At 42.9% G+C, this 42858-nt stretch carries 36 protein-coding genes; 26 read left to right on the forward strand and 10 right to left on the reverse strand.

The features are described from left to right. From AAGA18_12100 to AAGA18_12140, 9 genes are all read left to right on the forward strand, one after another. The coding region (locus AAGA18_12100; GenBank protein ID MEM9446079.1) for a hypothetical protein at positions 1-360 on the forward strand (360 nt) is incomplete at its 5' end. Between the two features lie 61 nt (positions 361-421). Then, positions 422-3724 (forward strand): glycosyl hydrolase, encoded by a 3303-nt coding sequence (locus AAGA18_12105; GenBank protein MEM9446080.1) that lies wholly within the window; start codon positions 422-424, stop codon positions 3722-3724. A 61-nt stretch (positions 3725-3785) separates the two neighbouring features. Continuing rightward, positions 3786-7088: a glycosyl hydrolase gene (locus AAGA18_12110; GenBank protein MEM9446081.1), complete on the forward strand. Its 3303-nt coding sequence runs from the start codon at positions 3786-3788 to the stop codon at positions 7086-7088. A gap of 529 nt (positions 7089-7617) precedes the next feature. Further along, positions 7618-7809: a hypothetical protein gene (locus tag AAGA18_12115; protein ID MEM9446082.1), complete on the forward strand. Its 192-nt coding sequence runs from the start codon at positions 7618-7620 to the stop codon at positions 7807-7809. Between the two features lie 187 nt (positions 7810-7996). Then, positions 7997-8290, forward strand: a complete 294-nt coding sequence (locus AAGA18_12120) for a hypothetical protein (protein ID MEM9446083.1) — start codon at positions 7997-7999, stop codon at positions 8288-8290. Beyond that, positions 8232-8678, forward strand: a complete 447-nt coding sequence (locus AAGA18_12125) for a sulfatase-like hydrolase/transferase (protein ID MEM9446084.1) — start codon at positions 8232-8234, stop codon at positions 8676-8678. Before AAGA18_12120 ends, AAGA18_12125 begins: the two co-directional genes overlap by 59 nt. A 175-nt stretch (positions 8679-8853) precedes the next feature. Further along, positions 8854-9405, forward strand: a complete 552-nt coding sequence (locus AAGA18_12130) for a hypothetical protein (GenBank protein MEM9446085.1) — start codon at positions 8854-8856, stop codon at positions 9403-9405. Positions 9406-9832: 427 nt separating this feature from the next. After that, on the forward strand, positions 9833-11575 hold the full coding sequence (locus tag AAGA18_12135) for a hypothetical protein (protein ID MEM9446086.1): 1743 nt from the start codon (positions 9833-9835) through the stop codon (positions 11573-11575). 107 nt (positions 11576-11682) lie between these two features. Then, entirely contained in the window at positions 11683-12543 is an 861-nt protein-coding gene (locus AAGA18_12140) for a hypothetical protein (GenBank protein ID MEM9446087.1), read from the forward strand. Between the two features lie 352 nt (positions 12544-12895). Here AAGA18_12140 and AAGA18_12145 read toward each other — a convergent pair whose 3' ends face one another. Beyond that, a complete protein-coding gene (locus AAGA18_12145; protein MEM9446088.1) occupies positions 12896-13306 on the reverse strand; it encodes a bleomycin resistance family protein in 411 nt (136 codons plus the stop codon). A gap of 669 nt (positions 13307-13975) precedes the next feature. Between AAGA18_12145 and AAGA18_12150 the strand changes: the two genes are divergently transcribed. Together AAGA18_12150 and AAGA18_12155 are read left to right on the forward strand one after the other, a co-directional pair. Next, entirely contained in the window at positions 13976-14143 is a 168-nt protein-coding gene (locus AAGA18_12150) for a hypothetical protein (GenBank protein MEM9446089.1), read from the forward strand. Positions 14144-14385: 242 nt separating this feature from the next. Further along, the gene (locus AAGA18_12155) at positions 14386-14913 is read left to right on the forward strand and encodes an ACT domain-containing protein (GenBank protein MEM9446090.1); all 528 of its coding nucleotides are present in this window, start codon (positions 14386-14388) and stop codon (positions 14911-14913) included. Here AAGA18_12155 and AAGA18_12160 read toward each other — a convergent pair. Next, positions 14906-16570, reverse strand: coding sequence for an ATP-binding protein (locus tag AAGA18_12160; protein ID MEM9446091.1), 1665 nt, complete (start codon positions 16568-16570; stop codon positions 14906-14908). The two genes, AAGA18_12155 and AAGA18_12160, sit on opposite strands and share 8 nt — an antisense overlap. A gap of 194 nt (positions 16571-16764) precedes the next feature. On the opposite strand from AAGA18_12160, the gene AAGA18_12165 reads away from it, so the two are divergent. The 7 genes from AAGA18_12165 (at position 16765) to purB (ending at position 24116) form a co-directional block, all read left to right on the forward strand. Then, positions 16765-17313 (forward strand): hypothetical protein, encoded by a 549-nt coding sequence (locus tag AAGA18_12165; GenBank protein ID MEM9446092.1) that lies wholly within the window; start codon positions 16765-16767, stop codon positions 17311-17313. A gap of 226 nt (positions 17314-17539) precedes the next feature. Then, on the forward strand, positions 17540-18370 hold the full coding sequence (locus AAGA18_12170; GenBank protein MEM9446093.1) for a prohibitin family protein: 831 nt from the start codon (positions 17540-17542) through the stop codon (positions 18368-18370). 58 nt (positions 18371-18428) lie between these two features. Then, complete coding sequence (locus tag AAGA18_12175) at positions 18429-19583, forward strand: DUF362 domain-containing protein (protein MEM9446094.1); 1155 nt, start codon at positions 18429-18431, stop codon at positions 19581-19583. 69 nt (positions 19584-19652) lie between these two features. Beyond that, positions 19653-20615 carry a PhoH family protein gene (locus tag AAGA18_12180; GenBank protein ID MEM9446095.1) on the forward strand — a complete coding sequence of 321 codons (963 nt, stop codon included), beginning with the start codon at positions 19653-19655 and terminating at the stop codon, positions 20613-20615. Between the two features lie 10 nt (positions 20616-20625). Next, the gene (locus AAGA18_12185; protein MEM9446096.1) at positions 20626-22251 is read left to right on the forward strand and encodes an HDIG domain-containing metalloprotein; all 1626 of its coding nucleotides are present in this window, start codon (positions 20626-20628) and stop codon (positions 22249-22251) included. Positions 22252-22258: 7 nt separating this feature from the next. Continuing rightward, positions 22259-22609: an rRNA maturation RNase YbeY gene (gene ybeY / locus AAGA18_12190; protein ID MEM9446097.1), complete on the forward strand. Its 351-nt coding sequence runs from the start codon at positions 22259-22261 to the stop codon at positions 22607-22609. Between the two features lie 205 nt (positions 22610-22814). Then, the gene (purB, locus tag AAGA18_12195; protein ID MEM9446098.1) at positions 22815-24116 is read left to right on the forward strand and encodes an adenylosuccinate lyase; all 1302 of its coding nucleotides are present in this window, start codon (positions 22815-22817) and stop codon (positions 24114-24116) included. A gap of 5 nt (positions 24117-24121) precedes the next feature. Here purB and AAGA18_12200 read toward each other — a convergent pair whose 3' ends face one another. After that, positions 24122-26185 (reverse strand): ATP-binding protein, encoded by a 2064-nt coding sequence (locus AAGA18_12200; protein MEM9446099.1) that lies wholly within the window; start codon positions 26183-26185, stop codon positions 24122-24124. A 395-nt stretch (positions 26186-26580) separates the two neighbouring features. On the opposite strand from AAGA18_12200, the gene purS reads away from it, so the two are divergent. The 5 genes from purS (at position 26581) to AAGA18_12225 (ending at position 31879) form a co-directional block, all read left to right on the forward strand. Beyond that, positions 26581-26841, forward strand: coding sequence for a phosphoribosylformylglycinamidine synthase subunit PurS (gene purS, locus AAGA18_12205; protein MEM9446100.1), 261 nt, complete (start codon positions 26581-26583; stop codon positions 26839-26841). A 4-nt stretch (positions 26842-26845) separates the two neighbouring features. Next, positions 26846-27541: a phosphoribosylformylglycinamidine synthase subunit PurQ gene (gene purQ / locus AAGA18_12210; protein MEM9446101.1), complete on the forward strand. Its 696-nt coding sequence runs from the start codon at positions 26846-26848 to the stop codon at positions 27539-27541. 24 nt (positions 27542-27565) lie between these two features. Continuing rightward, on the forward strand, positions 27566-29860 hold the full coding sequence (purL, locus tag AAGA18_12215) for a phosphoribosylformylglycinamidine synthase subunit PurL (GenBank protein ID MEM9446102.1): 2295 nt from the start codon (positions 27566-27568) through the stop codon (positions 29858-29860). A 105-nt stretch (positions 29861-29965) separates the two neighbouring features. Continuing rightward, on the forward strand, positions 29966-31162 hold the full coding sequence (locus AAGA18_12220; protein MEM9446103.1) for a hypothetical protein: 1197 nt from the start codon (positions 29966-29968) through the stop codon (positions 31160-31162). 36 nt (positions 31163-31198) lie between these two features. Continuing rightward, on the forward strand, positions 31199-31879 hold the full coding sequence (locus tag AAGA18_12225; GenBank protein MEM9446104.1) for a hypothetical protein: 681 nt from the start codon (positions 31199-31201) through the stop codon (positions 31877-31879). Positions 31880-31937: 58 nt separating this feature from the next. Here the strand turns inward: AAGA18_12225 and AAGA18_12230 are convergent, their stop codons facing one another. After that, entirely contained in the window at positions 31938-32429 is a 492-nt protein-coding gene (locus AAGA18_12230) for a hypothetical protein (protein ID MEM9446105.1), read from the reverse strand. Between the two features lie 155 nt (positions 32430-32584). On the opposite strand from AAGA18_12230, the gene AAGA18_12235 reads away from it, so the two are divergent. After that, positions 32585-33598 carry a zinc-binding alcohol dehydrogenase family protein gene (locus AAGA18_12235; GenBank protein ID MEM9446106.1) on the forward strand — a complete coding sequence of 338 codons (1014 nt, stop codon included), beginning with the start codon at positions 32585-32587 and terminating at the stop codon, positions 33596-33598. Between the two features lie 47 nt (positions 33599-33645). On the opposite strand, the gene AAGA18_12240 is transcribed toward AAGA18_12235, so the two are convergent. From AAGA18_12240 to AAGA18_12260, 5 genes are all read right to left on the reverse strand, one after another. Beyond that, positions 33646-35163 (reverse strand): family 1 glycosylhydrolase, encoded by a 1518-nt coding sequence (locus AAGA18_12240; protein ID MEM9446107.1) that lies wholly within the window; start codon positions 35161-35163, stop codon positions 33646-33648. Positions 35164-35217: 54 nt separating this feature from the next. Continuing rightward, on the reverse strand, positions 35218-37200 hold the full coding sequence (gene asnB, locus AAGA18_12245; protein MEM9446108.1) for an asparagine synthase (glutamine-hydrolyzing): 1983 nt from the start codon (positions 37198-37200) through the stop codon (positions 35218-35220). 19 nt (positions 37201-37219) lie between these two features. Continuing rightward, entirely contained in the window at positions 37220-38311 is a 1092-nt protein-coding gene (locus tag AAGA18_12250) for an aspartate carbamoyltransferase (GenBank protein ID MEM9446109.1), read from the reverse strand. Between the two features lie 135 nt (positions 38312-38446). Further along, on the reverse strand, positions 38447-39859 hold the full coding sequence (locus AAGA18_12255; protein MEM9446110.1) for a sodium:solute symporter family protein: 1413 nt from the start codon (positions 39857-39859) through the stop codon (positions 38447-38449). Positions 39860-39877: 18 nt separating this feature from the next. Further along, complete coding sequence (locus AAGA18_12260; protein ID MEM9446111.1) at positions 39878-40345, reverse strand: hypothetical protein; 468 nt, start codon at positions 40343-40345, stop codon at positions 39878-39880. A gap of 167 nt (positions 40346-40512) precedes the next feature. On the opposite strand from AAGA18_12260, the gene AAGA18_12265 reads away from it, so the two are divergent. Together AAGA18_12265 and AAGA18_12270 are read left to right on the forward strand one after the other, a co-directional pair. Then, positions 40513-41781 (forward strand): Zn-dependent hydrolase, encoded by a 1269-nt coding sequence (locus AAGA18_12265; GenBank protein ID MEM9446112.1) that lies wholly within the window; start codon positions 40513-40515, stop codon positions 41779-41781. 3 nt (positions 41782-41784) lie between these two features. Beyond that, the gene (locus tag AAGA18_12270) at positions 41785-42609 is read left to right on the forward strand and encodes an isochorismatase family cysteine hydrolase (GenBank protein MEM9446113.1); all 825 of its coding nucleotides are present in this window, start codon (positions 41785-41787) and stop codon (positions 42607-42609) included. A 41-nt stretch (positions 42610-42650) separates the two neighbouring features. Here the strand turns inward: AAGA18_12270 and AAGA18_12275 are convergent. Next, positions 42651-42858, reverse strand: a 208-nt coding sequence (locus tag AAGA18_12275) for a hypothetical protein (GenBank protein MEM9446114.1), incomplete at its 5' end; no start/stop codon positions are given.

Consider the following 42858-nt stretch of genomic DNA (forward strand, 5'->3'; position numbering starts at 1 on the left):
CTGGGCTTTGATATTGGAAGCGAAGATGAAGACTTTGATGGTGACGGGGTATCTAATTTTATTGAATACGTTTTTGGTGGATCACCTATGGATAGCTCAGTGCAAATGTTTCCGGTTAAAATGAAAAATACTGCGGGGACTCTCCTCTATTCCCATGCCCGTCGTATAGATAGCAACGGCCTAACCTATCAAGTTCAAACCTCATATAATCTAGAACCTGGCAGTTGGAAAGATATCTATCCGACTCTTGTTAATCGGCTGCCGATGGATGATCAGTTTGAGATAGTCGAGCATGAGATTGCGAACCAAGAGTTGAATGGAAAATCCGCTCTATTTATCCGTGTCAAAGCAATTAAATAGACGATGTGAAGAAATTACAGTCTTTATTTTAAACACCTAATCTAACTCAAATACTACTGAAATGAATAAAAAGACAACCTTGATAAGCCCCTTGGCTCTAGCGACTTGTCACATTGCTTTGACTGTTGCTTCTGCTCAAATACCGATGTCTGAAATTGAAGTAAGCAACGGATTATTAATTGACCCTCATTCCACACCGGAGACTCGAGCATTATATGTCAATGTTCAGCAACAAGCGAAAAAAAGCCTTCTTTACGGAGTGCAACGTCCTTTTACGAGGGGCTATCATAATGGGGATAATGAGGATTTTGATGACTTCGACTTTGATGTTTCAGATCTTAAGGATGTATGTGGAGAGCATCCAGCCGTGGTTGGGCTAGATTTTCTAGAACACCAAAGCTTTGATTTACCCAACGAGCTTTGGGAGCCTAGGCCGACGTACGAAGAGTCTACCTATGGTAGAATTATCAAGACTGTTTATTCCCGAGGTGGAGTGATTACCATGAGTTGGCATATGTCGAATCCAAAAACAGGTGCAAAATACTGGGACCGTGATGACAAAAAAACAGTGCAATATGTCTTGGAGGGTCAAATTGTAGATGGTGTAGACGTGCGGGCTAATTTTTACAGATTTCTGGACCAGGCAGCTGATTTTTTCAAAGCTATGAAAGATGAGAACGGCAAGCTAATTCCTATCTTTTTTCGTCCTTTGCATGAGCAATACCACGACTCTTTTTGGTGGTCAGGGGATGGAGCAACTGTTGAACAATACAATCAGCTTTGGTACGAAATGATTGGATATCTTCGAGACACTAGGGAGGTGCGCAATCTTATTTATATCATTTCACCCAACAAAACGGATAAGGAACAAAAGTACGTGGAAAAATTTCCCGGTCACAATTGGGTAGATGCTTATGGAATCGATTGGTATAGCAGATCGAATTTTTACGGACAGATTGAGCGTTCTAGTGAGTTGATTGTCCGTATGGCGCGAGAGCATAATAAGATTGCAGTTCTTACCGAAATCGGAGTCAAAGGTGGGATGACGTCCGAGACTTCAGCATCTTGGTACAGCATCCATGCTTTACAGCTCAAAGACAACCCAGTGGCCTCAGAAGTCGCCTGGTTCCATCAATGGTCCTCAAAAATATATGATTTTGCATGGAGTCCGGTCAAAAAATCCTTTAGACCTGATCTGGCTCATACAATACCTGATTTTCTAAAATTCTATAATGACGAATGGACAGTCTTTGCAGATGGTATGCCAGCATTGGGCATTTATGATTTTAAAGCAGACAGCCCAGTACCCATCATTACGACAACGAATTTGAAAAGTGTTTCTAACCAAGAAAACTACTCAGAGCGGATAAGGGTGACCGGTGGTGATGGTGCTTTGACCTGGTCATTAGAGGATGGAGAATTACCGCCAGGCTTGACACTAAATAAAAATACCGGCCAAATAAGCGGCACGGTCAACGGTAGTGGCGGAGAGTACGGTATTGCCATCCGGGTGACGGATGCCGACGGAGATTCCGATGTGAGGATTTATGCCATTAACGTCTGGCCATCAGGCGATCAAGGGAGTGAGTTGGTTATGCATCTTGATGCCACTGTGAAATCATCTGTTGTGGGTAACCCGGTAACTCGTTGGAAGGATCAGTCAGGCAACAAAAATCACGGAAATCTGGAAGCGGGCTCGATTACCTATCCCAGCACTGAAACCTTTGCCTCTGAGCTTAGCGGTGTGGACTTTGGATCTGCCGCCAGTGCTCTGGAGTTGTTCAATGCAAAGGATTCTGATATCTGGCTGGACCAGTCAGGTCAAAACCCTCAAGGTTTTGCTGTGCTTATGGCTTACAAGCGGATGGGAAGTAATGCAAATGGTAGGCAGGACATTCTCGGTAATGAATCGAACACGAAATCCGGCTTTTTGGTTCGTACGTTCAGTGGTACTATACAATCTGCGCTGAATGGTAAGACCTTGAGCCAAAGTGGATCAGTAGCAGAAGGAAATTCTGTTGTTCTTGGTATCAATTATCATGCTGGAACTGGGCTTTTCGAGCTTTGGGATTCTCTATCCGGCTCCACGAGTAGGACGACAGTTTCTCCGGCAGATTTTTCCAAAGATGCTCCTGTGCTTCTAGGGATGACCAACAAACCCAGTCGTTATTTAGATGGTCTTGTCGGTGAAGTGAAAGTTTTTAATGGATCTCTGAGCACGCAAGCATTTGCATCTGAGCAGGAGGTTCTAGTGCAAAAGTGGGCCACAGGCTCGGTTTCGGGGCCAGGAGCTGCGGAACTTGTATTGCATCTGAATGCTACAGATGCTAGCTCTGTTGTAGGAAACCCGGTAAGCCAATGGTCAGATCTTTCTGGTCTAGGAAATCATGCAACTCCCAGTAAGGGAGCCGTTACCTATCCGAGTGTAGCTTTATTCCCTTCCGGGCTCACAGGGATTGATTTTGGAAGTGGACGCAACTCCTTGGAACTGTTCGATGTCCAAGAATCAGATGGCTTGCTCGACCAGACTGGTAGTGATGGTTTTGCTGTATTTCTCACCTATCGTAAAACGGGCAATGAAACCGACCAGCAGGATTTGCTTGGTAATGTCTCAAAAACGGATGCTTCTGAGAATGGTGGATTCGTGGTGCGGCTAAGTTCAGGTGGAGTGCTACGTGCAATGATGGGGGACGCCTCATTAAGCAGTGCTGGAGATAATCTTAAAATTGGCGATTCTATGGTCATAGGGATTCGCTATTTAGCTGACGCTGGGCTCCTTGAGCTCTATAATTCCCTCGGAGACACGGTCGACACTGCCACGGCTGCCGCCGCAGATTTTTCCAATTCCAGCCCACTGACTCTGGGTTCGGCGAACAAGCAAAGCCGTTATGCAATGGGCGTCATAGGAGAAGTCAAAATATTTAGCGGAGCCATGGATTCGGATGTGTTTCAATCCGAGTTGTCGGCTTTGAACTCTAAATGGATAACAAATGAGACAGACTATTGGGCTTCGGGACTAGGCTTCGATATTGGAGGTGAAGACGAGGACTTCGATGGGGACGGGGTGTCTAATTTTATTGAATACGTCTTTGGTGGATCACCTATGGATAGCTCAGTGCAAATGTTTCCAGTTAGAATGAAAAACATTGCGGGTACCCTTCTCTACTCCCATGCTCGTCGTATAAATAGCAATGGCTTAATCTATCAAGTTCAAACCTCATCTACCCTAGAACCCGGAAGCTGGAGAGATATTAATCCGGTTATCAATAATGTAACCCCATTAGATGATGTATTCGAAGAAATCGACTATGAGTTTCCAAGTGGGGAAGATGCCCTATTTATTCGTGTGAAAGCTACGAAATAAAATATGAACTCAGATACCACTCTTCACTCAAACCAATTAATCTAATGCTAATATTGCGGATGTGAATAAGACAACAACCTTGGTAAGCTCCCTCCTTCTAGTAGTCAGTTCTATGTTGGTCACAGTCGGGTCAGCGCTAACACCTGTATCCCAAATTCAGATAACGGATGGATTATTGATTGATCCTCATTCTACGCCTGAGACGAGAGCCTTATTTATCAATATGCAGCAGCAAGCAAAAAAGAGTCTCCTCTACGGGGTTCACCGGGCTTATACGAAAGGTTATCACAAGAAGGACAACAAGAATTTTGATAACTCTGATTTAAAAGAGGTTGTAGGCGAGAACCCAGCAGTGCTGGGTTTAGATTTTACCGGACATGAAAATTTCAAAACACCTGACGATTTCTGGGCGCCAAACCCCACATATGAAGATACTACTTATGGTAAAATTATTAAGGCAGTCCACTCTCGAGGTGGCGTGATTACCATCAGTTGGCACATGTCTAATCCCAAAACGGGTAATAACTATAATGACCGCGATGATCGGAAAACGGTAAAACATATTTTAGAGGGAAATATAGTAGATGGCGTTGACGTGCGGGCCAATTTTTTCAGGTACCTGGATCATGCAGCCGATTTTTTCAAAGCTATGAAAGATAAGAATGGTAAGCACATTCCCATCTTTTTTCGTCCCCTGCACGAGCAATATCACAACGTTTTTTGGTGGTCAGGAAATGCCGCGAGTGTCGAAGAATATAATCAGCTTTGGTACCTGATGATCGGTTACCTTCGAGACGTTAAGGAAGTGCGGAATCTTATCTACATTATTTCGCCAAACAGAGTCGGTAATATGGAGGATTACATGGAGAAATTTCCGGGCCATGATTGGGTAGATGGTTACGGACTTGATTGGTATGCCGTGAATGATTTTTCGAAGCAGCTGGAGCAAGCCAGTGAGTTGCTTGTTGGTTTGGCAAGGGAATACAACAAAATTGCAGTGCTTTCAGAAATTGGCGTCAAAAATGGAATGACATCCGAGACTTCTGCCAAATGGTATAGTTCCCATGCGTTAAAGCTTAAGGATAACCCAGTGGCCTCTGAAGTTGCCTGGTTCTTGCAGTGGTCTTCCAGGCATGGCAACAATACTTCATGGTCTCCAGTTAAACAAAAGCATCGGCCAGATATTGCTCATATATTGCCTGACTTTGAGATTTTTTATAATGACAAATGGACAGTCTTTGAAGACGATATGCCGGCTTTGGGCATTTATGATTTTAAAGCGGATAGCCCAGTGCCTATCATTACGACAACGAATTTGAAAAGTGTTTCTAACCAAGACAACTACTCAGAGTGGATAAGGGTGACAGGTGGTGATGGTGCTTTGACCTGGTCATTAGAAGATGGAGAATTACCACCTGGGTTGCGGTTAAGTCAAACTACCGGGCAGATTAGCGGAACGGTGAACGGTAGTAGCGGTGAGTACGGTATTGCCATCCGGGTGACGGATGCCGACGGAGATTCCGATGTGAGGATTTATGCCATTAACGTTTGGCCATCAGGCGATCAAGAGAGTGAGTTGGTTATGCATCTTGATGCCACTGTGAAATCATCTGTTGTGGGCAACCCGGTAACTCGTTGGAAGGATCAGTCAGGCAACAAAAATCACGGAAATCTGCAAGCGGGCTCGATTACTTATCCCAGCACTGAAATCTTTGAATCTGGGTTTAGTGGCGTGGACTTTGGATCTGCAACCAGTGCTCTAGAATTGTTCAATGCAGAGGATTCTGATATCTGGCTGGACCAATCGGGTCAAAACCCTCAAGGCTTTGCTGTGCTTATGGCTTACAAGCGAATGGGAAGCAATGCAAACGGCCGGCAGGACATTGTCGGTAATGAATCGAACACGAAATCCGGCTTTTTGGTTCGTATGTTCAGTGGTACTATACAATCTGCCCTGAATGGTAAGATCTTGAGCCAAAGTGGATCAGTAGCAGAAGGAAATTCAGTTGTTGTTGGTGTCAATTATCATGCGGAAACTGGGCTTTTCGAGCTTTGGGATTCTCAATCCGGCTCCACGAGTAGCACGACAGTTTCTCCGGCAGATTTCTCAAAAAATGTTCCCGTACTCCTAGGGATGACTACCAAAACCGGTCGTTATTTAGATGGTCTTGTCGGCGAAGTGAAGGTTTTTGATGGATCTCTGAGCGCGCAAGCATTTGCGTCTGAGCAGGAGGCTTTAGTGCAAAAGTGGGCTATAATTTCGGGTCAGATGCTAAGGCCTGCCGAACTGGTATTGCACTTGAATGCTATCGATAGCAGCTCAGTTGTAGGAAACCCGGTAAGCCAATGGTCAGATCTTTCTGGTCTTGGAAACCATGCGACTCCGAGTAAGGGAGCCGTCACCTATCCGAGTATGGCGCTCTTTCCTTCCGGTCTCAAAGGCCTTGATTTTGGAAATGGGCATAATTCACTGGAACTCTTCGATGCGCAAGAATCAGATGGCTTACTCGACCAGACTGGTAGTGATGGTTTTGCTGTATTCCTCACCTATCGTAAAACGGGCAATGAAACCGACCAACAGGATTTGCTCGGTAATGTCTCTAAAACAGATGCTTCTGAGAATGGCGGATTCGTATTGCGGCTAAGCTCGGGCGGAGTGCTACGTGCAATGATGGGGGATGTTTCACTAAGCAGTAATGGAGATACTCTTAAAATTGGCGATTCTATGGTCATAGGCGTTCGCTACCTAGCTGATACCGGGCTCCTTGAGCTCTATAACTCTCTCGGGAATACGGCCGACACTGCCACGGTCACTGCCGCAGATTTTTCCAATTCTAGCCCGCTGACTCTAGGTTCGGCGAACAAGCAAAGCCGTTATGCAATGGGCGTCATAGGAGAAGTCAAAATGTTTAGCGGAGTCATGGATTCGGATACGCTCCAATCCGAGTGGGCCGCTTTGTACTCTAAATGGATAACAAATGAAACCGACTACTGGGCTTTGGGACTAGGCTTCGATATTGGAGGTGAAGACGAGGACTTCGATGGGGACGGGGTATCTAATTTTATTGAATACGTTTTTGGCGGATCGCCCATGGATAGCTCAGTGCAAACGTTTCCGGTTAGAATGAAAAATAATGCGGGAACCCTCTTCTATTCCCATGCTCGTCGTATAGATAGCAATGGCCTAACCTATCAAGTTCAAAGCTCATATAACCTAGAACCTGACAGTTGGAAGGATATCAATCCGACTCTTATTAATCGGCAGTCGATGGATGATCAATTTGAGATAGTCGAGCATGAGATCGCGAACCAAGAATTGAATGGAGAATCTGCTCTATTTATCCGTGTCAAGGCGATTAAGTGATAATGGATTCTGGCTGCTGCCTTCATAAGAGGATCTTTCAACTTAGAGCATTTTAGAATGTTCATTTTTGTCATGCTTCGGTTCAACCAGGGTATCTAGCGAGTCCAAATGTTCATAGGTTTTTGCGCCGCATTGATGTCAGATATCACCGCTGATTCCAGCAAGGAAATAGTCAGGTTGTGCGAAGCGCAGTTACCTTTTTTTAGAAATGCATGAGTGCCCGAATAAAGGATTCCCCAGTCGAGCTCTTAGAGGACATTTGGGTGGAGCTAAAATATTTAGATAAGCCAATTCACTAAGGATTTTCTGATAAGCTTTATAGCTTAGCACAAGGTTTTGTGCAAATTTTTAAGCTTCCATGCATCATGCGAGTTAATAGACGTGCTTATTGCTTCAGCTTAGATCATAGTGTTTAGATGAAGGTGTTTCTTGCTCACCGCGGTAACCAAGCTTGCCGGACTGGGGTAGACTCATGCTTACAAAATATTGAAGCCAGACTGGCCCTCAATACCCAGCGAGTTAAATACAGATGGGGTTGAATATCCTGAGTATTGACCTAACTTCCGTTAAATTATTATTTGTTATGTTTCTGCTGGAAAGCCGTTTGCTGGTGGTCTCTCGCAATATCTTGCTCATTCAAGCAGATGACCTTGAATATACGGATCTTGGTACCATGGCCATGGCAGCCTGGGTATCCAGACACCTCACTTGGACCGTCTAGGTCATGAATCGATGCGTTTCGATCGTTTTTATGTGCATCCGCTGTGTGCACCACCCCGAGCTTCGCTTTTGACAGGCAAGCACTTCCGGCGAACCGGTGTTTACGGGGTGATGGGGGTATGGATTTCATGAATTTAGATGAGATAACCATTGCTGAAGTCCTGCGTGATGCTGGTTATTGAACCGGTATGTGGAGAAAGTGGCACACTGGTAAATCAGATGGCTACTTCCCTCGGGACCGTGGTTTTGAGGAAGCTTATATGGCTAAACTCTACATCTATGAAAATAATCCAGGTTTACTAAATGGAAAGCTAGTTCCTGCCAAGGGCTGGACATCAGCAGTGCTAACCGACTACGCAATGGATTTTATGAAAGACAAGTCAGATGAGTCATTTTTTGCCTATGTGTCCTACCTGTCGCACCATGGGAAATGGGCAGCTCCAAAGACTGTATTGCACGTTATCAATCGGCTGGTTATATAAAAAGCATGTCGACACTTTACGGTATGATCAGTCATATGGACTATCATATAGGAAGGCTACTGGAGCCGTAGACGATTTGAGACTAAGGGAATTGACAATTGTTTTGTTTATGAGCGACAACGGCTCGGCTCGAAATGTGCCGGGCAGTCGTGTGACGGATGAAGAATGGGAAGAGCATATGACCCCGCTTCAACTACGCGGGAAAAAATCCACAGTTTATGAAAATGGGATACGGTCACCATTGTTCCTTCGCTGGGGAGATCGTCTCAAAGCGGTTGTAAATAGTCAGTTATTGATGGTCATGGACATACTGCTACATCCATGGGAGAGATGGGTGGAGCTCAAGCGCCAGGAGGACTGGGAGGAGAGAGTTTTGTTAATTTATTAAAAGATTCTAATACAAAATAGCCTGAGTGGACCCTATATTTCTTTCTGCGAAACCTCGGCTAGTAGATTAGAAAACGTTACGCTACTAGCCTTGTGAGAAGCAAAGTCTCACAGCTTATCCCCAACTCCTGAGGATTATAGGAGATGGTTTAAAGTTTTTAAAACGAGCCGAATATATGGAACTTTTTGACATTAGTAAAGATCAGCGAGAAGAAAACAGCCTCGCGACCGAGCAGCCGGAAAAAGCCAGTTACCTGAATACACAAGCCAATGCTTGGGTTGATCGAATCCTATCTGAGCCTGGATCATTTACCCGTCCAACTATGCTCATCGCTAAAGATGGGAAGAAAGAAACGGAATTCCCCGCTAGTTGCGTGGCCCATAATCAGGGTGGCCTCAGAAATGATAGCTATCATTTGAAAAATTGGAACATACCTGGTGATCTTGCCAACTTCAATCTCGATATCCAGATTCGGGGATCCTACACTTTTGAAATTGAATTTGATGCCCCATTAACGCGTTACGCTAGTCTTGAGATTGGGCTCGCGGGTAAGACAGCAGTATGTAAAAATAACAAAGAAGAAAAATCATATCACCTTTTTTCTACAAATCCTATTGATGTCGAAGAGAGAGACAACTCTGTCTATAAAATTGATCTCACCACTGAAGATCGCAGCTTCCATGTCATCCATAACGATGAAACGGATGAAGAAGGAAAGTGCTGGTGAGTAACCTTCCTTACGTCGATGCTGAATTTTTAAAAAGAGGCTAGTTCGTGCACCTCTTTTTGAGGAAGCTTAATAAGAGTCTATTCTGATTCACTTTCTATGAGTCTTGATTCTTTTCAGATGAATGCTCAACTTTGAGAAAACCTGTGTTATCCTCAGACCTGATCCGAGGATTCAGGATTCATAAGCTGTTTGTTCCTTGATGCTAATGTTTAACCGGGGTATGACATAAACGATTGTGTAACCCTAATGATGCAACCATACGTAATCAATACAAAGGGATGGAAAACCAAAGCCAACGGATCTAGAAAGAACACGCAATCAACACAGCAAATTATCCAGTCACATACGAGTAAATATCGCAATATTATTATTGTATTTAATTGGCTAAAAACTATAAAACAACTTAAGTAAATCAATTAAACTCATGAAGAAAAACTACGCTTTGACTAACAGATCATTGATTCATGTGATAGCGGTCTTATGGGTGCTTTACAACACCGCTGCCAATAGCGCCGTATTCAACATCAAGGACTATGGCGCTGTGGCAAACGATGGGTTAGACGACGCAGCAGCTTTCCGGGCAGCCGTATCAGCAGCACTATCCGCTGGTTCTGGGAATGTTGTGAAATTAGACAAGGGTACTTGGAAGATGAGTTCTTTTGATGGAAACAATGTTTTAAATCTTCAAAATAAGGCTAGTCTCCGGATTCAGGGAACTCCTTCGACCATTTTACTTATAGAGAATTACCATAAGCGAGTATTTCTCATTAATGATTGTAGCAATCTTACTTTTAAGGAGATGCATATCACATACAAGATTGTGCCTATAGCCACAGGTAGAGTGATGGATTGGACAGGATCTGGAGAGAATCGACAGTATACCGTAAAGCATCAGGCAGGGACTTTGGAGTTTGACGATCCTTTTTTTAGTAGCATGGATGCAAAGACTATTTTTTTTACGCAAAATAAAGTTCCTAGAAGAGTGGTTCCTGCAACCTTTCAGGTGTACTCGCCCAGGCGAATCGAAAAACTGTCGCAAGGAAAATGGAAGCTAAAGCTTGACCGAAGAAGCGATGCCGTAATGGTTGATGACTACATCAACTATATTGGTAGATCTGAAGTCGCTGGCATATGCCGAGTGAATGATTCAAGCAACATCAAATTTTTCAAAATTAAAATTTCAAACATTCCTGGCATGGGTTGGGTAGGAAAAGGTAATAATAAAATGGATTTTGATCACTGCAAAGCGGTTCTCCCAAAGCATGTAAACATCTGCACAACAAGTGATTTGATCCATCTAGGTAACTCTAAAAATACGCAGATCAAAAACTGTTATTTGACTGCGGCGGGCGATACAATTATTAACCTTAAGGCAAATCTCCCGGATGTCGTAAAGAAGGAGAGTAATACCAAGATCAAAATCACCAAAGCTCAGTTTCAAGGGGAGGTGGGTGATAAAATACGCATTATTAGGCCTTCTACAGGTGGTACAGTCGTGACGAGAAATATCCAAGGAATATCTTATTCGGGTAACTATGTTATTTTGACAATCCCATCGACAACTGTCTCGATTGTTGCTGGAGATGAGGTGTTTAATGAGGACTGGTGTCACAATCATGCTATTATAAAAAATAATACAATTGAAAATGCCCGTAGACAGGGACTTCTCATTCGAGCTCTTGATGCCAAGATTCAATATAATACCATCAAAGGAATGGGGGGCAGCGGAATACAAACAGTCCAGAAATACAGCTACAATGAAGGCGGGTGCCTAGAGAATAGCTTGATTAGATATAATAGTATAAGAGATGTAGAGCTAACAAGCGGCGCCTATGGAAGTATATCCATTCTATTCGGAACAGAGTCATCCCAGCTCGGCGATACTGTCTATGAGGCTATTCGGAATGTTCGCATTGATGATAATGAGATCGTCTCTTATCACGATAGAGCCGTTCTATTGAATGGGGCTTTTGACTGTGAAATAACGAACAATACTCTGAAGTCTCTAGCAAAGTTTATCTTTAAGGAGAATTATATATTCGAAGTCCGGAATTCGAGTCAGATTGATATTATAGGAAATAATGCGAAGAAAGATAACCGTAAACACACCGGTCGTTTTAAGTTCCGGAATGCTCATGATATCTCTGAATTAGCCAATAGATTCTAAGCTTCGATAGAAGCCTGGCCGTTCATTTCATTACGGACTCTTTTAAAAATATGATGAAAGTTTACAGTACAACTAGCTGTTGCGTAATTGGGTTGATTAGTGTTGTCATGGTATTTTATTTCTACAGACAAGAAGCGCTGAGAGATGCTCTATTTCAGGATCGGGAGATAAACGATTCATTGAATCATGTACCTTCGTCAGCACCCCGGATTCCGTCTCCGGTCGAGGAGGGTCAATCCTCGCCTACCGTAGGCAGTCAGGTGCAGGATGAGCTTAAAAAGATCTTCTTGAAAAATCATTTTCATGAAGGGCGTGGTTTTTTGCGTGAGTTGCTTAAGGATAATAGTTGGGATACGGTCCATGCCCACTTGCTTCATGCAATGGATGATCTATCCGCTGATCGGCAGAAACGTTGGGTCTTGGAACTGGCTAGAGAGTTGATGCGAGAATACCAATTTGTTTCGGTTATGGATCTTGCGCAAGGTATCGGGATGCAGAGAGAAACGCTTTTTGAGCACTTTCGCGAATTTTTTTATGAAACAGCAGAAAAAGTTACGGAAAAAGAAAAGCTGTATTTTTCTAGGGTTTATGCTCATCTGCAGCCAGAGGAAGCCCTAGACTGGGCTCTGAATGACCACTCTAGCAACGAATTGGTGTACCAAGTATTCTACGTTCTTGGAGCTTCCTATCCGGATTATGGTGAGAAGGTCTTAGATAGTTTTATCATAACCGATGAAAGCCATCAGTTTGGAAAGGCTAGGAATGAATCTTCGATTACGATACCAAGTTCTCGTGACCGAATCCTACACCAGTATTTAAATGGCTTTTTATCAACGGCCCTGACGCGTTCATATAGCAACCAAGCGGTCACTGATCGTATAAGAAAATATGCCTCTCAAATTCACAGTGAAAAATATCGCTATGATTTAGAAAACCACCTCAGGGAATTTGTGCATCGGGTCTATTAAAGCCGAATGACGCTATAGAGAGAGACCTCATGATCTGTGCAAGACCTAAGGTCGAGGAAGAAGCATGGAGTCTCCTTGAACTATCACCTTTTTGAGGCTCATGCCCCTGTCTATCCGGGGTGGTGTTCTGTGGTCTTCCTAGCTTCACCCTCGTTTGCTCATAAGAGCTACGCTGAGACGACTCAATTTAATACATCTTTGTTGACGCTCTTTTCCCTTATGGCTCAAGCTTTTGAGGATCTCGTTCTACTCCTATGACATCATCGAGGTTTAATATTTTTTACAAGGCCCTCATCATCGGTCCTTTTTAAGCGCTACTGTGCTTCAAGGAATTCTCTAGAAGAATACGCAACTAATGCTTTTCTATACCCTGGCTTACTCTAAAAATATGACCATCTGGATGGCGTATATGTAATTCACGAACATTCCAGGGCATATTTTCAGGTTCATGCATGATCTCAATCCCCTGCTTCACACAATCTTTATAAATGATATCTACATTGTCGACCCATAATGATAACCAAACCCCTTTATCTGAAACTTCTCCATTTTTCTCATTAAAAGTTTTATGATTACTACCTTTGCCTCGACCTCCTTGGCCATTTAGACAGATAAATATCTCGTTTTTCCCAGAGCATACACCGCCGAAAGAAGCTGGGGACCCCCAAGCCCAACTCTTTTTCCAACCTATTTTTTCAAACCAACTAAAGGATTGTTGCATATCCGAAACATTCAGTATAGGAGTGACAGCTTTTACATTCATGATTTTTTCACATAAGGAGGAGTTTAAAGAATACTTAACGTCTAGACGAAACGAGTATTACTTTGACAGAATGTCTCGTAGTAATGAATTAAAAAAAATCTCTTATATTTTCTAAAACGCGTCACCTAAATACCCAGTTAAGGACCCAATAAGTAATCCAGCGATACTAGCAATTAATAAAAATTGAAGCCATGAAGTCTCACTTCCATCTGTAAACCAGAACAACCCATGAAAAAAACCTAACACAAGACCTAATGGCAGATGACAAAAGAACATGAACTATGAAAATTTGTTGTAATTGTTCATTGATAACTTTCTTCCCAATCCATAATTAGGGAGGCATCTAAGTAGTATCTGGGGTCCTTATTGTCTGTATTGTTGTAAATTGATGCGGCGCATAAAATAATACTAAATAGCCTACCAAATATTCCGCTTATGATTATGTAAAACTTTACTAGTTTTTCATTTTTCTATAAAATGGCCAGGTTGATTTTCATTCCCTGAAATTGAAATCTTTTATTCGAGTGGAGTGAGGAGCGCAATGAAATAATAATGACCGGCCTTTATGCCTTTCATAGCTCGTGCAAAAAGTTGAGTAATCTTCCCATTTTATGACATTTGTGCTAGATCTGAGGACTGGATTGTAGAAGTTATGTGCTAGGGTTTCAGATGGGGCGGGCGGACGAAGAGAGCGATGAACGTTGCGGAGAGAAGGTTGGAATAGTCTTACAGTGCCTGCCTTGTGAGCAAGGAACATTGGAAGTGACGGCTGTATGTTTTGTTGATTTGCATAAGTGTTCATGGACCTTGAAGCTTGGTGGGATTGATTGGTGTTGAACAGAGAATGTGAGATGAGTGTTATCAGTTATTACCTATTGCTATTTTATTTCGGGTTACTGCTGGGGTTAGAAGCGGTAGTTTGCTAATTAATTTACCTCAAGAGCCTCAGTTGCTTAAGAGTTGCTGGCTGTCACTCATTCCGGCTATGGATGAATGCCTTAGCTCTCTTTCCGAGTAGCCCCTAGAGGAGTATTTAGCGTTTATTATCTAGAACTTATGCTATAGACTGCAAGCTGGTTATGCAGAACTCCATCGTCATGACAGTAATAGGCCCTGATTCGTCAGGAATAGTAGATCGGCTTGCGTCCATGGTTCGCGAGGAAGGAGGCAATTGGTTAGAGAGTCGGTTGATTCATTTAGGAGGACAGTTTGCAGGTGTAGTGAGGGTTGATATACCGAAGGAAAGCGAAGAGGCTTTTAAAGGGCGTATCGCAGGGCTTAAGACATATGGTCTCAAGGTAGAGATTCATGAGGACCAGCAAGAGGTAGTCCCTGAATCAAATGCCAGAGTGATTGATATAGAGCTTATAGGACAAGATCGCCCCGGGATTATAAGCCAGATCGCGGGTGCTTTGACAGAGATGGGAGCAAATATTGAAGAGCTAAATTCTCAGTGCGTGAGTGCGGCGATGAGTGGGGAAGAACTCTTTGAAGCGGAAATAACCATCACGGTTTCACCCGATTGTAGTTTAGAGATTGTGCGTGAGCGGCTGGAAAAGATAGCCTCTGATTTGATGGTGGATTTAGAGTTTGATGAGGCTACTTAGCGTTTTTTCTTGCTTGTCTGATAGAATGTAATTTTTGGGGGTCGATTTGCACCCGAGTGGTGATTTTACGCAGGAAGCGTTTTTGTCGAGTGCTTATTAGGCTTTCAAGGGTTTGGTAGCTAAAGGGCTTCTGGATGAGGTAGATGGGGAAGTCAGTGCATTCCTCGATAAATTCATCAAAATGTTCCGGCGGGTAACCACTCATCAGAATAATGCGCACACTTGGCATCTCATCGAAGGATTTAAAGATTTCGTAGGCGCTACGGATAAATTGTTTGCCGTCCATTTCTGGCATGGTGTAGTCAACGATAATGAGTGATGGGTAGTTGCCTAGACCTATTTCTTCAAGAGCTTCGGAAGGAGAGCTAAACTGGTGGGCTCGGATCTTTTGCAGTTTGAGTAAGCTGTTGACAGAACCTAGGACAATGGGATCGTCTTCGATCAGGAAAGCACTATCTGGTTTGTCACCGGGCCTCACAGGTGGGGGTGGTTGGACTTTTGCTTTAACTATAGACTGGGTGGCTACTTTGGAGTTGCTATCATCCCCTTGATTCATTTCATGGTAGTGTGGCCAACCCAGTTTGACGGTCGTGCCGCGGTCTATTTTTGATTCAATGCCCACCATACCACCATGCTGCTGCATAATGCCTTGAACAAGCGAAAGGCCTAAACCTGTGCCAGCACCTTTATCTTTGGTGGTGTAAAAGGGCTCAAAGATTTTCTTTATGTGTTCCGGTGAAATGCCGGAGCCTTCATCTGTGATGGAAAGATAGATGTATTCGGAATCTTTTTCATGAGTAATGTGAATGATGCCGCCATCTTTCATGGAATCCCGGGCATTGTTCAAAATATTGAGGAATGTATGGCTGAGCGCTGAGTAGCAGCCGTAAATTTGAGGGGCATCTGTTTTGTCTTTATTGCTTATGGTTTCATCTATTTTAAGTTGGTAACGTGGTCCGTAAGAGCGCCTTGTTAGGTTTATGACATCATGGACAAGCTCTGCTAGGTTCAGGTTGCCCATGGAAAGTGATTGGCGGCGCGAGTAGCCAAGGAGACTGCGAGTGAGCGAGGTCCCATTTGCGCAGGCTTGCATGATTTGCTGTAGAGCTTTTTTGGTTTCAGCATCATGGTTCTTGGTCATGGTGAGGTATTCGGCATAACCCTGAATGGCAAGGATGAGGTTATTAAAGTCATGAGCTACGCCGCTTGCTAGGCCACCTATACTTTCCAGTCGGCGAGCGTTCATGACTTCTTCCTGCAAGCTGATCCAAGAAGTAATCTCGTTGAAGCAGAAAAAGAACCAGTAGTGAATGCCATCAGCGTGATCCTCGCGATGTTTCATGAAAGTTACAGAAAAGGAGCGATCTTCAAGCTCAAATATAGGGGAAGAGGGTGCTTCATCTGCATTGATGTTGGCAAAAATCTCATGCAAATAAGTTGCAAGACTTTGGGGTATGTCTTGCCAGTGTAGGTGCGGATCTCGGATGCCGATCCTAGGCATGTCAAAAATTTTGGAGGCGTCGCTGTTGATATAGAGTAAGTTGTAGTCACCTTGAGGTGTAGCATGAATTAGAATCTGGCCAGGGCCGCCACTTTCATCCTGAAAGGTGTTGAGTATTTCTTCGATGTTTCCGAGAGGTCCGCTTGAAATTAACATGGTTTATCTTTAGTTGCTTTGTAATAGAATCGGAAAATGAATCTAATACATGAGATGATCTATTTCAATCTGCATTATTTGGTAATGAGGTGAGAGAGTAAAACAGTTGGAAAAATAGTAGAGGAAGCAGGTTATTTGGGATTACCGCTTGCTTCTCGGTCATGAGTGCATAACATATTAAATTTTGGTAAATTATGTATCCTTTTGAATTATCACATCTATGCATCGTTCTGGGTTTGCTTTATTTAGCAGTTCATGGCTATGCCTTATACCAAAGTGATCAGGTAAAGCAGTGGCTTGCAGCATTCCCTAGAAATGAAGTAGCGGGAACAGTCTTAACCGTTGTAGCAGGACTTTGGTTTGGGTGGATTTTGGCAACACAAGATTTGATGGATTATTCGCAGTACCGCAAAATTTTTCTTATTGCGTTGTGTGTTAGTGTGGGGTTGCTCATCATTTATTTGAAGGAGTTTTTAGCTGTTAGAGCGTTGGGTTGTGTCGGGCTTTTATGCGGCGGGATGATGCTTGATGTAGGTTTTATGCGTCCTGAACTGCCTAGGTTACTCATTAGTTTTGCCGCGTATGTGTATATTTTCTTGTCCATGTTTTGGATAGGTGCGCCCTATTTGATGAGGGATCAGATTTCGTGGGTTTGTGCCCGGGATGAGCGGTTCAAGTGCTTGGCTGGCGCTGGCGTTGGCTTTGGAGTCATTATTTTAGGGTTGGGCATATTTGTATTCTAGAGCTTAGTAAAATCTAGCTGTCAGAAATAGACAGCTTCGTAAAAATAGCACTAGCAACTGTATCCTCTTTTGATACTATTTCAATTGTGGTTCAAAATATTTATCACCTGCCATTCTAAGTTTTACGCATCTACACAGGCTGCTTAGAAGCAATCCGAGTTATACGATATCCAAGGAACTGATTATTTATGTGGAAAAAAAACAGTATTGATTTAGCTTTCAGGATATGAATCAAAGACCAACTGACCTTTATGAACTAAATACTTTTGCCCCTAAGATTGTCGCCGTGATTGTTGTGGTGGTGATTTTAGGATTTTTGGGCACTCAAGCCTTCCATGTGGTAGATCCTGGTACTAGAGGAGTTTCTGTAACATTGGGTAAAGTGAACCCCCAGTTCTTGCCAGAAGGATTTTCCATGAAAATTCCCGTGATCGAGAAGATCTATAATATTTCAGTCAAGCAAATTACCATACCTGGTGAAGCAGTGAGTTTTTCTAGTGACCTTCAGACAGTAAAGGTTGCTTACAATGTTTTGTTTCGCATTCCTGAAACACAACTGGTTGAATTGTTCCGGAAGTATTCAGGTAGTAGAGCAGAGGATTATTATCGCTATTTGATAGAGCCCAGAGTTCAGGAATCAATCAAACAGGTCGCCTCACAGTACAAGGCTGAGAATATCGTTAAAAACAGGCCAGAAGTTAAAAGTCTGGCCCAAGAAAGTCTTGTGGAAGCGATGGAAAGCCTCATGGAAATTAGGGATCTAGTTATTACAAATATTGACTTAACCGATGAGTTAGAAGCAGCCATTGAGCGCAAACAGGTTGCAGAGCAGGAAGCACAGAGAAAAGACTATGAATTGCAGATAGCGGAGAAAGATGCTCAAATCGCTATTGTAAAGGCTGAAGGCGAAGCCAAGGCCATAAAAATTCGTGGTGAAGCGCTGCAAGCTTCTCCTGAAGTGATTGAATTACAAATAGCGGAGAAGTGGGATGGCAAGTCCCCGCAAACGGTAGTTACCGGTAACGGTGGAGCTAACGTGTTGCTCCCTCTGCGCTAAATCCGTGTAGGTCTCAGCACCGGGGGCTTACGAATTCTCAGTAGGCATGATATACGGTTTGAAATATAGAATCTTGGTAGGTGCCATATTACTAGGGCTTAATGGTCCATTCTTGCTCCATGCAAGTAAGCTGCGCACTGATCAAGAGGGGCAGCCAGAAATTGTTAAGAACGAAAAAGAGGTTCGTTTAGGTCCCAATTCCAGGCTGATTCTAGTCGAAGACTCCAATATGATCAACCAGTTTAAGCTAAATAATGAATTAGCACGAAATCGGTTTGAAGAGGCTGTGTTGGCATTTACTGAGAAACCCAATTTGCAGGAAGCATGGAAGAGTTTGGTTCATTCCAGTGATAGAGTTGGAATAAAGATTAATACGAAAGGAAGCACTGTTTTCCAAAGTAAGCCGGTATTTGTAGATAGCGTTGTAAGCGGGTTGCTTAGTGCGGGTGTAGCGAAAGAAAACATTACTATCTGGGACGACAGCCAGGACGAACTGAAAGCTGCCGGTTGGAGGGTAGACGGAGTTCCAGCGAGAGGTGCGAGGGTTTCCTCTGTGGTGCCTGGCACTGGATATGATGCAGAGCAATTTCTCTTTCATGAGGTCGTCGGGCGATTAATATGGGGTGATCACGACTTCGTAGGGAAAAAAAGCCCCCCGCTAGATATTGGCAATTTAAAGAAGGGCATCGAAGATAAGGAGGAGTCTGTCTCGAAAAAAAAGCAACAAGTTAGTAATCGATCTTATTTTGCAAATATTGTGAGTAAGAATACGGATAAAATTATCAATCTTGCGGTGATGTCGGACCACCCTACTTTAGGCCTTTGGGGTTGCTTAAGTTCCTTAGCCTTATGTTCCATCGATAATAACCGCCGTTTTAATTCTCCAAAAAAATTTGCTGCAAGAGCGGTAGCGGAGATTTTAACTAATGAGGTCTTGAAGGATAAGGTTGTCTTACATGTCTTAGATGGAACCATTATGCAATTTGCTGGAGGGCCTGATTTTGTCGCAAATTATGCGGAGTCTCTGGGATTGATCATGGTTGGGCAAGATGCTGTTGCGATGGATTCTATGGTGCGTAAACGAATAGAGAAGGCTCGTCAAGCACGTTCCGTGGTTCCATTAAGTGGTAATGCCCTTCACATAGAGGCTTGCGAATCATTTGGACTGGGAACTACTACTGAGGCGGAGATAGAATTGGTTCTTTTACCCTAGAGTTTCCTAAATACTTTGAAATAGCCCCAAGATGAATATTGCGCTAATATATTTGTTCAGAATTTGCTTATGCTAGTCAGTGAAGTGATACATTTTGATAGTGCGAGAACGCTCTCAAATTTATTGGGCAGTGATAATAGAGCTCTAGGTTCTGTGAATGAGGCTTTTTCAGTTGAGACAACTACTCGTGATGGATGGGTAAAAATTAATGGCCAGGCCGAAGCTGTAGAGGCAGCAAGCACGCTTTTTCGCTTTTTAGAGGGAGCCCTACGTAAAGGCATTTCGATTCGTAAGCATGAGCTTCATTATGCAATTTCTGCAGTCAAGGAGGGCAATCTAGATGAGTTAGAAGGTCTGTGGGCGACCGGCATTAGTCTTTCCAATCGCAAACCCATGGTTTTAGCCAAGACTTTTACGCAAAAGCAGTATCTAGCAGCAATCAAGGAAGTAGATCTTGTTTTTGGACTAGGCCCGGCGGGGACGGGCAAGACTTTTCTAGCAATGGCGGCAGCATTAAAAGCACTAAAGAAAAGCGATGTCAGTAAGGTTATACTCACCCGCCCGGCTGTTGAGGCAGGGGAAGCTTTAGGGTTTCTTCCTGGGGATCTTCAAGAGAAACTTTACCCTTATCTTCGCCCACTTTATGATGCACTTCATGATTTGATGGATCGCGAAGAGGTGCAGAAATTCTCAGATAAGGGGCTGATTGAAGTTGCTCCTTTGGCTTACATGCGTGGGAGAACTCTCTCTAAAGCTTTTGTAATCTTAGACGAAGCTCAAAATGCGACAACCGAGCAGATGTTTATGTTCTTAACTCGGATGGGTGAAGGTTCGAAATGTGTAATAACAGGGGATGTTTCGCAGATTGACTTGCCAAGAAATCGAAAATCAGGATTGATTGAAGCCTTGGATGCGCTGCAAAATACTAAAGGTATTCGTTTTGTTACATTTAAGGATTCTGAGATTGTTCGTCATGAGTTGGTGTCCCGCATCGTGCAAGCTTATCAAAAGCACCGAACGAAGCCGGAATAAGAAGTAAAGAATGAGAGACTGGTTTAAAAAGCAAATGTTGGTGCGTCGAGGCTTGAGTTCTGGCAAATCGCGTCGCCAGTCGAAGTCGGAGGAGTGGAGGGAGTACTTTGATACGAGTATGAAACTCCGGGCGATTGTCTTAATCCTAAGTTATCTAGGCTTGATCCGTATTGGTCTCTGGCAGAATACCCCAGAGATTCTTGGAGAGACCGTTGTATTGAGCCTTTTACTCATGGGTATGTGCGTTATTATTTTGCCTCTGACCTACCAGAAAATTTGGCGAAATAACCGTCTACTAATTCTTTTATTGGGTAGTGTCATGTTAAACGCAATGCTCAATAAATGGCTTTATACTTATAATTTTCCAATAGACTTTATCGAGACTACTGGTGCTGCTTTTTTGGTGCCATCTGCTATTGGTTCTATGGCTTGCACGGTACTTATTTCAGCGAATGTTGGCCTACTGGTAGCTTTTTTGGTTGCGGTGTCGGGAAGTGTTTTTGTCGAGTCGAGTCCAGCCATATTCTTTAGCAGCTTGCTAACTGGTTTTTCAGCAGTTTATTTTTGCAGGAATATTCGCAGACGTTCAGATTTATTAATTGCCGGTATGGGTGTTGGCCTGGTGGGTATGGGCATCGTTTTTATTCTCTTCATCGGCGGGTTGGTGGAAACAAAATATGACTCACTACTGGTTCAGGTGATCTTGGCTGTCGTGTTAGGCATCATGAATGGTTTTGTCTTCAGTGCTATTTTGCCAGTTCTTGAATGGATGTTTGATCGGATTACTTACATTTCTTGGGTTGAGCTGACCGATGTGAATCACCCGCTATTGAAGCAAATGACGATAGATGCACCTGGGACTTATCATCATAGTCTTATGGTAGCAAATTTAGCAGAAGCAGCAGCAGAATCAATTGGAGCTAATGCAACACAGTGTCGTGTGTCTGCGTATTTTCACGATGTGGGTAAATTGCATAAGCCAGAATACTTTGTGGAGAATAGTTCGCCCGAACACAACGCACATGATAATCTTTCTCCTACGATGAGTGCGCTCATCATCATTGCGCATGTCAAGGATGGAGTTGATGTGGCTTTAAAACATGGACTCAGGCAACCAATTATTGATGCCATCCAGCAGCATCATGGGACATCATTGGTATATTACTTTTATAAAAAAGCCCTTCAGCAGAAAGATGATGTGAAAGAAGGCGGCAAGATCATGAAAATGAGGGAGGAAGATATTCCAGATGTAGATGAGAGATCATTCCGTTATCCTGGACCAATTCCTCAGTTCAAGGAGGCTGCATTGGTCAGTTTAGCAGATGCTATTGAAAGCAGTTCGAGAACTTTAAAAAATCCTACGGCACAAAAGATAGAGAGCTTAGTGCACGATATTATTAACGACCGTGTTATGGATGGGCAACTGAGGGATTCTGGCCTGACTTTTAATGAATTGGCTAAAGTGGCTGATCGATTCACATTTACATTAAAGAATATGCTGCATTCGCGCATTGACTACCCTAAGGATAAAGAAAAGCCTAAGAAAGATGGGGAGAATAATGAGGTCCAAAGTGAAGGTACAGAACCATCAAAAAAGATTTCCAATATGCCTGGAATTACTAAGCAAGCAAGCTGAGTGGGTTTTGCATTCGTTAGAGAATGAGTGGGTTCTAGGAGGGGCTAAAGTAGAAATTCATCTGGTTGATGAGAGAGAGAGTGCTAGGATACATGAGGCTTTTTTCTCTGACCTCGCAGCTACGGATGTTATGACATTTCCTGATCCTGAAGTGAGTGAGATCATTATTTGTCCAGCCGTAGCGGATTCTCAGAAAAACTTAGAAGGTCTTGGTCTTCATGATGAAATATTAACTTATATCATTCATGGGCTCTTGCATTTATGTGGTTGGGATGATCAAGATGATGAATCTTTTTTGTTCATGAAAAACCGCCAGTCAGAAATTCTTAGCGATGTTTTAAGTCGAATAATGCCATAGAGACTTAAAGATTTGTGCAAGATCTTGGTCTCAGGAAGCATGGAGTATCCTAGAGGTATCACCTTATTGATATATCTTCGTCGACTCTCTTATTCTAGCGGCTCAAGTTTTCAGGCGTCTTCTTGAAACTCTATGACAGAGCGCAGCTTAAAAATTATCTAAAAATCTTGAGAGTGAAGCATGAACCGAGCATGATCTCCCATCTATGATAGAAAGATACTCGCGTCCAGCCATGAGGGCTATCTGGACGGAACAAGCAAAGTTGGATCATTGGTTAGAAATTGAAGTGTTGGCCTGTGAAGGGATGGCGAAATATAAAAAAATTCCGTTGCGTGATGCTCAAATCATCCGCAAGAGAGCTGGATATGATATTCGTCAAGTGCACAAGAATGAAGCGCGCACGCAGCATGATGTCTTAGCATTTCTAGAGGATGTTGCGAAGCATGTGGGACCTGCTGGTCGGTGGATACACCAAGGGCTCACTTCATCGGATCTCTTAGACACTACCTTAGCTCTTCAGCTCACACAAGCGGCTGATATTTTATTAGAGGATTTGAAAATCCTTAAAAAAGTCATAGCTAAGAAAGCTAGAAAGACAAAACGTGTGCCCATGATTGGCCGCTCGCATGGCATTCATGCTGAGCCTATTACCTATGGCCTAAAAATGGCATTGATGTATGAGGAATTCACGAGATGTGAATCACGCTTAAAAGAAGCAAGAGAACATATTGCGGTAGGGCAGCTATCAGGTGCTGTAGGAACACACGCGCATCTAGATCCTCGTATTGAGACATTCGTTTGTAAAAAGCTCAAATTAAAGCCGGCGAACCTTTCTACTCAGATCATTCAAAGAGACCGGCATGCTCACTTTATGAGCACATTGGCTCTGATAGCGTGTAGCATAGATCGATGGGCAACGGAATTCAGGCATCTTCAGAGAACAGAGGTTCTTGAAGTAGAGGAGTTTTTTGCAAAGGGCCAAAAGGGAAGCAGTGCCATGCCTCATAAGAGAAATCCCATTATAGGGGAGCGTCTAAGTGGCTTAGCAAGAGTGCTTAGGGGTAATGCACTAGCAGCCATGGAGAATGTAGCGCTTTGGCATGAGCGAGATATTTCACATTCATCAGTAGAGCGTGTGATATGCCCGGATTCTACCGTTTTATTGGATTACATGCTGGCGAAGTTGTCTGGGCTTGTAGAAAAACAGTTGATCTACGCCAAGAATATGATCAAGAACCTAAATATTACGAAGGGCCTCTATTTTTCACAAAGTGTTCTATTGGCGCTTACTGAGAAGGGCATGGGGCGTCAGGCTGCTTATGAAGCTGTGCAAAAGAATGCGATGTCCTGTTGGCAGGAGCTTTCTGGAAAGACAACACTGTTGGATCATCTTCTTGAAGATAAAAACATTATGAAGTGTATTTCGGCAGAGGAATTGAAGAAGGTTTGCTCTCTAGAGAAACATTTTGCCTATGTTGATACTACTTTTAAAAAGTGTGGGCTTTGAAGAGTTTAATTTTTGGAAATTCTTTGCTGATATCGGTGTTTTTTAAACGCAGGTAGAGAGATGTTGAAAGTAGTTCCTTCGTCTAGGGCGCTCTGGCAGTGAATTGTCCCATCTAGAAGTTCGACACTTTTTTTGACGATGGCCAGGCCGAGCCCTGTGCCGACAGTATGACCAACGTTTTGAGCTCGATGAAAGGGCGTAAACAGGTGCTCAATGTCTTGCTCTGGAATTCCTATCCCGTTGTCGGTAACAGAAATGAGTAACTCATGATCTTCTCTTTTAACATCACATACGACTATACTCAGTTCTGGGGAGTATTTCACGGCATTGGAAAGTAAGTTGATTATGATCTGTCTAAAAACCTTTGGATCTAAATTCGCTTTGTCAGCAAGGTTTGCTATATTTAAGTGGATGCGGGCCTTGTTGGGATGCGATAATTCAATCTCGCGAACTGCGTGGTTTAGAAATTCTTCCAAGTGAACTTCTGTGTTTTCTATCTCGACCTTGCCAGCATTCATCTTACCCATAAGGAGAACATCCTCCATGAGGTCTTTAATATTGTTTGTGGATTTTCTAATGTCATTTATAAATTCGTGGCGCTCTTCTTGACTAAGAATTTCCAGGTCGTTGCCCAGCATGTCCGCTGCAAAGGTAATGACACTCAATGGGGTGCGGAGATCGTGTGATACCATTGATACAAAACGATCTTTTAGTTCGCTGAGTTGTTTCTCTTGGTCAAGTGCGGCTCTTAGTGCTTTTTCAGCTTTTTCATGGGTCGTGGCATCAACTACAAACCATGCAATTTTGGATTTTTGGTCGTTACCTTTAAACGGTGTGCCTGTGGCATCAATGGTAATAGTAGAGTTGTCTTTCTTTAACATCTCATATCGGCCAACACTGTTGTCAGTAGTTCCCTCGATGAGTCCTTCATGGATTAATTTGAATTTCACTTGGGTGGCTTGAGGTATAAATAATTCCCAGCTTTTTTGGATGAGTTCTTCTCGCTGATAACCGAACATGGTGCAGTAAGCATCATTCGCCCACTCAACTTGGCGTTCTTCGTTTGTGATGCTGACGCCTATCTGTGTGCTTTCTATAAGCCCCCTGAATCTTTTTTCGCTGTTTTTTAAAGCTGCGGATATAATACTTCGTTCCTTTATCTCACGCTCAAGGTCGGAATTAGTGATTTCTAATTCCAAAGTGCGTTCCCGTATGCGGGATTCTAGTGTGTCGTTGAGTTTTTTTAGTTCTGTGGAGAAATCTTCAGCTCTTTTTCTTTCGGATTCTAAGGATCTTCCACGCTCTTCAATCTGATTGAGCATGGTGTTGAATGCATGGATCAAGGTTCCTATTTCAGCAGTACTGTATTCTGGAGATCGAATCGAATAGTCCTTTTTCTCAGTAATATGCCGAGCAGTTTGAGTGAGTCTGGTAAGAGGTTTTGTAATAAAGATTTGAACCGCTGGAGAGATCATGATGCAAATGATTAGCGGGGCAATAAAGAAAGCTGCCGCAATATAGAGATAGTGAGATAGATTTTCTTTATTAGACGCGTAGTAGACTCTTAAATAGATTATGCCCTTTTGTTGTTGCTGGTAGAAGATGGGCTGAACGATTTCAACGTAGGTTGGCTCGATATGTAGGTTAGTAGTTAGACTGTCTTGAACAATTTGAGGATGTTCAACGAGCTCCTTGCCAAACCTGGCAAATGGTTCTAGAGCGCTGTCAAAGACACTAGCATTCAAAATACGGTTATCAGGAATTTGCGAAAGCTCATTTAGTATGCTGTTCGCTAACTTATTGCTTTTGCTATGCAAAGCAGGGGCCAATCTAGGTGCAAATAATAACGCATAATCTTGGTAGCGATCTATAGTATTTTTTTTTAGTTGTTGGTTTTCTCTATGAACTAAAACACACACGGGGACAATCAGGGATAAGAAAGTGGATATGAAAATTAGGCCGATCAGCTTCTTGCTAAGTGGTAGATTGTGAATAGCGTTCAGAATAGGAGGCTTCATAGCAAACTGGTCTCTCTTACGTATACCCTGAACTTTTATTCTCAGATTCATCACACCAAATCATAAACCAATATGTATTACAAAATTTTTTGGAAATCATTACTAGGCATTCGAAATGTCAACATTCTCATATTTGATCTCGCAACGCTTTTGTTAACCCATATTAAGAGTTATTTATGTTTCCAATAAATAAGACATTATATGAGTGCGATTCTATTATTTACCCAGCAAGACACGCCATCAAAAATGTCAATAACTTGATAATAACCTGCTTAATATATTGATGGCCAACAATTTATTAACTTTTTTAGCATATGAATAACTGAGGAAAGGGTGATTAAATTGTGATATTCAAAATATGAGTTAACAAAGCATTTTTCCATTTTGTAATTCTTGTGAAAAGCTTTTGCCAGCTCCTCTAGAATCCCTAAGATTGGGTTAATTATATGATAAAAGCAACGGTAACAGTAATGCCAAAGTCCACGGTACTAGATCCTCAAGGAGAAGCCGTTTGTAAGGCTATTCACGCTTTGGGTATGGGATGTGTGGAAACAGTGAGGATTGGAAAAAGCATTAAATTAGAGATAGAGGGGACAAATATTGAGAAGACCAAAAGTCGTCTTCATGAAATTGGTGATAGTCTTCTGTCAAATCCTGTGATTGAGGACTACCACATAGAATTAGAGCTTGTGAGTCAATCCCAGTAAAAAGATGGCTAAGTTTGTTATCATTCAGTTCCCCGGGTCTAACTGTGATCAAGATTGTTATCACGTTTTGAAGGATGTGATGGGTCAACAAGTGCGTTACGCCTGGCATAAGGATAGCCTGATCGAAGCGGATGAGAGCATCATTTTACCCGGTGGTTTCTCCTATGGGGATTACCTGAGGACAGGGTCTATAGCTCGCTTCTCTCCCATTATGAGTTCGGTTATTGCTGCGGCTAAGGCTGGACAGCCCGTTTTGGGAATCTGTAATGGTTTTCAAATTCTTTGTGAGGCGGGTTTATTACCAGGTGCATTGGTGCGCAACAGAGATTTGCATTTTGTTTGCGAAACTGCCTTAATGAGGGTCGAAGCGAACGACACACTTTTTACTCGTAAGTATCAAAAGGGACAGCATGTTAGGATCCCTATAGCACATGGAGAAGGTTGCTATGTTGCCTCAGAGCAAACGATTCGGCATCTTAATGAGTATGGTCAGGTCCTTTTTCGTTATGTAGGTGCCGAGGGCCAGGCCAGAGAGAAGTCTAATCCTAATGGCTCAATAGCTAATATAGCAGGGATTTGTAACAGCGAAGGCAATGTGTTAGGTATGATGCCTCACCCGGAACGTGCCTCTGAGTCCCTATTAGGGAGTGAAGATGGAAAAGCACTTTTCGAAAGTATGATTCGCAGCGCGGCGCGATAAATAAATATGATTTTTTAGAAGAAAATGGAATCCAAATCACTTTTGCCTAAAGCTTGTCCTGACGATCCTCCCATTACTAAGGAGCTTATTGAGAAACATGGAATTACTCCAGAGGAGTACGCGAGCATCAAAAAGATTCTAGGTCGGGTGCCGACGTTCACCGAGTTGGGTATTTTCTCAGTCATGTGGAGCGAGCACTGCTCCTACAAGAATTCAAAACCTGAGCTACGCAAATTCCCTGTGGATGGGCCAAAGGTTATGGTCCGAGCTGGTGAAGAAAATGCAGGAGTGATTGATATAGGCGATGGTATGGCAATAGCATTTAAGATCGAGTCACACAACCATCCCAGCGCTATAGAACCCTTTCAAGGAGCTGCTACTGGTGTAGGGGGTATTTTGCGGGATATTTTTACCATGGGTGCTAGACCTGTTGCCAACATGAATTCCCTGCGTTTCGGGCTTATAAAAGGAGATAGTGAACAAGCTAAAACAAATAGACGATTGTTATCAGGTGTAGTCGGAGGAATTGCTCACTATGGGAACTGTATAGGAGTGCCGACCATTGGTGGGGAAGTTTATTTCGATGAGAGCTATAATGGTAACCCACTGGTCAACGCATTTTGTTTAGGTACACTCAAGCATGATGAGATTCGGCGTGGTGCAGCTAGTGGAGCTGGTAATCCAGTCTTTTATGTTGGAGCTAAGACAGGCCGAGACGGGTTAGCAGGCGCGGCTTTTGCCTCACGTGACTTAACAGAGGAGTCCAAAGAAGACAGGCCAGCAGTTCAAGTGGGTGATCCATTTATGGAAAAGCTCTTACTAGAAGCTTGCCTAGAATTATTTGAGCATCCGGAAGCGGTGGTTGGGGTACAGGATATGGGGGCCGCAGGTCTGACTTGCTCGACATGTGAGACAGCAAGCCGTGGGGATTCTGGGATAGAGATTGATTTGGCCAAAGTTCCACAACGTGAAGCTGGCATGACTCCTTATGAAACAATGCTTTCAGAATCTCAAGAGCGCATGCTGATTATTATTAAAAAAGGTCATGAGGCAACAGTGCGTGACATCTTTGAAAAATGGGATCTAGATGCTGCTGAGATTGGGGTAGTGACAGATACCGGGTGTTGTGTGATTAAGAATCATGGGGTAGTTGTAGCAAATATTCCGGCAAAACCTTTAGCAGATGATGCGCCTATTTATTATCGTGATGCTAAAGAGCCTGATGATTTGCACGAACTGCAGCAGCTGGACTTTGAGAAAGAGGTTCAGGAACCTTTGGATTTACATCAGGCTACCCTAGAGCTTTTAGGTGCGAGTTCTATTGCTTCCAAAAGATGGATTTACAGGCAGTACGATCACATGGTCCAAACAAATACGGTGATCATACCGGGTTCGGATGCTGCAGTGATTCGAGTGCCTACTTCCAATGGCAAGGCTAAGTTCCTGGCAATGAGTGTGGATTGTAACGGGCGCTATTGTGCACTTGATCCATTCGAGGGAGCTAAAGCGGCTTTTGCGGAGTCAGCCAGAAATATAGCTATGAGTGGAGGCACGCCTCTAGCCATTACAGACAATTTGAATTTTGGTAATCCGCATAATCCTGAAGTCTTTTGGCAGTTGCGACAGTGTGTAGAAGGTCTGGCGGAGGGTTGCACAGTATTTGATGCTCCTGTGACCGGTGGGAATGTAAGTCTATACAACCAGTCTCCATTAGGAGCCATTGACCCAACGCCAGTAGTAGGTATTGTAGGTCAAATTGCTCAAGAAGAGCATATTACAACAAGCGAATTTAAAAGGGCAGGCGAACTTATTATATTGATTGGTGGTTGGGGAGAGGAGATGGGTGCGACATCCTATTTGCATGAAATTCATGGTCTTAAAAGAGGACTGCCTCCTCGGGTGGATTTATATAAAGAAAAGCAATTTCAAGGTGCAATTCTAGGTGCTATTCGACAAGGCATGGTTCGAAGTGCACATGATATAAGTGATGGAGGTTTAGTTGTCGCCCTGGCAGAAAGTGCATTGCCAGGCTTGATCGGTGTAGAGATTGAGCTTTCCAGCAAAGCGCGCGCGGATGTTACTTTATTCAATGAAACCCAGGGTCGAGCGATATTGTCTATTCAGCGCAAGCACAAGAATCATATCTTAAAACACTTTAAAAAGCATAATGTAGACGCTCGAGTTATTGGTAAAACAGTTGTAAATCAACATTTATGGCTGAAGTTTGGTGGTAAGAAAGAGACTTCTCACTTGCGCTGGACACTGCAAGAGCTAGCTGCATTTTATGAAAAAAGCACGCCTAAGGCTATGGATTCTTGACGCCAGAGTTATAGATTCTATCTTTCAATTTCTTCGTGATTCAACGCTCAGCAAATAGATTGAAAAGAAATCAAAATAAGTGCATCCGCAAAAAGGACAGGTTATATGAGTGATTCTATTCGTCATGAATGCGGAGTAGCGTTGGTGCGGCTGCTTAAGCCTCTGTCATATTATTATGAAAAGTATGACACGCCTCTCTGGGGTTTTTATAAAATGTTTCTTTTAATGGAGAAACAGCACAACCGTGGACAGGATGGTGCTGGGGTGGGAGCACTCAAATTGGATGTTGAACCAGGCCTGCCATTTATGTTCCGAGAGCGGAATATTAAATCGAATTCTCTAGATCGTATTTTTAACAAGCTACTTAAGGAATATTCTAAGCTTTTGCAAAAAGGACATGTGCATCCAGAATTTGCCGCTACTCTTAAAGAGCATTTTGACTTTGGAGCGGAGATTCTTTTAGGGCATCTGCGGTACGGGACGTCAGGGGGGTATTCTTTAGGATCTTGTCACCCCTATTTTCGTAAAAGTAACTGGGCAACTAAGAACCTTATGCTGGCAGGGAATTTTAATATTACCAATAATGAGGTGCTTAATGCAAATTTGATCCAACGCGGGCAACATCCTATTTTTGATACAGATACTCAAACACTCTTAGAAGGTATTGGGTTCCATCTTGATCAAGAGCATGATCATATCTATCGGCGTTTACATGATAAGGGCTACTTGGGAGAGAACATAGTAGATCAAATCGAAAAAGAGCTAGATATTGTAAATATCGTGCGAAATAGCTCGCGTTTTTGGGATGGTGGTTATGCTCTTGCTGGGATGATTGGCAATGGGGATTCTTTTGTTATTAGAGATCCATTAGGTATCCGTCCCTTTTATTATTTCAAGAATGATGAGGTGGTAGCTTTTGCCTCGGAACGAGCACCCCTCATGACAGTCTTTGATCAGCCTCTAGAAGAAGTAAGAGAGGTTAGGCCAGGGCATGTTATTGTGGTCAAAAAAGATGGTGCAATGATTGACAGGCCCTTTCAAGATGAAGTGCCGTCCAAGAAATGTTCGTTTGAAAGGATTTATTTCTCCCGTGGCAATGATCAAGATATTTACCAAGAGCGTAAAAAACTTGGTGCTTTATTAAGTGACCAGATTCTTGAGTTAATTGACCATAATCTAGAGGATACTGTTTTTAGCTTTATTCCAAATACGGCCGAAATTGCTTACTTTGGCTTGTTGGATGAGCTGCGTAGACGTCGACGAAGTCAGGTTAAGGAGGCTATTTCACAGGCTGCTATATAGAGAAAGATCAACGACGAATTTCTAGACGAAGTCATTATGCGCAACTGGCCAAGGGCAGAGAAAGTGGCGCACAAGGATATCAAATTAAGAACTTTTATTAGCCAGGAATCAGGCCGTAATCAGCTGGCCTCCCACGTATATGATATTACTTATGGTATTTTAGATCCTAAAGATAATTTAGTTTGTATTGATGACTCCATTGTTCGTGGAACTACCCTCAAAAGGTCGGTTATTAAAATATTATCTCGATTAAACCCTAGGAAGATTATTATAGCTTCTACTGCACCTCAAATACGTTATCCTGATTGCTATGGTATAGATATGTCGCAGCTCGGTAAATTTATTGCCTTTCAAGCTTTGATGGAATTGATGAAAGAGCATCAGCAGGAGCAAGTGGTCAAAGAATGCTATCAAGAAGCTTTGGCACAGGAAAATAAGGCTGACTATGAAATGGAGAATATAGTTAAAAAGTTATATGCGCGTTTTACGGAAGAGGATATCTCTAAGAAGATTTCACAACTTGTCAGCCCGGACCTTCCAGATTGGAAAGGTGAAGTGGAAGTGGTTTATCAAAGTATAGAAAATTTGCACGTGGCATTGCCAGGGCACCAAGGAGACTGGTATTTTACAGGTAACTACCCAACACCTGGTGGTTTTAAAGTGCTTAATAAAGCTTTTATTTATTACTATGAAAATTCCGATCTAAGAAGCTATTGAGAATTTGTGACTCTTTTGTTCTCTTTATTTCTCAGATCACCTAGGTTGAATTAAGCTATTATTTCACATCCCTCTGTTTGATGTAGACTGTAAAGTAGTCCATATAGTCATAGAACCCACGGCTCTTATAGGTTAGGATTTTTAATGATCCAGAATCCGTTCGAATGGTTCCACTGCCATAGTTGTTAAAGCTGCTTAGACTGAGACCCTTCCATTCGATTTCTTGAATCACAACAGTAGTTTTGCCACTAAGATTAATGGCGATATAAATAAATTCATTGGGCAAGGGAAGCTCCTCGATAGTTGATGCAAATTGAAAAAGGGTGTTAGATTCTGATGCGTGATCCTCTAAAACTTTTAAAATCTCACCATATTGATTTTCGATAAGTTCTCTTTGTCCTTTTTCAGCCGCTTCCATATTTTCAATGGCCTCGGAAACACTTTCCTTAACACCTTCAAGGATAGAGTCTTTTTGTGTCCATAAAGCGAAGAGTAAAATGAAGATAATAGCAAGGCCGATGGCGAGTGTGAGCAAGCATCCTTTAAGCATAGGCCTATGATGCTTTTAAATGATGTCGCAGGAAAGATTTTCTTTGTGACTCTAGATCTGTATTTATTTTGATTGTTGCATACATGAAGAGGCATCAAGTGGCTGGGGTGAAAAACTAGATTACTTCAAGTGTGATATGTGCAAAGCTATCTCGTATGAAAGCAATTGGTTACAAAAGGACGGGTCCGATTACGACTCCTGGTTTGTTTATTGAGTTTAAGGCAGACGAACCAAGCATGGGGCCTTATGATTTGCTTGTGCAGGTTCTCGGTGTTTCAGTGAACCCAGTGGATACCAAAGTGCGTGTTAGACCAGAATTAGGTCCCAAAGAAGGACAAACTAAAATTATTGGCTATGATGCTGCAGGGATAGTCAAAAAGATTGGGGATGGGGTCTCTTTATTTAAGCCGGGTGATGAAGTTTTTTATTCCGGTGATTTAACTCGACCTGGAACAAATGCGGAATTCCACGCTGTAGACGAGAGAATAGTCGGCAAAAAGCCTCAATCCTTAGAGTTTGCGGAAGCTTCAGGGCTACCTCTAACCTCTATTACCGCTTGGGAAATACTCTTTGACTCGTATGGAATCAAGGAAGGGCATGGTGAAGGGGATACTTTGCTTATAGTGGGTGCCGCAGGAGGTGTGGGATCCATACTCATTCAATTAGCCAAGAAGCTAACAGGTCTAAAAGTGGTGGCTAGTGCATCGCGCCCTGAGACAATAGAATGGGTAATTAAAATGGGTGCCGATCATGTGATCAATCATCACAAATCTTTAGTTAGTCAAATGAAAGCGCTTCGTTTAGAGCCGCGTTACGTTGCTTCCATTAATGGGACGGCGGGTCATTTTCCTGCGATTGTAGAGTTAATACAACCTAGAGGTCATATTGCTTTGATTGATGACCCGAAAAATTTGGAAATAAATATCATAAAGCCTAAGGCGTTAAGTTTTAGTTGGGAGTTTATGTTCACTCGTTCTATGTTTCAAACCGTTGATATGATAAAACAGCATGAGCTATTGAACCGGGTTTCCGAGCTTATTGATGATGGCGTTCTGATTTCGACCATGAAGGAAAATCTCGGAACGTTAAATGCTGAAACGCTTAGAGAAGCTCATATCCAACAAGAAAGTGGTAAAGTGGTAGGTAAAAATGTTTTGGAGGGTATTTGAGCGGGTTAAATATTCTTTTGAATGGAGATAATAGGAGACTGCGACGTTTACGGATTATTTTTAATTAGCTTTGCATATGTAGCACTAGGGTTGTCTCCTAAAGCGTCTTGAGCATGCCGTCTAAGTTTAGGGTCTTGCAAGTCAACGTGGTATAGACCAAAGCGAGGAGCATAGCTGCCCCATTCATAATTATCAGTTAAAGACCAGTGGAGATATCCCATGAGCGGTTTTCCTTCGCTACGTAAGTCGTGGATGAGATTAATGTGCTTAATGAGAAATTCACTTCTTGTCAGGTTGTCATGACGGAATGGTTTTCTTTTGCTTGGGAGTTTGAGAAGTGCCATGCCATTCTCTGCAATGAGGATAGGAGTATGAGGATAATCTTTAGCATAGATATCGACAAAGAAACGTAGTCCATCAGGAAGGACCTGCCAGTCCCAGCATTTGGATGTGATAGTGTTAAAGAGCTGATCTAATAGATTTTTGGGCTTGCGCTGTAGATCCTCTAGCCTGGGTAGGCGGAAGGTATAGGCGGCAAATGGCGCGTAGTAATCAAAGGAGATGAAGTCGAAAGGTCTTTCATCTGGTTTTTGGTAAAGAAGGTCCATAAGGTCCGCCAGATAATCGTCTTTAACAAAATGATGGCCCACATAGTGGTGATACATTTTCATGAATTGGCCAAGGAAGTAGGGAATATTTTTGTGAAAAAATAATTTCATATCCATGAAACGTTTGCCGTGCTCGCGATAACGTTCATGGAGCCAGTTGTAACAATCTTGCCGTTTCACTCCTAGAGAAGGTGCTGCCAGAATATCTACCATGGCCTTATCCATCCAATAGAGCTCATTACAAAAATTATTAAATGAGATGAAAGGAGTAGCGTTCCATTCAGGGTGCTCTCTATACAGTTGGTGGAGACCTCTATAAGCGAGAATATGTGCTTTTGTTAAGTTCTTGAAGGCCTGCGCGGCAATGGGGATACTTCGTGCAGTAGCCGATGGAAAATCTCCAGAGATATAGGTCATACTGGCTAGAATGTTGGGTTCATTGATCGTCAGAAAATATTGGATAGCCGGATAACCGTTTTGACTTAGTTGGTCATTTAGCCAAGTGATTGTTTTGAAGTAAGTGTTTGTGAAAATGTTTATTGTTTTGTCATTTAGCCAAATATCGGGGCCTAACCAGTGTGGATGAGTAAAATGTAATAGGCAGATAAAAGGCTCTATGTTACGGTCATGACAGGCTTGAATAATTTTCAAATAGTGTCGAAGTGCTGGGCCATCTATCTCTGGTTCTGATCTATCCTTGGGATTGAAAGTTGGCTGTATGCGAGCCCATTCAATAGAGAAGCGGAAAGAGTTAAGTCCAATTTCTTTACAGCGATCTAAGTCTTCTTCGTAAAGATTCCAGAAATCCACTGCTTTGTCGCTAATTTCGACACGCTTCTTTCTCTCCCATGAGAGCCAATTATTTAATGGCTTACTAGGAGCATTATACCCGCCCTCGTGCTGATAACCCGAAATGGAAACGCCCCAAAAAAATGGAGGATCTTTTTCCTGTATCACTTCTAACAGGACACTAGCTAGACATAGGCGGTATGTGCAATACCTAAAGAGCAATTAATTCTCGGGCAGCTTTTCTCCAACAATTAAATGTCTATGAACGATATGTAGTGATAGAAGGTGATTGAGAAGAGCATCTTTTCTCACTAAAGAGGTCGGATCTTTATCACTTTGATAGTCTTTGAGAAATTGGTGGACCCTACTTGAATCAAGCATTCCACAGTCATTGATAGACTCTGAGCTTAAGTAGTGATCGATTAACAGTTGGACTCTATTCTTTTTCTTATAATCAGTATGAGCTGGTGGAGCCATAAAGGCGAATTTCTCCCTCTTGTAAAGCACTTCAGGTAAAACCCCTTTCATGGCCTCCCGCAAGACCCATTTTTCTATATTCCCCTTGACTCGCATAGATGGAGGTACTCTCACTGCTAATTCAGCAACATGATGATCTAGAAATGCAGGACGAGATTCCATGCTGTTGGCCATATCTACTCTATCCCCGCCCCAGTTTAGAATTTGTCCTTCCAACATTGTTTTTGACCAAGTGTATTGAGCTATATCAAGAGGGTGTCGCCCTGAAATTTTCTTAGGGTCAATCTGAGAGGTGATAGCATAGATAGGGTCATATTGAGTATCATTGAGCTCAGCAAGGCAAGGGTCACTTAGTAAGGGGCGAGCTATCTTTAGGGTAGCTAACCATGATTGAATCCAAGAGGGCGTAAAGCCACAAAGCTCCTCAAAGGCAGGATGAGATTCGGGGTTTTCAGAAAGAATGGCACCTTGGAATAGTTTATTGGAACGAGCAAGGGCCTCCTGAAGTTCTGCTCGAGTCGAGGCATCTTCATGTGAAATTCCGTGAAGGAACATGTCGCGTTTGAAGGCAGGGTAACCTCCGAACAGTTCGTCAGATCCCTCTCCCGTGATGACTGTCTTATACTCAGCTTCGCGAACATGTTTGCTCATGCACCACTTCGCTACGCCTAGAGTGTTATAGAAAGTGCGTTCTGCATGGTAAGCGGTTCGTATAAAGTTAGTGCCATAAAGCTCTTCACCGGTGAGATGGATAATATCTTGATCTGCCCCTACAGATGCTGCCATTTCTTTTGCTATTTGTGATTCATCATAGTCGGTATTGTCAAAGGCTATGGTGAAGGCCTTTACGGGTGATTGCATGGCTCCAGAAGCCATGCCCAAGATACAGCATGAATCAATTCCTCCAGAAAGGTAGCAGCCGACTGGAACATCAGCTTCTAATCGATAAGTGACGGCATCCACTAATTTCTCACGAACTTGATCGATGAAGTGTTCGGAGGATAGCGAGCCATCTCTCTCATTTTGTTTTGGAAAGTTAAGATCCCAGTAAGACTTTTCTTGAATGTCTAGCTTGGTGCCATTGGGTTTTACAATAAGCATGTGTCCAGGCTTAATGGCATGAATGCCTTCGAAAGCAGTGGTTCCAGGAACCATGGTATGCATCAACTGATTTAAGGTTGCTCGGCGGCTGAGTTTTTTAGGGACATCTGGGTGTGCCAGTAAAACTTTGACTTCAGAACCGAAGTAGAGGTTTTTGCCGCTGTTATAATAAAACAGTGGACGTATGCCAAAGCGGTCTCTGGCCAAAGCTAAAGTTTGTTTCTCGTGATCAAAAAGAGAGAAGGCAAATTCACCTCGGAGATATTGCATGAAATCTAGACCATGTTTTTTGTATAGAGGCATGATGATTTCACTGTCGGATTTGGTGCTAAATTCATAGCCTTCGGTCATCAACTTAGAGCGGATGTGTTTATAGTTGTAAATTTCTCCATTGACGACTAGGGATAATGTTTTGTTTGGATTGTGAAGGGGCTGCGCGCCGGTGTTGAGGTCTATAATCGTCAAGCGTGCATGCCCTAAAGCTAGGCCTAAATCTCGATTGAAATAGGTTCCCTTGCCGTCTGGTCCACGGTGCTCTTGTGAGCGAAGCATGCCATTAAGTTGTTGATCGGCTTGATCACCAAGTTTGTTGCCAAAGGGCTTCCAGAATCCTGCTATTCCACACATGTCTATATCCTAGCTAAAGCTACTTGGGTTCCGTAATAAGTGGTTCGGGGAGATGACCAAGGCGCCCGAATACACTAGTCAGTAGGGCCTGTCGCATGAAAACAGCTCCATGAGCTTGCGTCCAATAAAGATTGTGTGAGGTATGATCAAGTGAGGTGTCTAGCTCATCAAGTCTTGCTAAGGGGTGTAAAATAACGGCGTTTTTTTTCAAGTTACTTTCAGAACTTAGTTTGAAACGGGCATCCATGTTCTTATAGCTGTCACCCAAAAAGGCGATAGAATTCATGTAAATGACATCAAGTTTGGGCAGTCGATCTTGAATGTCGCTAATGACCTCATATTGAATACCTGCTTTGTTTAAACATATGAGTGTTTCCTCTCCGAAAGGGTCGGCCATTTCCGAGATTACCGTGATTTTAGATATGTGCTCCCGGAATAGTAAAGACATCAGAAGGAAACTTTTAACAGCCCGCATACTTCCTGGAGTGCCAAGGATACCTAAGTGGATTTTGGATTTGATTTGATCGGTGGCAAGTGCAGGCCTCCACTTCAATAGTGCATACCAGTCAGCAAGTGCTTGAGTAGGATGTTCTCCAGTCCCATTACCTGCGTTGATAAATGGGATGCGGAGGTTTTGCATGAGACGTTCAGGTGCATTTGTCTCAGTATGACGCATGATGACAAGATCTCCATAAGCATTAAACATCTCTCCAATATCCTCCAGGGACTCCCCTTTCTTGGTTCCTGTGAGCTGACCGTCTGGGATGGAGATAATTTTCCCATCTAGCCTTAAAACAGAGCTTTCAAATGAAGTTCGTGTGCGGGTGCTGGCTTCAAAAAATGCCGTAATGACAATCTTGCCATCCAAGGGCTTGTAGGGTGATATTTCCACTGACTCAAGCATGGATGCCAGTCGGCATAGTTCGATCACCTCTAGGCGGGTGAAATCACCTATATTGACAATGGAACGACCGGCTAGGTTCTTAAGAATTTCAAAATCAACCGTTCGCTTTCTGTGTAACTTTTTAGGCTCCGGATAAAGTGACTCTGAATCGTTGGGCGGATTGATTACATCCCGAAGTTGGTTTGGCTTTAGGTCTTCTTTTGTCATTACCAGAGATTCCTATTTTTTACGTCTTTAAGGAAAAGAGCAAGCAATGCTATGACTGCAAGTGCTGTTGCGCCTAAGGCACCTTGAATAATGAAGGTTAGTATTGTTTTAGAAAACATAAGTCGCGTACTTTTATTAGGCGGTTTTAGATTTTTCTTGAAGGGTTGCCCAGTCGAAGTGAATTGGGTTTATGCAGCGTGCTAAAAAAACGATGACCATTGAGATCATGGTGGAAATGAGTGTAGCGGTGTACCAGCCTGATAGTTCATAGGCAATGCTTCCTGCAACACTTCCTCCAATCATAGCAAGAATAGCACCTAGAGAGCTGGCTTTTTGCCAATAAAGTCCTGCTATGACGGGCCAGATGGCACTGCCTACCAATGGGCCAGACCGGAAAAGCACTTCTAGTAGATTAGCTTTGTTGAAACTCAAGGCCCAAGTGAGGACGCCGAGGCTAATAATGATAACTGAACTAAGTTTACGGAGTTGGTTTTCTGATATGTCTGGCTTAATCATTTTGCGAACAACGTCTTCAGCAAAAAGATCTGAAGTGGCTGCTAAAAGGCTGTCTATGCTGGAAGCCAGTGAGCAAAACACGACGATAAAAACGACAATAGCTCCAGCTTTGCCCAAGACTTGGCTGGCTATAAGTGGACCAGTCATATTCGGATCAGGGATATTGATGGAGAGTGCCCCGGCGCACAATCCAATGAATCCTGCTGCGATTGGTATGGGAAACCAGAAGAGTCCCGAGAGGAAAAAAGCCTTAGGTGCGATTTCTTGGCGCATGGCAAAAACCCTGCTCCACCACACATTATTGTGAAAAATTTCTCCGAACCCGAAAAACATATTATTGAAAATAGACAACAGAGCCACCGGCATAAAAACTTGCAAAAGCATGGGCTGTTCCGTGCTAAGCTGAGCATGAACGTCATCTATGTCTACTTTTATCAGAACTAGAGTTCCGACAACGACCACGCCTATCAAAATAATGATGCTTTGGACGAAGTCAGTCCCTATGACTGCATAGAGTCCTCCAAATAGTGTATAGACGACACATACCAATAAAATGGAACTCATCCCAATGACATAGTCTAATCCGGAGAGAGCATTAAGAACAACTCCCCCTGCTATAGCCATGCTGACGAGCCATGCTAACGAGTAGGTAGCAGAGATTATTAGAAATATAATCCAAGCAACTTTCCCGTAACGGAGGCGGATGAAGTCACCGCTTGTGTATCCATTAGGAATAAGTTGTCGAATACGAAACGCCATAGGTGCAAATAGGAAAAGCCCGAAGCTTGCTGTGGCATAAGCAATGAGTCCCCAGATGCCCATTTGAACTGCAAATTGGGGTGCTAGCATGACAGTATTTGAGGTAACCCATGTAGCCATAGCTGTAGCGGCTCCTAGAGCTAATCCCACGTTGCGACCGGCTAGCATGAAACCATCTAAGTTTTTAGCTTTGCGTCCCCAGAAAATACCCATAGCAATCCAGGCTAATCCAAAAGTGATGAGAAGAATAAGTGCTATGTCTGGTGAAAGCATGGAATAAAGAAAAACGATTTAGTTCGCAGAGGCTGACGAAGTCTGCCGGGCTTTCAGGTGTCCTTGAATAATAGCAAGTATAGTTGCAACTAGCCCAATAGTTCCTATTGTGAGAAGTAAAGTTACCTTCGATCTGATGGGATAGTTAACTTGGACGGTCAAAGGCTTGGACCACTGATTTCTTGCGATTTGCTGCTTGATACGGAAGTAGGTGGAACCCTCTTTCAGTCCAGAAATAAAGGTGCGGTTAGCTGCGCCCTCATAAATGACAATAGCATTTGAGAAATCTGGGTTAGAAGATTGTTCTATGATGAATTCAGAGGTAGATGAAGCCTCAGGCCATTCTAGAACAAGGTGACCTTGATCAGTCTGAATAGGAGATTGGTTTTTAAATTCAATAGCATGAGTTTCATATGTGGCAGTGAAATAGCATAGGATAATAAGCACAAAAATACTTTTACCAAACTTGTGGGGGGAATGCCTCATGACTTTCTAGTCGTGTGAATTTAAATCATGACAGAGCTTTATGCAAAGGTTTTCTCTGTTTGGTTGGTTTATAGCTGCTGAAAAAATCATGGTACTTGAATTGGGTTAATCATTTGTTGTTATCTTGCGAATATGTTATTAGATCTACATAGATTATTTTAGAGTTCATGCATTTGTTGCCATCGATAAATTTGCCAAGATTAAAAGCTGAGTTGAAAGAGCTCAGTGAGATTGGCCGTCATAAGGAGGACCATGGTATTTACCGAATGGCTTTTACGGATGCAGATATGCAAGCTCGTCAATGGTTTATGAAAAAAATGCGGGATCTGGGCATGGCTATTCGTATGGATGGCGCAGGAAATGTTATCGGGCATTGGCCTAGCTATAATGACCGCCCGTGCGTGATGACAGGTTCACATTTGGATTCGGTCCCTTGCGGAGGACATCTTGATGGTAGCTTAGGTGCTTTGATCTCACTTGAGGCGGTTAGGCGTATCATAGAAGAAGGCTTTCGTCCGGAGTATCCGTTTGAGGTCATTGCAACAAGTGATGAAGAAGGGCGCTTTGGCGGGATGTTTGGAGCACAAGCATTGTGTGGAGATTTAACTCCGGAGAGCATTTTGGCGGCAGAGGACTTAAATGGAGTCAAATTGACTGAAGAAATGAAGCGGCATGGAATGGACCCACTAGGTGCTTTAGAGGCTCGCCGTGAACCTGGCAGTATTCATAGTTTTCTGGAAGTGCATATTGAACAGGGACCTGTTTTGAATAATCTTAATAAGGAAGTGGGTATTGTCGAAGAAATTACCGGACTCTTTAGGTGGAAGGCTCAGCTTATTGGAAATGCAAATCATGCTGGAACAACTCCTATGGATATGAGGCAAGATGCTTTCATGGGCCTTGCTGACTTTGCTCATGAGATAGAGCGCGTTTTGGAGGAAGATGGATCAGAGAAAAGCCGAGCAACTGTGGGCAATGTTTCTTTATCACCTGGTGCGGCGAATACCGTTTCGGGCAGTGCCGAATTTTCCTTAGATGTGCGTGATACAGACCCAGAAGTTTTGGGACGTCTAGAAGACTCCTTCCGCAAGGTGCTGTCAAATATCGCTCGAAAAAAAGGGCTTATGTTTGAATTTGAAAGAGTAAGTAAAATTGATCCAGTTAAGTGCGATCCAAGGATTGTTAATATCATTGATGAATCCGCTAGTAAGCTGGGGTTGAAAGCGATGCGTATGCCGAGCGGAGCTGCACATGATTCTCAAATTATTGCGAGCATTGCTAATGTAGGGATGATTTTTGTGCCTAGCAAAGACGGACGGAGTCACTCGCCTGCAGAGTGGACTTCGTGGCAGGATATAGAAGCAGGCGCTAATTTAGCCTTACGTAGTTTGATGCAAATGGCTGAAATTAAAATAAACAAGGTAGATAGGAATTAAAAAATGACAGGGAAGAAAAATGCCATTGCCAAGCAAAGTGCCAAACCTAAGAAAGACCCTCATTCTATTTCTGAAAGGGTTGCTGATAAATTAGATCCTCTGAAGGAGTTTTATCGCGATTCTTTTGTTCAGCATCCCGCTCATATAGAGGCGATCGTTAAACATGACACAGCTCTACTTGTGATAGATATGCAATATTTAGATGCTGCTGAGGGTTTTGGAGTGTTTAAAAACGCAGATACTGCGGGGGTGCCACATGAAGCTCAGCGTTATTATTTTCGCACTTTACGAGAAACCGTAGTCCCTAATATCCAAAAGATTCAGACTGCTTTTCGTAAGCATAATATGGAAATTATTCATACTCGCATTCAATCCTTAACCCGAGATGGGAGAGATCGCAGCGCTGGGCATAAGCGGCTAAATTTACATGCGCCACCGGGGTCTAAGGAGGCGGAATTTTTGGAGAAGTTGGCACCTCATGGTGATGAAATTATATTTAATAAGACTGCCAGTGGGGTCTTTCCCTCTACTAATATACATTACGTGCTCAATAATTTAGGTATAAAAGCGCTTTTCGTAACGGGTGTTTACACAAATGAATGTGTGGAGACAACAGTTCGAGCTGCATGCGATTTAGGGTATATGGTAACGGTTATAGAGGATGGTTGTACAACTGTTACACCAGAATTACATAAGGCTTCTTTAGCGACTCTACGGGATCGCTATGCCCGCATCATGACGACTGAACAAGCTTTAAGAGAGCTAGAGAGTCATGCAATCAAACGGCCCTCCCTGTTGGATGAGGAAATAATTTCATCGGTGAGTTAATTGGCTTTAGAGGGGATTCCCTATTGAGTCAAAGCAGAGTTTTAAGCGGGTAGAGCTAGTTTTTTTATTTCGCAAGAAATACTCGGTGCGTAAGCGCGGAGATGTAGCGTAGCGGCCGTCTTGGTAGTAAAATGGGATAGTGAAGTATCGGCGAGGTAATCATAGTGTATGGTGTTGTCAGTATCATGTGGTCCTTCCGACCAAGTATCGAAGAAAGGTGATAAACGGGGGGCTCTGTAAGTATTTGGA

This window comes from Verrucomicrobiota bacterium, assembly GCA_039192515.1.
GTDB lineage: Bacteria > Verrucomicrobiota > Verrucomicrobiia > Methylacidiphilales > JBCCWR01 > JBCCWR01.

Bases quoted from the DNA above. Each gene is read 5' to 3' on its own strand.
- AAGA18_12265 (MEM9446112.1), top strand. From the start codon at position 40,513: ATGCATTTGTTGCCATCGATAAATTTGCCAAGATTAAAAGCTGAGTTG.
- AAGA18_12115 (MEM9446082.1), top strand. From the start codon at position 7,618: ATGGGGTTGAATATCCTGAGTATTGACCTAACTTCCGTTAAATTATTA.
- AAGA18_12140 (MEM9446087.1), top strand. From the start codon at position 11,683: ATGGTATTTTATTTCTACAGACAAGAAGCGCTGAGAGATGCTCTATTT.
- AAGA18_12120 (MEM9446083.1), top strand. From the start codon at position 7,997: ATGTGGAGAAAGTGGCACACTGGTAAATCAGATGGCTACTTCCCTCGG.
- AAGA18_12165 (MEM9446092.1), top strand. From the start codon at position 16,765: ATGTATCCTTTTGAATTATCACATCTATGCATCGTTCTGGGTTTGCTT.
- AAGA18_12225 (MEM9446104.1), top strand. From the start codon at position 31,199: ATGCGCAACTGGCCAAGGGCAGAGAAAGTGGCGCACAAGGATATCAAA.
- AAGA18_12155 (MEM9446090.1), top strand. From the start codon at position 14,386: ATGCAGAACTCCATCGTCATGACAGTAATAGGCCCTGATTCGTCAGGA.
- AAGA18_12235 (MEM9446106.1), top strand. From the start codon at position 32,585: ATGAAAGCAATTGGTTACAAAAGGACGGGTCCGATTACGACTCCTGGT.
- AAGA18_12135 (MEM9446086.1), top strand. From the start codon at position 9,833: ATGAAGAAAAACTACGCTTTGACTAACAGATCATTGATTCATGTGATA.
- AAGA18_12130 (MEM9446085.1), top strand. From the start codon at position 8,854: ATGGAACTTTTTGACATTAGTAAAGATCAGCGAGAAGAAAACAGCCTC.
- purS (MEM9446100.1), top strand. From the start codon at position 26,581: ATGATAAAAGCAACGGTAACAGTAATGCCAAAGTCCACGGTACTAGAT.
- AAGA18_12250 (MEM9446109.1), bottom strand. From the start codon at position 38,311: ATGACAAAAGAAGACCTAAAGCCAAACCAACTTCGGGATGTAATCAAT.
- purB (MEM9446098.1), top strand. From the start codon at position 22,815: ATGATAGAAAGATACTCGCGTCCAGCCATGAGGGCTATCTGGACGGAA.
- AAGA18_12150 (MEM9446089.1), top strand. From the start codon at position 13,976: ATGGGGCGGGCGGACGAAGAGAGCGATGAACGTTGCGGAGAGAAGGTT.
- AAGA18_12230 (MEM9446105.1), bottom strand. From the start codon at position 32,429: ATGCTTAAAGGATGCTTGCTCACACTCGCCATCGGCCTTGCTATTATC.
- purQ (MEM9446101.1), top strand. From the start codon at position 26,846: ATGGCTAAGTTTGTTATCATTCAGTTCCCCGGGTCTAACTGTGATCAA.
- AAGA18_12220 (MEM9446103.1), top strand. From the start codon at position 29,966: ATGAGTGATTCTATTCGTCATGAATGCGGAGTAGCGTTGGTGCGGCTG.
- AAGA18_12270 (MEM9446113.1), top strand. From the start codon at position 41,785: ATGACAGGGAAGAAAAATGCCATTGCCAAGCAAAGTGCCAAACCTAAG.
- AAGA18_12160 (MEM9446091.1), bottom strand. From the start codon at position 16,570: ATGTTAATTTCAAGCGGACCTCTCGGAAACATCGAAGAAATACTCAAC.
- AAGA18_12180 (MEM9446095.1), top strand. From the start codon at position 19,653: ATGCTAGTCAGTGAAGTGATACATTTTGATAGTGCGAGAACGCTCTCA.
- AAGA18_12170 (MEM9446093.1), top strand. From the start codon at position 17,540: ATGAATCAAAGACCAACTGACCTTTATGAACTAAATACTTTTGCCCCT.
- AAGA18_12260 (MEM9446111.1), bottom strand. From the start codon at position 40,345: ATGAGGCATTCCCCCCACAAGTTTGGTAAAAGTATTTTTGTGCTTATT.
- AAGA18_12255 (MEM9446110.1), bottom strand. From the start codon at position 39,859: ATGCTTTCACCAGACATAGCACTTATTCTTCTCATCACTTTTGGATTA.
- AAGA18_12200 (MEM9446099.1), bottom strand. From the start codon at position 26,185: ATGAATCTGAGAATAAAAGTTCAGGGTATACGTAAGAGAGACCAGTTT.
- purL (MEM9446102.1), top strand. From the start codon at position 27,566: ATGGAATCCAAATCACTTTTGCCTAAAGCTTGTCCTGACGATCCTCCC.
- AAGA18_12185 (MEM9446096.1), top strand. From the start codon at position 20,626: ATGAGAGACTGGTTTAAAAAGCAAATGTTGGTGCGTCGAGGCTTGAGT.
- AAGA18_12145 (MEM9446088.1), bottom strand. From the start codon at position 13,306: ATGAATGTAAAAGCTGTCACTCCTATACTGAATGTTTCGGATATGCAA.
- AAGA18_12125 (MEM9446084.1), top strand. From the start codon at position 8,232: ATGGGAAATGGGCAGCTCCAAAGACTGTATTGCACGTTATCAATCGGC.
- asnB (MEM9446108.1), bottom strand. From the start codon at position 37,200: ATGTGTGGAATAGCAGGATTCTGGAAGCCCTTTGGCAACAAACTTGGT.
- AAGA18_12105 (MEM9446080.1), top strand. From the start codon at position 422: ATGAATAAAAAGACAACCTTGATAAGCCCCTTGGCTCTAGCGACTTGT.